This is a genomic window from Apibacter sp. ESL0404 (assembly GCF_019469245.1).
Classification (GTDB): domain Bacteria; phylum Bacteroidota; class Bacteroidia; order Flavobacteriales; family Weeksellaceae; genus Apibacter.
The window spans coordinates 1557128-1614798 of the sequence record NZ_CP048267.1 but is presented as its reverse complement, the minus strand read 5'-3'; the positions used below and the strand labels follow the sequence as shown (position 1 = coordinate 1614798).

Annotated in this window: 49 protein-coding genes (2 of these 49 running past the window's edge); 26 read left to right on the top strand and 23 right to left on the bottom strand. The window is 29.7% G+C overall.

Going from position 1 to position 57671, the window contains the following annotated elements:
* Positions 1-856, top strand: the 3' portion of a protein-coding gene (locus GYM72_RS06780) for an Rne/Rng family ribonuclease (protein ID WP_220263886.1). It extends 704 nt beyond the left edge of the window; 856 of the gene's 1560 nt are visible here — the last part of the coding sequence; its start codon lies beyond the left edge, outside the window; its stop codon occupies positions 854-856.
* 161 nt (positions 857-1017) lie between these two features.
* Here the strand turns inward: GYM72_RS06780 and crcB are convergent, their stop codons facing one another.
* Both crcB and GYM72_RS06770 read right to left on the bottom strand, forming a co-directional pair.
* The gene (gene crcB / locus GYM72_RS06775; protein WP_220263885.1) at positions 1018-1392 is read right to left on the bottom strand and encodes a fluoride efflux transporter CrcB; all 375 of its coding nucleotides are present in this window, start codon (positions 1390-1392) and stop codon (positions 1018-1020) included.
* Between the two features lie 79 nt (positions 1393-1471).
* Positions 1472-2014, bottom strand: coding sequence for a gamma carbonic anhydrase family protein (locus GYM72_RS06770; RefSeq protein ID WP_220263884.1), 543 nt, complete (start codon positions 2012-2014; stop codon positions 1472-1474).
* A gap of 77 nt (positions 2015-2091) precedes the next feature.
* Between GYM72_RS06770 and GYM72_RS06765 the strand changes: the two genes are divergently transcribed.
* Positions 2092-2961 (top strand): NifU family protein, encoded by an 870-nt coding sequence (locus GYM72_RS06765; RefSeq protein ID WP_220263883.1) that lies wholly within the window; start codon positions 2092-2094, stop codon positions 2959-2961.
* A gap of 12 nt (positions 2962-2973) precedes the next feature.
* Here the strand turns inward: GYM72_RS06765 and GYM72_RS06760 are convergent, their stop codons facing one another.
* The 6 genes from GYM72_RS06760 to lipB form a co-directional block, all read right to left on the bottom strand.
* Positions 2974-3426 carry a low molecular weight protein-tyrosine-phosphatase gene (locus GYM72_RS06760; RefSeq protein ID WP_255571467.1) on the bottom strand — a complete coding sequence of 151 codons (453 nt, stop codon included), beginning with the start codon at positions 3424-3426 and terminating at the stop codon, positions 2974-2976.
* Entirely contained in the window at positions 3423-4853 is a 1431-nt protein-coding gene (gene dnaA, locus GYM72_RS06755; protein WP_220263882.1) for a chromosomal replication initiator protein DnaA, read from the bottom strand. Before dnaA ends, GYM72_RS06760 begins: the two co-directional genes overlap by 4 nt.
* A gap of 519 nt (positions 4854-5372) precedes the next feature.
* Positions 5373-5993 carry a YigZ family protein gene (locus GYM72_RS06750; protein WP_220263881.1) on the bottom strand — a complete coding sequence of 207 codons (621 nt, stop codon included), beginning with the start codon at positions 5991-5993 and terminating at the stop codon, positions 5373-5375.
* Between the two features lie 33 nt (positions 5994-6026).
* Complete coding sequence (gene ribD, locus GYM72_RS06745; protein WP_255571466.1) at positions 6027-7079, bottom strand: bifunctional diaminohydroxyphosphoribosylaminopyrimidine deaminase/5-amino-6-(5-phosphoribosylamino)uracil reductase RibD; 1053 nt, start codon at positions 7077-7079, stop codon at positions 6027-6029.
* Positions 7080-7107: 28 nt separating this feature from the next.
* Complete coding sequence (locus GYM72_RS06740; protein WP_220263880.1) at positions 7108-9057, bottom strand: DUF349 domain-containing protein; 1950 nt, start codon at positions 9055-9057, stop codon at positions 7108-7110.
* 388 nt (positions 9058-9445) lie between these two features.
* The gene (gene lipB, locus GYM72_RS06735; RefSeq protein ID WP_160564151.1) at positions 9446-10159 is read right to left on the bottom strand and encodes a lipoyl(octanoyl) transferase LipB; all 714 of its coding nucleotides are present in this window, start codon (positions 10157-10159) and stop codon (positions 9446-9448) included.
* Between the two features lie 496 nt (positions 10160-10655).
* On the opposite strand from lipB, the gene trxA reads away from it, so the two are divergent.
* The gene (gene trxA, locus GYM72_RS06730) at positions 10656-10976 is read left to right on the top strand and encodes a thioredoxin (RefSeq protein WP_220263879.1); all 321 of its coding nucleotides are present in this window, start codon (positions 10656-10658) and stop codon (positions 10974-10976) included.
* A gap of 79 nt (positions 10977-11055) precedes the next feature.
* Here trxA and typA read toward each other — a convergent pair whose 3' ends face one another.
* The gene (gene typA, locus GYM72_RS06725; RefSeq protein WP_160557163.1) at positions 11056-12810 is read right to left on the bottom strand and encodes a translational GTPase TypA; all 1755 of its coding nucleotides are present in this window, start codon (positions 12808-12810) and stop codon (positions 11056-11058) included.
* Positions 12811-12987: 177 nt separating this feature from the next.
* Here typA and GYM72_RS06720 point away from each other — a divergent pair, with 177 nt between their 5' ends.
* The 7 genes from GYM72_RS06720 (at position 12988) to GYM72_RS06690 (ending at position 18882) form a co-directional block, all read left to right on the top strand.
* On the top strand, positions 12988-13389 hold the full coding sequence (locus GYM72_RS06720) for a hypothetical protein (RefSeq protein ID WP_220263878.1): 402 nt from the start codon (positions 12988-12990) through the stop codon (positions 13387-13389).
* A 131-nt stretch (positions 13390-13520) separates the two neighbouring features.
* On the top strand, positions 13521-15056 hold the full coding sequence (locus tag GYM72_RS06715; RefSeq protein WP_220263877.1) for a YifB family Mg chelatase-like AAA ATPase: 1536 nt from the start codon (positions 13521-13523) through the stop codon (positions 15054-15056).
* Positions 15057-15111: 55 nt separating this feature from the next.
* Positions 15112-15600, top strand: coding sequence for a GNAT family N-acetyltransferase (locus GYM72_RS06710; RefSeq protein ID WP_220263876.1), 489 nt, complete (start codon positions 15112-15114; stop codon positions 15598-15600).
* A 49-nt stretch (positions 15601-15649) separates the two neighbouring features.
* Positions 15650-15943 carry a Dabb family protein gene (locus GYM72_RS06705; protein WP_160557166.1) on the top strand — a complete coding sequence of 98 codons (294 nt, stop codon included), beginning with the start codon at positions 15650-15652 and terminating at the stop codon, positions 15941-15943.
* 307 nt (positions 15944-16250) lie between these two features.
* Positions 16251-17123, top strand: coding sequence for a DMT family transporter (locus tag GYM72_RS06700; protein ID WP_220263875.1), 873 nt, complete (start codon positions 16251-16253; stop codon positions 17121-17123).
* 59 nt (positions 17124-17182) lie between these two features.
* Positions 17183-17791 carry a CDP-alcohol phosphatidyltransferase family protein gene (locus GYM72_RS06695; RefSeq protein WP_220263874.1) on the top strand — a complete coding sequence of 203 codons (609 nt, stop codon included), beginning with the start codon at positions 17183-17185 and terminating at the stop codon, positions 17789-17791.
* Positions 17792-17871: 80 nt separating this feature from the next.
* Positions 17872-18882 (top strand): FUSC family protein, encoded by a 1011-nt coding sequence (locus GYM72_RS06690; protein ID WP_220263873.1) that lies wholly within the window; start codon positions 17872-17874, stop codon positions 18880-18882.
* A 16-nt stretch (positions 18883-18898) separates the two neighbouring features.
* Here the strand turns inward: GYM72_RS06690 and GYM72_RS06685 are convergent, their stop codons facing one another.
* Entirely contained in the window at positions 18899-19255 is a 357-nt protein-coding gene (locus GYM72_RS06685; protein WP_220263872.1) for a helix-turn-helix domain-containing protein, read from the bottom strand.
* A gap of 208 nt (positions 19256-19463) precedes the next feature.
* On the opposite strand from GYM72_RS06685, the gene GYM72_RS06680 reads away from it, so the two are divergent.
* Both GYM72_RS06680 and GYM72_RS06675 read left to right on the top strand, forming a co-directional pair.
* Positions 19464-20111 (top strand): NADPH-dependent F420 reductase, encoded by a 648-nt coding sequence (locus tag GYM72_RS06680; RefSeq protein ID WP_220263871.1) that lies wholly within the window; start codon positions 19464-19466, stop codon positions 20109-20111.
* A gap of 48 nt (positions 20112-20159) precedes the next feature.
* Positions 20160-20849 carry a family 16 glycoside hydrolase gene (locus GYM72_RS06675; protein WP_220263870.1) on the top strand — a complete coding sequence of 230 codons (690 nt, stop codon included), beginning with the start codon at positions 20160-20162 and terminating at the stop codon, positions 20847-20849.
* A gap of 48 nt (positions 20850-20897) precedes the next feature.
* Here GYM72_RS06675 and dnaE read toward each other — a convergent pair whose 3' ends face one another.
* The gene (gene dnaE, locus GYM72_RS06670; RefSeq protein WP_220263869.1) at positions 20898-25268 is read right to left on the bottom strand and encodes a DNA polymerase III subunit alpha; all 4371 of its coding nucleotides are present in this window, start codon (positions 25266-25268) and stop codon (positions 20898-20900) included.
* A gap of 297 nt (positions 25269-25565) precedes the next feature.
* Here dnaE and GYM72_RS06665 point away from each other — a divergent pair, with 297 nt between their 5' ends.
* The 10 genes from GYM72_RS06665 (at position 25566) to GYM72_RS06620 (ending at position 37965) form a co-directional block, all read left to right on the top strand.
* Positions 25566-25850, top strand: a complete 285-nt coding sequence (locus GYM72_RS06665) for a hypothetical protein (RefSeq protein ID WP_220263868.1) — start codon at positions 25566-25568, stop codon at positions 25848-25850.
* 282 nt (positions 25851-26132) lie between these two features.
* The gene (locus GYM72_RS06660) at positions 26133-27452 is read left to right on the top strand and encodes an aspartate kinase (protein WP_220263867.1); all 1320 of its coding nucleotides are present in this window, start codon (positions 26133-26135) and stop codon (positions 27450-27452) included.
* A gap of 472 nt (positions 27453-27924) precedes the next feature.
* Positions 27925-30249: a type I DNA topoisomerase gene (topA, locus tag GYM72_RS06655; protein ID WP_220263866.1), complete on the top strand. Its 2325-nt coding sequence runs from the start codon at positions 27925-27927 to the stop codon at positions 30247-30249.
* Positions 30250-31368 carry a hypothetical protein gene (locus GYM72_RS06650; RefSeq protein ID WP_220263865.1) on the top strand — a complete coding sequence of 373 codons (1119 nt, stop codon included), beginning with the start codon at positions 30250-30252 and terminating at the stop codon, positions 31366-31368.
* A 107-nt stretch (positions 31369-31475) separates the two neighbouring features.
* Positions 31476-32888 (top strand): gliding motility lipoprotein GldK, encoded by a 1413-nt coding sequence (gldK, locus tag GYM72_RS06645; RefSeq protein WP_160557175.1) that lies wholly within the window; start codon positions 31476-31478, stop codon positions 32886-32888.
* Positions 32889-32941: 53 nt separating this feature from the next.
* Positions 32942-33625 carry a gliding motility protein GldL gene (gene gldL, locus GYM72_RS06640; protein ID WP_160557176.1) on the top strand — a complete coding sequence of 228 codons (684 nt, stop codon included), beginning with the start codon at positions 32942-32944 and terminating at the stop codon, positions 33623-33625.
* 32 nt (positions 33626-33657) lie between these two features.
* Positions 33658-35184: a gliding motility protein GldM gene (gene gldM / locus GYM72_RS06635; RefSeq protein WP_220263864.1), complete on the top strand. Its 1527-nt coding sequence runs from the start codon at positions 33658-33660 to the stop codon at positions 35182-35184.
* A 28-nt stretch (positions 35185-35212) separates the two neighbouring features.
* Positions 35213-36148, top strand: a complete 936-nt coding sequence (gldN, locus tag GYM72_RS06630) for a gliding motility protein GldN (protein WP_220263863.1) — start codon at positions 35213-35215, stop codon at positions 36146-36148.
* Between the two features lie 103 nt (positions 36149-36251).
* Positions 36252-37295: an FAD-binding oxidoreductase gene (locus GYM72_RS06625; protein ID WP_220263862.1), complete on the top strand. Its 1044-nt coding sequence runs from the start codon at positions 36252-36254 to the stop codon at positions 37293-37295.
* A gap of 1 nt (position 37296) precedes the next feature.
* The gene (locus GYM72_RS06620) at positions 37297-37965 is read left to right on the top strand and encodes a rhomboid family intramembrane serine protease (RefSeq protein WP_220263861.1); all 669 of its coding nucleotides are present in this window, start codon (positions 37297-37299) and stop codon (positions 37963-37965) included.
* A 120-nt stretch (positions 37966-38085) separates the two neighbouring features.
* Here the strand turns inward: GYM72_RS06620 and GYM72_RS06615 are convergent, their stop codons facing one another.
* The 4 genes from GYM72_RS06615 to GYM72_RS06600 form a co-directional block, all read right to left on the bottom strand.
* A complete protein-coding gene (locus GYM72_RS06615) occupies positions 38086-39354 on the bottom strand; it encodes a DUF2851 family protein (RefSeq protein ID WP_220263860.1) in 1269 nt (422 codons plus the stop codon).
* Positions 39355-39453: 99 nt separating this feature from the next.
* Positions 39454-40737, bottom strand: coding sequence for a citrate synthase (locus GYM72_RS06610; protein ID WP_220263859.1), 1284 nt, complete (start codon positions 40735-40737; stop codon positions 39454-39456).
* Positions 40738-41071: 334 nt separating this feature from the next.
* A complete protein-coding gene (eno, locus tag GYM72_RS06605) occupies positions 41072-42364 on the bottom strand; it encodes a phosphopyruvate hydratase (protein ID WP_160564093.1) in 1293 nt (430 codons plus the stop codon).
* 117 nt (positions 42365-42481) lie between these two features.
* Positions 42482-43534, bottom strand: coding sequence for a lactonase family protein (locus GYM72_RS06600; RefSeq protein ID WP_220263858.1), 1053 nt, complete (start codon positions 43532-43534; stop codon positions 42482-42484).
* A 529-nt stretch (positions 43535-44063) separates the two neighbouring features.
* Between GYM72_RS06600 and GYM72_RS06595 the strand changes: the two genes are divergently transcribed.
* Complete coding sequence (locus GYM72_RS06595) at positions 44064-44843, top strand: SDR family NAD(P)-dependent oxidoreductase (RefSeq protein WP_160564089.1); 780 nt, start codon at positions 44064-44066, stop codon at positions 44841-44843.
* A gap of 26 nt (positions 44844-44869) precedes the next feature.
* Positions 44870-45754, top strand: coding sequence for a GRP family sugar transporter (locus tag GYM72_RS06590; RefSeq protein ID WP_220263857.1), 885 nt, complete (start codon positions 44870-44872; stop codon positions 45752-45754).
* 187 nt (positions 45755-45941) lie between these two features.
* Here the strand turns inward: GYM72_RS06590 and pncB are convergent, their stop codons facing one another.
* Entirely contained in the window at positions 45942-47111 is a 1170-nt protein-coding gene (gene pncB, locus GYM72_RS06585) for a nicotinate phosphoribosyltransferase (RefSeq protein ID WP_220263856.1), read from the bottom strand.
* Positions 47112-47275: 164 nt separating this feature from the next.
* Here pncB and pncA point away from each other — a divergent pair, with 164 nt between their 5' ends.
* Positions 47276-47875, top strand: a complete 600-nt coding sequence (gene pncA, locus GYM72_RS06580; RefSeq protein WP_220263855.1) for a bifunctional nicotinamidase/pyrazinamidase — start codon at positions 47276-47278, stop codon at positions 47873-47875.
* A gap of 2458 nt (positions 47876-50333) precedes the next feature.
* Here the strand turns inward: pncA and GYM72_RS06575 are convergent.
* The 7 genes from GYM72_RS06575 to GYM72_RS06550 all read right to left on the bottom strand — a co-directional run bounded on the left by GYM72_RS06575 (position 50334) and on the right by GYM72_RS06550 (position 56906).
* Complete coding sequence (locus tag GYM72_RS06575) at positions 50334-51518, bottom strand: MFS transporter (protein ID WP_220263854.1); 1185 nt, start codon at positions 51516-51518, stop codon at positions 50334-50336.
* A gap of 312 nt (positions 51519-51830) precedes the next feature.
* Complete coding sequence (locus GYM72_RS06570; RefSeq protein WP_220263853.1) at positions 51831-52094, bottom strand: hypothetical protein; 264 nt, start codon at positions 52092-52094, stop codon at positions 51831-51833.
* 15 nt (positions 52095-52109) lie between these two features.
* Complete coding sequence (locus GYM72_RS09925) at positions 52110-52232, bottom strand: hypothetical protein (RefSeq protein ID WP_255571464.1); 123 nt, start codon at positions 52230-52232, stop codon at positions 52110-52112.
* 463 nt (positions 52233-52695) lie between these two features.
* On the bottom strand, positions 52696-53172 hold the full coding sequence (locus GYM72_RS06565; protein ID WP_220263852.1) for a CYTH domain-containing protein: 477 nt from the start codon (positions 53170-53172) through the stop codon (positions 52696-52698).
* A gap of 67 nt (positions 53173-53239) precedes the next feature.
* Positions 53240-55114: a glycosyltransferase family 9 protein gene (locus GYM72_RS06560; RefSeq protein ID WP_220263851.1), complete on the bottom strand. Its 1875-nt coding sequence runs from the start codon at positions 55112-55114 to the stop codon at positions 53240-53242.
* A 49-nt stretch (positions 55115-55163) separates the two neighbouring features.
* Complete coding sequence (locus GYM72_RS06555) at positions 55164-55793, bottom strand: 4'-phosphopantetheinyl transferase superfamily protein (protein ID WP_220263850.1); 630 nt, start codon at positions 55791-55793, stop codon at positions 55164-55166.
* A gap of 54 nt (positions 55794-55847) precedes the next feature.
* Positions 55848-56906 carry a nucleoid-associated protein gene (locus GYM72_RS06550; RefSeq protein WP_220263849.1) on the bottom strand — a complete coding sequence of 353 codons (1059 nt, stop codon included), beginning with the start codon at positions 56904-56906 and terminating at the stop codon, positions 55848-55850.
* A gap of 377 nt (positions 56907-57283) precedes the next feature.
* Between GYM72_RS06550 and GYM72_RS06545 the strand changes: the two genes are divergently transcribed.
* Positions 57284-57671, top strand: partial view of a peptide chain release factor 3 gene (locus tag GYM72_RS06545; RefSeq protein ID WP_220263848.1) — the beginning only. 1205 nt of this gene lie beyond the right edge of the window; the window shows 388 of its 1593 coding nt (coding positions 1-388); it begins with the start codon at positions 57284-57286; its stop codon lies off the right edge, out of view.

Here is a 57671-nt window from a genome sequence, read left to right as displayed (position 1 = left end):
AGCTTCATCAATTCTTAGGGATAATTTAAATGAAGATTTTGTTAGTATCGTTTGTGATAATGAGGAATTGGCCGGAGAGATGAAAGAATACCTTAATATTATAGCTCCCGAAAAATCTAAGTTAGTTAAATATTACGATTCCCATATTCCCATCTTTGAATATTACAATATAGATAAGCAAATAAAACAATTGTTTGGTAAGCATGTTAATATTTATCAATCGAAAGGCGCGTATTTGATAATTGAACATACTGAAGCCATGCATGTTATAGATGTTAATTCAGGGAACGTTACAGCCAATCAAAAATCTCAAGAAGATGCAGCCTTACATATCAACAAATTAGCTGCAGCAGAAATTGCTCGTCAATTGCGTTTACGGGATATCGGAGGAATCATCGTTATAGATTTTATTGATCTAACTTCATCTCAGCACAAAAAAGATCTTTATGAGTATCTAAAAAAGGTAATGAAAGATGATAAAGCAAAACATAAAATCTTACCTCCAAGTAAATTTGGAATAGTTCAAATCACCAGACAAAGAGTACGCCCTCAAAAACAGTTGAATACAACAGAGGAAAATCCTAATATTAATGGAAAAGTAGAATCTCCTATTGTATTAGTAGATAAAATTCAACAACAAATCTTAAATGCCATAGTTTCTAATAAAGGCAAATTGTATTTGCATACACATCCTTTTGTTGCAGCATATTTAACTAAAGGCATTAAAAGCATACGCAATGAATGGTTTCTAAATTACAAACGATGGATTAGGGTAATTCCTAGAGACAGCTTTAAATATCTTGAATTCCAAATTCAAAACGAAGAGAAGGAAATAATTTATAAATTTTCAAATTAAACTCTATACTTATTTTTCATTCCTTACAAGCTCTATCTATCCTTCTTTTTTGGGCAGTAAATCTAATTGGATTGTAGATTTAAGATTAAAAATCCGGTTTCATAACATTCCTAGAAACCAACAATCATAATTCGACTTTTACTCTAAAATTTACTGGTATATCAGATTTTAGAAATAAAATTTCCTATCCAAACACCCAAAATTCCTATAAAGATGCTGATACCTATATATAAAGCTAAAGTGAAGAATTGATGATTTTGATATAATTGCAAATTTTCCGCTGAAAAAGTTGAAAAAGTAGTATATCCTCCACAAAAACCGGTTACCAATAGTAATTTTATTTCATTGTTTATAAAATTAAATCGTTCTGATAATCCCAAAAAAAATCCGATGACAATACATCCGCTACAATTTATAAGAAAGGTAGCTAAAGGAAATATTCCTCCATAATATTTTTGGATATAAAGAGATAATAGATAACGGATGATTGAACCTATAGATCCACCTAATCCAACTAAAAATAAATTATAAATCATAAAATAAAATTATCTTTATCTAAATCTTTACTATTGACAAAAAGTGTAATCAAGTTAATAAATTTCTTTCATCGAATCCTTAAATGCCGTTGTCATCATCATCCTCTTCATTACTATACCATTTGCTATATTTAAGATAATTGGAAGCCGTCTGATGTATTTTATTTTTCATTAAATCTTCTGAAACCATACCTATTTTTTTTGCCGGAATTCCTGCCCAAATTTCACCACGTGATATAAACGTACCTTGAGTGACTACAGCTCCGGCAGCAATAATTGCATTGCTTTCTACGGTTACATCATCCATGACTATAGCTCCCATACCAACCAGAACATCATCGTGAATGGAACATCCATGGACAATTGCATTATGACCTATAGATACGTTATTTCCAATAAGGGTAGGATGTTTCATATAGGTACAATGAATAACTGCATTGTCTTGAATATTAACTCTGCTGCCGATTTTTATAAAATTAACATCACCACGGATTACAGCATTAAACCAAACAGAACTTTGGCTTCCTATAGTCACATCTCCGATGATTACGCATGTTTCTGATAAATAACAATCATTTTCAATAGTGGGAAATTTATCTAATACTTTTTTAAGTAGCGCCATATTTTTAAATAATATTATAAGAATCTGTTTATAGATACTAGCAAGTTATGTAATTTTGAAGAATTAAACTAAATGACATGAAATTAAAAATTGAAAAAACTCCCAATAAAAATATAGTTAAATTCGTTGCCCCCTCAACATTAGTAGAAGGCAGTTATGAAATATCGGATATAAAAAAAGCGGGTGATATTCCTATAGCACAAGAATTACTTCAATTGCCATTTGTTACTCATATTTTTATTACAGCAAATTTTATTGCTGTTCAAAAAAATGATATGGTAGAATGGGATATGGTTTTAGATGAAGTAAAAGAACTAATTGAAGACGAATTACTGGCGAATCCTTCAGTTGTTTTACAGCCGCGTAATACTCCCATATCTGTGTATGTAGAAATGACGCCTAATGCCTCTGTGATGAAATTTGTTACCAACAAAATTTTAGTTGAAGGAATAATTGAATTAAAAAATGAGAGCGAAGCTAAAGAAGTCCCTTTAGCACAATATTTATTTAGTTTTCCTTATGTAAAAGAAGTGTTTATATCGGATAATTTCGTGTCCATAACTAAAGCAGATGATTATCAATGGGAAGATATCTCTATGGAACTAAGGTATACTATTTCTGAATATTTAAGAGAAGAAAAAGAGATCAGCAATATAAAAAATTTTTCCACCTATAAAACTACAGATCATACGGAAAGAGAATTTTCAGAAATTGAAATTAAAATTAAAAATATTTTGGATGAATATGTGTTACCTGCAATTGCCGGAGACGGAGGTAATATAGAACTTATTTTTTTCGATGAAGAAACGAAGGTAGCTAAAATGCTTTTACAAGGCGCATGCAATGGTTGTCCATCCTCAACATTTACTTTAAAAAATGGAATTGAGGAACTTTTAAAACAAATGTTACCTAATGAAATTGAAGCAGTAGAAGCGATTAATGGGTAAGTAACTTATCCATTAATCCTTTGTAAGCTTTTCAGCAATACAAGTACAAGCTTCGTTCAATAGATTGAAAACATTTTCAAAATCTTCTATATCACCGTAATAAGGGTCCGGAACACTTTGTTTAACAGCAGTAGGAGATTCGGACATAATTAGCTTAACCTTTTTCTTATCTGCTTCTTTTTTTGCTTTGAAAATTATATCGCTGTAGTTGGCATGATCCATAACATAAATGGCATCAAACTCGTCGAAATCAGAAGTAATAAATTTTCTGCCTCTTAGCTGAGAAATATCAATATTTTTTTTTTTACAAACCTGAATCGCACGTTTATCTGGTTTTTCATTTACGTGATAATCGGTTATCCCGGCACTATCTACAGTAAAACTATCAGGAAGTTTTGAACGTAAAATTCCTTCTGCCATAGGGGAACGACAAACATTACCTAAACAAACCATTAATATTTTCATATATCAGAAGTCAATTTTTTATTTAAATCGTCAACATAAGATTTGAATAACTTATCTGTTTCAAATAAGTTGTCAACCGTTTTACATGCATGTAATACAGTTGCGTGATCTCTTTTACCAATTTGAATACCAATAGAAGAAAGAGAGGCATTGGTATATTTTTTAGCGAAATACATAGCTAATTGTCTCGCCTGAACAATATCTCTTTTTCTGGTTTTTGATTGTAAAGCATCAATTGATACTTTAAAATAATCGCAAACCAAGTTTTGAATATAATCTATGGTAATATCTTTTTTGGAATTAGTAATAAGATTAGAAAGTGTTTTTTCAACAAGATCTAAGGTTATTTCCTTTTTATTGAAAGTTGCCTGAGCAATTATGGAATTTAGAGATCCTTCCAGTTCTCTAATATTGGTTTTAATATTTTTAGCAATATATCCTAAAACTTCATCAGAAAGCGCAATACCATCAAATTCCATTTTTTGTTGGAGAATTGCTAACCTCGTAGTATAATCAGGGGATTGTATTTCAGTTGAAAGTCCCCATTTGAATCGAGAGATTAATCGTTGCTCAACATCTTGAATGTCTATCGGCGATTTATCCGAGGTTAATATAATCTGTTTTCCGTTTTGATGTAAATGATTAAAAATATGGAAAAATACTTCTTGTGTACCTTTTTTACCCGATATGAAATGAATATCATCGACGATCAACACATCAATCATTTGATAAAAATGAATAAAATCATTTCTATTGTTTGATTTTGTAGCTTCTTGGAATTGTTGACAAAATTTTTCCATGGAAACATACAAGACAGTTTTTTCAGATTGAATTCTTTTAACTTCTAAGCCGATAGCATGAGCCAAATGGGTTTTTCCTAAACCTACACTACTATAAATAAATAAAGGATTAAAAGAAGTACCGCCGGGTCTTTTAGCAATTTGTTTTCCCGCAGAACGGGCAAGACGATTAGAATCTCCTTCAATAAAATTATCAAATGTATAATTTGTGTTGAGTTGACTATCAATCTTTAATTTTTGTAATCCGGGAATAATAAATGGATTTTTAACTCCTCTTTCAATAAATAGGGGAGCTTCCACTTCCTGAACCTTTATTTGTACTTTTTGGGAACTTGGAATGTTAACGGTATAGGAATTTTCAGATTGTTGGTTTTTTTCCATCATAATGGAATAAACCAATTTGGCATCTTTTCCCAAATTTTTGGTTAAGGCACTTTTTATTATCTTTATGTAATTTTCTTCAAGATATTCATAGTAAAACTTACTGGGTACCTGTATGGTTAATATTTTATCTTGAAGCTTTACGGCCTTGATAGGTTGGAACCATGTAAAATAGGATTTCTCAGAGATATTATCTTTGATATATTGTAGACAGGCTTCCCATATTGAAATCGCAGAATTTAACATTTTTTTAAATTTGTATAAAAAATAAAGGATAAAATTTTACCCACCTTTTAGATCACAAAATTGTTAATTTATTTTAGAAAAAAAAAGAGGATTACCTGTTGTATTTTTAGAAATTTATTAGTAAGTAAATATATATTCTATCTTGGATGAAATAAAGCGTAAAAATAAGAATATGATAGGATAAATAGGATAAAAAACAATAGTTTAAAAATATTGATTATTTATAATAATTTGGATTGTATAAAATCGATCTATATAGGGCCAATAAAGGGATTGCAGAATATGAGCCAATAGTTGTGAAAAACAATTTATTCATCAAATAGGCAAAAATAGAATTGAAATGTTGTTGAACAAATTATTTATTTTAATATCCATCATTTTTCTAAAGAAATAGGTATATTTTTGGTCTGTGAAATCAAAAAAACAAGATGATTTTTTATGGCTTTTAAAGAAGGAAAATTAGTGTTATTTTGGATTAATAAATCGGTAGAAAATTTGTTGCTCAGTACGATAAGTGAGCTATAAAATTTTTTTTATGACAATAAAATTTTGAGCCAAATAAGAATCGAATTTTTCAAAAAATAATTCTTTATTTTTCATGGGAACTTCAACTACAAGATAACATTTATCGGAAAAAGTGCTTGATACTATTTCAATCGATAATTTTTTTAAAAGAGTCATAATAGAAGATTGATACGCATAATCAAATAAGAGCTCATAGTTCTCACTTAATTCCTTAAAAATGATTTTTGCGCATTCAATAGTATATTGAGCACTTTCTTTATAAGCTTTTATCAATCCCCCAACCCCAAGTTTAGTCCCTCCAAAATATCGTACTATAATTAAAAGTACATTGGTTAGTCCTGAAGAAAGCAATTGATTATAGATTGGTAATCCGGCAGTACCCGAAGGTTCTCCATCATCATTGGCTCTGTATAGCTCTCCCGAAATGCCCATTCGAAAAGCATAACAATAATGCGTTGCATTGGGATATAGTGTTTCACTAAATTTTAGATAATTCTTTACTTCTTGTTCATTATTGACATTAAATATTAGCCCGTAAAATTTACTTCCTTTAATTTTTAAAAGAGCATCCGTTATTTCAGTATCAACAGTTTTATAAATAAATTTATCATCCATGTAAATTTAAGATATTGATTTGTAGATAATTGATTAATATAACGTTGATGGATTTTTAAGATATGAAATAAGGTTGTCTCCCACCAATTCTTGATAACTAATATCTCCGAAAAGAATAGGGGCACTAGTACCATTTTTTAATATATTTGGAGACGTGATGATCATTGCTTCGTCCCACATTCCTTTATCAATAAAATGTTGTAAGGTTTGTTTACCGCCTTCGATGATTACCGATTGAATATTTTTGTCGTATAAAACATTTATAATTTGGGGAACTAAATCCTTGTCAAAATCTAATTGAAAATAGTTTAAATGAATAGTTGATTGAGATTTTTTTTCCGTAAAGATAAAAGTCTCAGCTTGGTCATCGAAAATAGGATGACTGAGAGGAATTTCTAAATTTTTATCGATGAGTAATCTTATTGGGTTATTACCATAAACAGATCGGGTAGTTAAACTTGGATTGTCTATTAAAGCAGTATTTTTTCCGACTAATATAGATTGTTCTTCATTTCTTAATACATGTGTTTTTTGTATTGAAAACGGATTGCTTATCCAGAACGGATGGTTTCTATCTCTGCCATTATCTATTTTCTTATTTAAAGTTTCTGCCCATTTTAAAATAATATACGGTCGTTTTTTCAAATGATAAGTAAAAAATCTTTTATTTAATCTTTTACATTCTTTTTCCATAACACCGGTAACTACTTCTATACCTGAATTGCGAATTATTTCAATTCCTTTGCCGTTAACTTTACTCGTTGGATCCTGAGTACCGATCACCACTTTTTTAAACATTAAATCCTTTATTTTTAAAGCGCAAGGAGGAGTTTTTCCGTAATGAGCGCAAGGCTCTAAGGAAACATAAATGGTACTTTTTTTAAGTAAACTTTTATCTTTAACCGAGGAAATGGCATTAATTTCAGCATGAGCTTCACCGGATTTTCTATGCCAGCCTTCTCCAATTATTGTATTGTTGTAAACTATAACAGAACCTACTAAAGGATTAGGATAAGTGGTTCCCAAACCATTTTGAGCAAGATCTATACAACGCCGCATATAGATTTCATCGACAGTATTACCCATAAATACTTTTTATAAGCGGTGAAATAGATTATTCTTCCCCAGTTTCTTCAGAAATACCTTCACCATCTTCATAATTTGAATCGCTTTCAGACAAATTTAAATTAACCAGTTTTGAATAAGTCTGTTTTAATTCATCCAATTTAGTTTTTTTAGATTCAATATTGTTTAATGTATTCTGTAAAAGCGGATTGTCTTGATTGGCATTTGAAAAGTATGATAAATTATTCTCCAATTGAACAATTTCATGTCCCAAATCTTGAATTTGCTTTCTCATTTTTCGTAGATCTTCATCCAGCTTTTTATCATCCTTAGATTGCTTATAATTTTCTACTTTAATATTTAACTGAATTTCATCAATGATGTTTTTATCAATATCGAATTTTTTAATAAGATTTTTAATAGCTGAATTAAATTCTTTATTGATGTTCATATTCTCTCTGGGAACTTTTCCTATAGAATTCCATTGAATGCTGTAATCATTGATTTTAGCAAGGGCATCTTCTTTATCAGTAGCAGAAATGGAGGATATTTCTTCCAAAAGACTTTGCTTTCTTTTTAAATTTTCGATCCATTCTTCATTAACTTTATTATTTCTTAATTTATATCGGTTAAAGAAATAATTGCAATTTTCTCTGAATTCATCCCAAAGTTTATCAGAATATTTTCTTGGAACATGACCAATATTTTTCCATTCATTCTGAATCTTTTTATAAAGATTTAAAGCAACTTCCCAATCTTCGCTGTCTTTATTAGCTTTAGCGATTTCCAATAGGTCGTTTTTCTTTTTAAGATTTTCTTGTTGGATCTTTTTTAAATCTTTATAAAATGTATTTTTCTTATTGTTGATTTCATGAAGCAGACTTTTAAATTTACTCCAAGTGTCACTACTGGTTTCTTTAGGAATTCTTCCTGTAGTAAAGAAAGCTTCTCTTAAATTTTCTATTTTCTTAACATTATTTTGCCAGAAGGAATGATCGGGATTTTCAGCGGATGCTATGGTTTCAAGTTGAGAAATAATGGCTTGTTTTTTCTCCAAATTCGCTTGTTGCTCTTCTTTAATTTTTTCAAATAATTCAGATTTGCGTTCATGAATTTTTTGGGTTATTGCTTTAAATTCTTGCCAAGTACTTTCTCTAAACTCTTCCGCCACAGGTTCTGCTTGTTCTTTCCATAGCTTGTGCAAATATTGCAGTTCATTTAATGCTTTTTGCACACTTGGCTCAGTTGTCAATTCTTCGGCTCTGCTAATAATAGCCCTTCTTTGTTCCAAATTATGAGCATAGTCCAATTCTTCAAGTTCCTTATTTAATTTGATGAATTCATGTGTATTATCTAAATGATGAAAATAGGTTCTGAAAACATCACCGGCTCTTGATTTAGGAATCTTACCTGCATTATGCCATCTTTCTTTTATATCTCTGAATTTTTTAAAAAAAGAACTGATCGATTCCATAGGGGTTGTATACAGCTCTTTTAATTCTTCAATTATCTGAAGTCTTTTATTGAGATTATTTTGCTCGTTTTGTTCTTGTTCTTTATAATATGAGTTTAGTTTTGTTTTATAGTCGTGGTAGGCTGAATTGAATTTGTTTTTTAAGAATTGATCGGGTTGATAACTTAGCTCGTCTCCACCTTCATCAAGGAACTTTTGTTTTCGTTCCGTTTCATGTTCATCAAATTTTTTTAAAAATATATCCCTTATGGAATTAATATTTTCTCCAATTAATTGAACTGGATAATGATTGTGAAGATATTTAAGCTCATCAATGAGTTTTTCTAATGAAAAAGATTCATAATCTTTTTCAGGAATGGTTGTTTCTTCAACGGATTGATCCTCCTTGTTGTTTTCAGAATTTAGCTCATCAATAGAATCTTCCTTAGAAGAATTTTTATTATATGTTGATTCTAAATTTTGAGTTGATTCAACCTTTTTTTCATTTCCTTCTGCATTATGCAGGTTATCCGATTCAGTACCCATATTTTTATATTTTTCCAAACAAAAATATAAAAAATATTGCAAATGTGCTATATAAGTGATAATAAAATGTAAATGGATTAAATATTCAAAAAAACATGATTTTTATGTTGTTAAATAAATAAATCAAAAAAAAATATTAGAGTTAAATAAATCACAAAAAGTGTTAAATAAAGTAGAAATTCAATTTTTTTAGTTTTTAAAAATTTAAAATCTAAAAATTATATTAACAAATTCTTAAAGATATAAAGCACAATGTAAAAATTAATAAAAAAAAATTTTTATCTTTTTTTACTATTTCGAATTTTAAGATGAAGAATTAAATTGGTGAAGAATTTAATTTATGGAAGATGAAATAGTAATTATAATTAAAAATTATAGAATATAAATATTAAATCCATTCAAGATCAAATATTTCAGAAAAGTATTTTTTAATAACTTTTTTCACCTCATCCGGGTTTACGGATATACCTAATTCTTTTTCTAAAGAAGTAACATATTTGTTTTGTATACCGCAAGGAACGATATAGTCAAAATAGGAAAGGTTGGGGGATAGATTAAGGGCAAAACCGTGCATAGTGACCCATTGGGAGGCCTTTACACCAATAGCACAAATTTTTCTGGCCATAGGTTTATTTACATCAATCCATACACCTGTTTCGCCGTTAGATCTTTCTCCTTTAATTCCATAAAAATTTATGGTTTTTATAATTACTTCTTCCAACAAGCGCATGTATTTATGGATGTCATTGAAAAAATTATCAAGATCAAATATAGGATATCCAACAATTTGTCCGGGACCATGATACGTAATATCTCCGCCTCGATTGGTTTTAATGAACTGAGCATTAATTTCTTGAAGTTTGATATTGCTGATAAGAAGATGGTCTAAATTACCATTTTTACCTAAGGTAAATATATGCGGATGGGAAACAAACAAAAAATAATTGGGAGTAAGATTTATTTCGTTAGTTATTGATTTTTTGTTTTTTAATTTGATTGAAACAATATATTGGAGTAATTTTTCTTGCAACTTCCAAGTTTTAAGATAATCAGCATGAAGTAAATCTTTATATATTACTTTTTTATTTTGGATTTTATTCATTAAGCTAAAATAATTGTATAAATATAAAAAAGATAATATTTATATATGTTATAAATGAAATATTAGGATTAATGACTTGTTAAAATATAGTGGGGGATTAGGATAAGGGGAAAAAATTTTAACATTAATGTAACGTAATTATATGTAAAACCCTTTCAATAGAAACTATGAAAGGGTTCATTAACACTAAAAAACTTTATTAAAGAACAACTAATTATTGATGCAAATATACATCATTTTTCTTAAATACAAAATTATTTAATAGATTTAAGTAAAAATTGTTAATAAAACGTTTAAACTTGTTACTATAATGTTAAGGCTAAAGTTTAAGGTAAAAAAATAATTTGCGCTCATTTTATTTTCAAGAATTAATATATATTAATTTTTTATTCACATAAATCATTAAAAATGCAATTTCTTTACTAGTGCAAAATGAAATTTTTAAATTAATTTTGCTTTAAAAATTAGTGAAGATATAGATATAAATTATACAAATATGAGTTTAGAAATTAGTGATCAAACATTCAAAGATGAGGTATTAAGTTCCAAAGAACCGGTTTTGGTTGATTTTTGGGCTGAATGGTGTGGACCATGCAGAAGTTTAAAACCTATAGTTGATGAATTATCTGAAGAATTTAAAGGAAAAGTAAAAGTTACTAAAATTGATATTGATGCCAATCAAGAGGTTTCAGTAGAATATGGAATCAGAAATATTCCTACACTTTTATTCTTTAAAAACGGACAAGTTGTTGACAAAGTAGTAGGGGTTCAGCCAAAAGAAAAGCTAGCAGAAAAAATGAATGCATTATTGGATTAATCCAATTATCTGATGAAAATAAAAATATCCTGAAATATTCAGGATATTTTTATTTATAAAAATGCTATTTAAAAGTATATTAAATTTTACGCATACGTAAGCTTTTAGGAGTTATTTCAAGATATTCGTCATCTTTAATATATTCCATAGCTTCTTCTAATGAAAATTCAACTTTAGGGAAAATTTTAGCAGCTTGGTCAGATCCGGAAGCTCTCACGTTAGTTAACTTTTTACCTTTTATAAGATTAACTTCCAAATCATTATCACGGCTATGTTCTCCGACTACTTGACCTTTATATATTTGATCTCCCGGTTCAACAAAAAATTTACCTCTATCCTGAAGTCGGTCGATTGCATAAGCCAAAGCCTGTCCCGTTTCAGATGAAATCATAGATCCGTTTTGTCTTTGTGGAATAATGTCTTTTACCGGTTCAAAATCTTTAAAACGATGATTAATAATAGCTTCTCCGGAAGTTGCTGTTAGAAGAAGGTTACGTAATCCGATAAGACCTCGAGAAGAAATATCAAATTCCAAATGTTGTAAATCACCTTTGGGTTCCATCACTTTTAATTCTCCTTTTCTTTGAGTAACCAATTCTATAGCTTTGCCGGATACAGCATCGGGAACATCAATTACTAAGTGCTCATAGGGCTCATGTTTAACACCGTCAATCTCTTTAATAGTTACTTTTGGTCTACCAACTTGCAATTCATATCCTTCTCGTCTCATAGTTTCGATAAGGACAGATAAGTGAAGAATACCTCTACCAAAAACATTGAACTTATCTTCGGAATCAGTTTCCTCCACACGAAGGGCTAAGTTGATTTCAGTTTCCTTCATTAATCGATCTCTAAGGTGTCTTGAAGTAACGTATTTTCCTTCTTTACCGAAAAACGGTGAAGTATTGATAGTAAACAACATACTCATCGTAGGCTCATCAACTGCAATACGAGGCAAAGCTTCCGGTTCGTTTAAGTCAGCAATGGTATCTCCAATTTCAAAATCATCGATACCGATTACAGCACATAAATCACCGCTTCTAACAGATTCAACAGGTTTTCTTCCTAAACCTTCAAAGACTTGTAATTCTTTTATGCGTATTTTTTTATTTTTACCATCTTCCTGGCAAAGAGTATAATCTTTACCGGAAATTAAATCTCCACGATACACACGACCTATGGCAATTTTTCCCACAAAACTTGAGAAATCAAGAGAGGTAATTTGCATTTGAGGCGTTCCTTCTACATAAGGTGCTTCCGGTATTAATTCAATAATTTTATCTAATAAATATGTAATGTTATCAGTAGGTTGTTTATAATCTCCGGACATCCAACCTTGTTTAGAAGAACCGTATACCGTTTCAAAATCCAATTGTTCTTCAGTAGCGTCTAAATTAAACATCAATTCAAATACCTGATCATGTACATGTTCCGGTTGGCAGTTTTCTTTATCAACTTTATTAATTACTACGATGGGCTTCAATCCCAATTCAATCGCTTTACTAAGAACAAAGCGAGTTTGAGGCATTGGTCCCTCAAACGCATCCACAAGCAATAATACACCGTCAGCCATTTTAAGAACACGTTCAACCTCTCCTCCAAAATCCGCGTGTCCGGGAGTGTCAATGATATTAATTTTGACACCTTTATAGTTAACCGATACATTCTTGGATAAAATGGTTATTCCTCTTTCACGTTCCAGATCATTATTATCCAGAATCAAATCCCCGTCATTTTTTTCAACAACATTACAAGACTGAATAATTTTATCTACTAATGTTGTTTTTCCATGATCGACATGAGCAATAATTGCTATATTTCTAATTGATTGCATATATGATATTAAAATTCAGGTGCAAATGTAAGATATTATTGCTAAATATATGGTTTTGTGTTAGTAAATAAAAGCATAGTATTATTCATAATTTAAGGTTTTATTAATAGAAACTTAAAAACACTATTAAAATGAATAATTTAATTGTACTTTTGATTAGTATTTAAAAATAAGAAAATGAAAATATCTTATATCGTATTTTTTTTAGGTATTGCTTTAAGCATAAGTTCATGTAACAATTCTAAAAAATCAGAGAAAGATCCAAATACTAACCAATCAAAGGATAGTACTCTAGTGGTACAATCTCCGTCATTAGATACGATAAGTTTATCTCCAATTAAAAAAGTACCGAAATTTGAAAATAAAGAGGTGGACAACTTTGTTCAGGAAACTAAATTATATTTTGAGCAAATAGCAGAAGCTACTCAAGCAGGTAATGATAGTAAAATTTTAGAATTGCAACTTAAAGCCAATGATATAGATGAAAATTACAAAAGTGTCTTGAAAAAATTAGATACCGAACAACAAAAAAATCTTAGAAATTGGTATATGCAATTAGTCGATGCCGCATCCAAATAATAATGGCATGTTTTTAACGGATTGAAAAATAATGTAAATATTATTTTAAGTATAAAACAGATATTCATCATCATACATTATCTAAAATAAACTAAAATAGTTTTATCTTTATACGGATAAAACTATTTTTTATGCTAATTAAAACGTATGGAAGTTCTGTCTATGGAGTCAATGCTCAATTAATCACCGTTGAAGTAAATGTAGATAAAGGAGTAGGGTATCAGTTGGTAGGTATGCCGGATATGGCAATAAAAGAAAGCGCACATCGAATTTCGGCAGCCTTAAAAAACTGTGGATATAAAATGCCGGGTAAAAAAATCACAGTAAACATGGCACCTGCAGATCTAAGGAAAGAAGGATCAGCTTATGATTTAACAATTGCTATGGGAATATTGGCGGCATCCGAGCAAATAAAAGGAGATCATCTCGATCAATATTTAATTATGGGCGAATTATCTTTAGATGGTTCTTTACAACCCATAAAAGGTGTTTTACCTATTGCAATACAAGCAAGAGAAGATGGTTTTAAAGGCTTTTTTCTTCCTAAACAAAACGCTAAAGAAGCTGCTATAGTCAATGATCTCGAAGTTTATGGAGTTGACAATATAAAAGAAGTCATTGATTTTTTTGATAAAAACTTTCAATTAAATCCAACCATAGTAAATACAAGAGAAGAGTTTTTTGAGAATAATAATAAATTTCAATTTGATTTTTCAGAAGTTAAAGGTCAGGAAAATGTAAAAAGAGCTTTGGAAATTGCTGCTGCCGGAGGACACAATGTACTTTTAATCGGCCCGCCGGGAAGTGGAAAAACCATGTTGGCAAAAAGAATTCCCTCCATCTTACCTCCATTGACCTTATCGGAAGCACTAGAGACAACCAAAATACATTCCGTTGCCGGAAAATTAGGATTAGAATCTTCTTTAATGACAGTAAGACCTTATCGTAATCCTCATCATACCATATCAGGAGTAGCATTAGTTGGAGGAGGAAGCTATCCGCAACCCGGAGAAATTTCTCTTTCTCATAACGGCGTACTTTTTCTGGATGAACTGCCTGAATTTAATCGCCAAGTATTGGAAGTCATGAGACAACCTTTAGAAGACAGGATTGTAACTATCTCAAGAGCAAAATTTACGATCACCTATCCGGCCAGTTTTATGTTGATTGCTTCCATGAATCCTTCTCCTTCCGGATATTTTCCAAATGACCCTAAAAATACGAGCACTATACAAGAAATGCAAAGATATAAGAATAAAATATCCGGGCCGTTACTCGATCGAATCGATATTCATGTGGAAGTTTCACCAGTACCTTTTGATGATTTATCGGATAAAAGGAAAGGAGAGTCAAGTTCAGAAATAAGGGCAAGAGTGGTAGAAGCAAGGAAAATTCAAACTCAAAGATATAAAACAGCGGAAGGAATCCATTATAATGCTCAAATAGGTCCTAAACAATTAGATGAATTTTGTTTGTTGGACGACGTCTCCAAAAATTTACTAAAGTCTGCCATTGAAAAATTGGGTTTATCTGCCCGAGCCTATGATCGAATCTTAAGAGTGGGCAGAACGATAGCAGATTTAGATAAATCTGAAGTTATCCAAGCTCACCATATTGGAGAAGCTATACAATATCGTAGTCTTGATCGGGAAGGATGGTGTAAATAAATGTAAATTTTTAAAAAATTATTATTAATTTGAACAAAGAAAATAATAATAAATTATGATAAGAAATGTTCAACTATCCGATGCATTAAGAATAGCTGAAATTTATAATTATTATATAGAAAATACGGTCATTACCTTTGAAGAAAAAAAAGTTAGTGCCCGGGAAATAGAAAACAGAATCCAAAAAATATTTGCAAAAGGCTATCCTTATATAGTATATGAAAAAGAAGGAATAGTACTCGGATATGCATATCTGAATACTTGGCGAGAACGTTCGGCTTATGATATAACATTAGAAAACAGTATTTACCTGGATTATAATCAAACCCATCAAGGAATAGGTAATGAATTACTTACAGCCCTGATTGAAGAATCAAAAAAGATAGATATACATTCCATTATAGGAGTAATATCTTTACCGAATGAGCCCAGTAGAAAATTGCATCGGAAAACAGGATTTAATCTGATAGGAAATTTTAAAGAATCAGGAAAAAAATTTAATCAATTGATAGATGTTGAATTTTGGCAATTACTATTGGATTGAATAAATAAAATCTATAATAAAAATCAAAATAATTTAAAAAACAATAAAAATGATACATCATATTGTAATGTGGAAGCTTAAAGAAAGCGATAAAAAAAATAATGCTTTAAAAATAAAAAATGATTTAGAAGCTTTAAAAGATCGAATTAAGGAGTTACAATATATCCAAGTAAATACCAATATGGAGATTGCTCCACAGTCAAATTTTGATATACTGTTAGATTCCCGATTTAAAAATTTTGAAGATTTAACTCTATATGCAAATCATCCGGAACATCTTAAAGTGGTGGAGTTTATAAAAACAGTGGTTGAACAAAGAGTAGCTATCGATTACGAAATATAGTTACATAGTAATTGATTATTAAAAAGGATGTTTACTTACACTACACATCCTTTTTTTATTCTTGCTTTATGGATAATATAAATTTTAATGCCAATTTAACTTCAACAACTAAATAAAATATCCGATTATTCTTTCCCCTAATACGATCAATTTATGGGTAAAATGATGGATGGTGAAATGCGAATAATGTATTTTTTTAGAATATTTATATATAAAAATTACAAATTATTTATTAAATGACTCTTTTTTTTAGAATTTAAACAAAGATGATTAAATTTGCATCCACTATTTAACAAATTAATTATTCATGAAATTACCGGCAATAGTTCAATTGCATATTATCGTATTTATTTGGGGATTTACCGGTGTAATTGGTAAGCTTATCTCTCTTAATGCTATACCTTTGGTATGGGGTAGGACCTTGGTTGCAGCTTTTATTTTATTTTGTTATTTATATTTTTCAAAAGGAAAAAATTTTAAAATTTCCAAAAAGCTGATGTTCCAACTTTTGGGGTGTGGAGTAATTGTAGGTACTCATTGGTCATTGTTTTATGGATCCATTAAAATATCCAACATTTCTATTGCCACTTCAACCCTATCAACAGGAACTTTATTTGTGGCTTTTTTAGAGCCCTTTTTTTTCAAACGAAAAATCAAAATTTCTGAAATAATTTTAAGTTTAGTTATTATAATATGTATACTTTTTATCTTTAATACAGAAATGAGTTATTGGAAAGGTATACTACTTGGTATCGGATGTGCATTCTTGTCGGCCTTGTTTTCAGTAGTAAACGGAATAATGCATTCAAAAGAAAGTCCAGAAATAATAACTTTCTATGAAATGGCAGGAGCTTTTGTAACCTTGACGGTTTTTATGTTTTTGTTCAATGATTGGGAAGCCATAGCTACCATAAAAGCTTGGGATATCCTATGGCTTTTAGTGTTGGGCGGACTTTTAACCAGTTTTCCTTTAGTTATGACCATGAAGCTGATGAAACACATTACGCCTTTTACACTTATGCTTTCCATAAACTTAGAGCCTGTATATGCTATTTTAATAGCCTTTTTAATTTGGAAAGATTCGGAAAAAATGAGTCCAGTATTTTATATTTCAACTGCTGTCATGATTGCTGCCATCTGTTTTAACGGTTATTTAAAATCTAAAAATAAAAAGATCTAAAATCAATAAAGTTAGCATTTGCATTATTTTTGAGTTTACATAAGATTAATATTAGACATATGCGTACTGTCCCTAAAATTCTTATGATATTCAGACTCTTACTAGCTCCCCTAAGCATTATTTTATCTTATCACTATGGAGAAAGATGTGTTCCCATGCTTGTTTTAATACTATGCCTGGGGTTGACTTCCGATATATTGGATGGAATTATTGCCAGAAAATATCAGGTAGCAACTGAAAATTTAAGAAGAATGGATAGTTTTATAGATATTATATTTTGGCTGTCTCTTGCAACTTCAACAGGAATAGTTCGACCTGGGATCATAGAAGCCAATTTGAAATTTATTTTAGGTTTAGTAATATTAGAAGGAATAAGTGCGCTAATTAGTTTCTTGCGATTCAGAAAAGAAGCTAGTACCCATGCGTATTCTTCAAAATTTTGGGGAATAACTTTATTTTTAGCACTTATATCAATACTAGGTTCTAATTACGGTGGATTCTTTTTATATCTGACTATAATTGTGGGATATATTTCCTATGTTGATGTTTTGCTTATACTTATACTATTACCTCATTGGATGCATGACGTACCGAGTTTTATTCATGCTTATTTAATTAGAAAAAAAATTAATTTAAAAAAGGGTACATTAGGTTCAGTTACTAATTAAATATTTTAGAAAGTTTAAATAAAATAGTTCATACCAATCGGAAACAACTTATTTTAAAAAATTTAAAATTTTAATTTTAAATGTTGAAAGATTACAAAAAAGACCTAATTATAGCGCTATATTCCTTACCGGGTATATTAATAATCTATTGTTTCGGATTTATCTTCAATAATATCATTTTTGCAAGTATAGCTGCAGGAGGTGCTGTGACGGCGGGATATGGAGCAAATAAAAAAATATTAAAATATCCTTTTGCGCCCATGATCATAGCCGTTCTAGGAATGAGTATATGCGCTGCATTGGGATCATTAATAGGACATTTCTATTTTTGGTATATAATCTGTTGTGTATTATTGGCCTGTTTAGCAACCTGTGTGGGAACTATCGATCAAAATGCTTGGTGGATTGTTTTACAATGGTCTATTGCATTTTTTGTAGGAGGCTATTATGTGGGAGATATCTATGCCGCTCTGCATAGAGGTGTTTTAATTCTTGCAGGAGGTTTATTTCAATCTATTTGTATTATTTTTCTCATTGAGAAATCATCATTTGAAAGAAATATCAGTAACCCTGAGGAGCTTCTGATCATTTTTAAAAACATATATGAAGATATTGATAAAAAAATACGCTTTCATATGACCATCATCTATACCGCATTAACCATATTAGTTTGCTTTTTCTTCATTACTATTTTCGATATCAAATATTATTACTGGGCTGTTATGACTGCCTTAGTTATTTTGAAACCTGATTTTATTGATACCCTGAAAAAAGCAAGTATAAGGTTGATGGGAACACTTCTGGGTATTGTCATAGCTACTTTTTTAATATGGTGGTTTCCATCAAGATATATCATGGCATTGGAAATTCTGATATCTTTATATGTTTGCTATGTATTTGCCAACCACAGATATGCAATTTTGTCAACCTTTTTAACGATTACAACCGTATTAATGTTTGCAATTAATGGGTCATCGGGTAATGAAATAGCTATGGACAGATTAATTGCCACCTCAATTGGAGGAGTATCGGCCATATTAATTATGAGTTTAAGTTTATTGCATATTCGATTTTTAAAAAGTAAAAACTAATAATGATCTTTTAGGATTAGTAATTTTTATTATTTTTTAAAACTTCTTCAAAATGGTTTTCAGCCCAAGTGATCATCATCTGAATGGAGGGCATTAAACTGATAGCTGTTTCCGTAAGACTATATTCAACTCGAGGCGGGATTTCAGCATAGGCTTTTCTTTTAATTAAGTTATATTTTTCCAAATTTTTTAGTGTGTTGGTAAGCATCTTTTGAGAAATATCAGGAAGTTCATTTTTTATTTCTCCGTAACGCATCGTTTTGCCGGAATATAAAACAGCTAATAGTAATAAAGACCATTTATCGCTAAATCGGCTTAATATATTTCTTATCGGACAGATGGGATATTTTAAATCGAGTTTATGAGCTTTCATTTTTCTATCAAATATACATATTACTCTCCAATAGAATACAACTATAAATAATAAAGTAATAATTTATAGTTAAATAAATGTTAAAATTAAACATATAATTAGCTGGTAATCAATAATTCTAACTTTAGCGGTTCGTTACGATCCTGCTTGTGAACATAAGTTGTTCGGGCTAAATTCGAATCATAAACTTATTTAAATATATATAAAAATGAAAATATCAATACTAGGAACAGGAAATGTTGCACAAGCGTTAATTAACGGATTAATTAATGAAAAGTATAATGTGGTAGTTGGTTCAAGAAATTTCGAAAAAGGAAGTGAAAATATAGAAAAACTAAAACAAGTTAATCAAACCCTATCCATTGTTTCCTACCAAGAGGCTGTAGCATTAAGTGAAATTATACTTATTTCAATTCCCGGATTTGCGCTTATAGAAACCATAAAGGATATTGGAATTAAAAATTTTGAAGGTAAAATACTTTGGGATATTACAAATGCATTTTCATCGGAAGCTCCGACTAATGGAGTAATAAAATTAATTTCATCTCCGGAAGAATCTCTGTCAGAAAGTGTACAAAAGCTTTTGCCATTATCGCATGTTGTTAAAGGAATGAATACCATAGGTGCGCATCTTATGTATCAGCCCTCACTGAAAGAAAACGGTACCGCATTTATTGCCGGAAATAATGAAGAGGTTAAAAATACAATTTCTACAATAATTAAATCTTTAGGTTGGAATACCTATGATGCAGGTAAACTAGAATCTTCACGAGCATTAGAGTATATGGGACAATTATATGTAGCTCAAGGTATTTTATATAATAAATGGAATTCAACTTTTAAGTATATAGATTAAATTTTATCATGTAATAAAACATATATAAATCAAGTAAATTGAAAATCGATGAAAATAAATATTATAGAAAATGCATATTTTCTACTTTTTGTTGTGATTATAAACATTTCTGAAATAAAAGCACAAAAAGTTATAGATTTAACGGAGACTCATTTGAAAGCGATAAATACATTTATGACATTTGAAAAAATGGATGGCGATAAAGTAGTAAGAGTCATTAAGGATCCATCAATCAAGAAATTTGATGAACCTACTTATGTACGAATCAATAATGTAAATTTTGCCAATGGGATCATAGAAGTAAAAGTGTTAAGTCGAATTTTGGATGATGCTCCGAATTTTGCCCGAGGATTTATTGGTATAGCCTTTCATATAAATGATTCAAACTCTAAGTTTGAAAGTATATATGTTCGCCCTTTAAACGGAAGATCCGAGAATCAGGAACATAGAAACAGGACCATACAATATTTTTCTTATCCGAATTATAAGTATCAACGATTGAGAAATGAATTTCAAAATAAATACGAGTCCTATGCAGATATGGCACTAAACGAATGGATACAATTAAGAATTGAAGTTCAAGGGCAAAAAGCTCAATTGTATATAAATGATAATAAACAACCCTCACTCATCGTAAATGATTTAAAATTAGGAGGAAATGCGACAGGAGCTATCGGACTCTTTGTTGATGTAGGCACTGAAGGATATTTTAAAGATTTGAAGGTTTATCTACAATAATAAAACCTAAAATAAAATTCCGACTCTATTTTAAAGTCGGAATTTTTATTAATTCAACCTGAAATCTAAATACAGATCGTTTCTTAATACATCTAAAATTTGTTTATTTATATTTACTCTTCGGTTCATTGATTGAGATTCTAAATACACATTGTTCTTTTTATCGATAATTTCAAAGTGTATATCTTTTGAACCTGCATTTTCATCACATACTTTATTTAAAGTAGTAATGGTATTTTCATCTAAATTTTCCAAGTTTATCTTAATGGTTAATTTTTTAGCATGTTTTCCGATCACATCGCTAAGTTCTTCGATATTCAGCACGTTTATATATACAAAGCCGTTATCTTTAATCATTCCTACCGTGATTTTTACCAAAACAAATAAATTAGGAATAAGATATTTTTGCAAATCCAGATAATTCTTTTTAAGCTTAAGAGAAATAGTACCTGTTTTATCTTCCAAATCAAAATAGGCGATTCTTGTTCTGCCGTCGTTTATTTCCTTGTGCTCAAAACGTGAGATCATACCGGCGATATACACTTCCTTATTAATATAATTTTCTTTATTTTCATTAATTTCGGAAATATCAACAGGTTTAATCAACGCAATTTCGTATTTGTAATTATCCATTGGATGAGCGGATATATAGATACCTACAACTTCTTTTTCTCTGCCCAATTTATACATGGTACTCCATTCTTCCGTTTCAGGAATTACCGGTTTCATAACATCAAATCCTTCATCCCCCAAGTCTCCAAATAAAGAATTTTGAGCAGAATTCTTATTATCCTGATAGGCAATCCCGTATCTTACCAGCTTTTCAATAGTGCTGGTACCATTTTCTTCTTTAAAAAATTGGGCACGATTATTATTGGCTAGTCCATCAAAAGCTCCTGCCAATACTAAATTTTCAAGAACTTTTTTATTTATATTTTTTAAATCTGTCCTTTCAAAAAATTCAAACAGATTTTTATATTTTCCCTTATTTTGTCTTTCACTTACTACAGCTTCAACAGCATTTTCACCGATTCCCTTAATAGCTCCCATTCCAAAACGGATAGCACCTTTTTCATTTACGGTGAATTCATAATCACTTTCATTAACATCAGGTCCTAGCACTTCCAATCCCATATTTTTACATTCTTCCATAAAGAAACTCAAAGTGGTAAGATTGTTAAGGTTATTGCTGAGCAATGCGGCCATAAATTCTGCAGGAAAATGAGCTTTTAAATAAGCGGTTTGAAAGGCAATAAATGCATAACAAGTGGAGTGAGATTTGTTAAAAGCATATTGAGCAAAAGCTTTCCAGTCTTCCCATATTTTTTTTAATTTATCTTCAGGATGACCTCTTTCGATAGCTCCCTCAAGAAAACGAGCTTCCATTTTATTTAAGACTTGAATTTGCTTCTTACCCATAGCTTTTCTAAGCACGTCCGCATCACCTTTACTAAATCCGGCTAATTTTTGAGAAAGAAGCATTACTTGTTCTTGATAAACAGTAATACCGTAAGTATCCGCAAGATACTCTTCCATATCCTCTAAATCGTAAGAAATTTCTTCCTTTCCATGTTTACGATTGATAAAGTTGGGAATATATTGTAAAGGTCCGGGACGATACAAGGCATTCATGGCAATCAAGTCCTCAAACTTATCGGGTTGCAATGCTTTGAGGTGCTTTTGCATTCCGGGGGACTCGTATTGGAAGATCCCTACTGTATTTCCATTTTTGAATATCTCATAGGTTTTATCATCATCCAAAGGAAAATCATCGGGATTCAAAACTTCACCCGTCCTTTTTCTAATAATTTCAATGGTATCGGCAATAATCGTCAAGGTACGTAAACCTAGAAAATCCATTTTTAACAATCCGGCACTTTCTACCACGGAGTTGTCAAATTGTGATACCAACAAAGAGGAATCTTTGGCAACGGCAACCGGTATTAAATTAGTAATATCTTCCGGAGTAATAATTACTCCACACGCATGAACTCCCGTGTTCCGTAAACTACCTTCCAATTGATAAGCATTTTGTATTACCCGCCCTTCCAGGTCATATTCATTAAATTTTTGTTTGAGTTGAAGCACAGGAACAGACTCCTCTTTACCGAAATCTTTAATTAACTCACTTTCTGTTTTATTTTTTAGCTTGGTTAAATTTAAGGTAGAGGGTAGGTTTTTTGATAAGCGGTCTGTATCGCTTAAGGGCAATTCAAGCACTCTTCCTGCATCCCTTATCGCGGAACGTCCGGCTAACGTACCGTAAGTAATTATTTGAGCAACCTGATTTTCTCCGTATTTATCTACCACCCATTGAATGATTTTTTCACGTCCTCTATCGTCAAAATCGATGTCTATGTCGGGTAAGGATACCCGATCCGGATTTAAGAAACGCTCAAAAAGTAAATCGTATTTAATAGGATCTATATTAGTAATCCCTATGCAATATGCAACGGCTGATCCGGCTGCAGAGCCTCGCCCCGGACCAACAGATACGCCCATTTTACGCGCTTGAGAGGTGAAATCCTGTACAATGAGAAAATAGCCGGGATATCCCGTTTTGGCTATGGTTTCCAACTCAAATTGTAAACGATCTTTAGTATCTTCGGATAATTGGTCGCCATATCTTTTTTTAGCTCCTTCCCAAGTAAGATATGCTAAGTAGGCATTTTCTCCTCGCTTTCCTCCGTCCACTTCATCTTGAGGATCTTTAAATTCGTCAGGTATATCAAATTTAGGAAGTAAAACATCTCGGGTTAATTGATAAGGTTCAAATTTTTTGATAAAGTCTTCAAAATTTTCAATTGCTTCCGGTATGTCTGCAAACAATTGAGCCATTTCTGTTTGAGATTTAAAATTATATTCATCATTAGGAAGACCGTATCTTTTACCAAAACCTCTGCCCTTAGGGGTAGATTGTTTTTCTCCGTCTTTAATACATAAAAGGATATCCTGGGTTTCTGCTTCTTTTTTACTAATATAAAATGTATCGTTTTGAGCTAAAACCTTAACTCCGTATTTTTTTGCAAATTTTATTAAAACTTTGTTTAGGTGTTCCTCTTCATCTAAATGGTGTCTTAATAACTCTACATAAAAATCATCACCAAATAATCCATGCCAATAGATAAAGGCCTCTTCTGCCTGCTTTTCTCCCACATTTAAAATTAGACTGGGAATTTCTGAAGATAAACTTCCGGTGGTTGCAATTAAATTTTCTTTATATTGTTCAATAAGTTCTTTACCAATTCTGGGATAACCTGCATACAAACCTAGTTTATATCCTAAAGTTGATAATTTAGAAAGATTTTTAAATCCTTCATGATTTTTAGCAAGTAATATCTGAGTATATCTACGATCCGGATTATCTTTTGTAAACTTATTTTGTAAATAAGTTTCAGATATATACAGTTCACAACCGATAATTGGTAAAATCTCATTTTTTAAAGGTTCAGAACCATTGCCTTCTAAAATTTTAGCATTATGATCTTTAATAGATCCATTAGCTTTTTTTATTTCATTGAGAAAAGCAAATGCACCCATCAAGTTGCCCATATCCGTTACACCTAAAGCGGGCATGTTATATTCTAAGGTTTTTTTTATTAAATCAGAATGTTTACTGGTAGAAGTAAGTATTGAATAAACCGAATGATTGTGAAAGTGGAAAAAAGATGAATAATTTATTTCATCTACAGATTTTTTTGTACTTTCTGTTTTCCCTTTTAGTTGCTTATTAAAATCTTTGACCTGTTCACGAATAACAATATCAAAAGGTTGAAAAGGTTCAGAATGAGTTTCAATAAAAGCATTTAATTCTTCTTCTGTAAAATTCAGCTTATTTGCACTTATTTGGTTTCGTCTAACCAACTCCCAAAATGCTTGAGCAGTAGCATTAACGTCTGCCGCAGCATTGTGTGCCTCATCAAAACCATGCCCAAATAATTTTTCATATAATTCGGAAAGTTTAGGAAATTTAAATCCACCTCCCATACCTCCGGGCAAAGCACAAAAATTAGTTCCCTCACGGGCGGTATCTATTAACGGAAGATCCGCAATATGGTTTTCAATTGATTTTCGATAAAATTCAGCTCCAACAATCGGGATGTCGAATGCTATATTTTGTCCGACTAAAATCGGATTATCCGCCAGTACCGCATTAAATTGATCCAATACGGTTTTAAGATCATGACCTTCCGCTAATGCTTTTTCGGTACTTATACCGTGAATTTTTTGAGCATTGAAAGGTATGTCGTATCCTTCAGGTTTAATTATATAGTCATAGTTTTCAATTAAATCACCATTTTCATCATGTAACTGCCAGGCAATTTGAACCATTCTAGGCCAATTGTCTGAATCGGAAACAGGTGCATTTGCATTGGCAGGAAGACCTGTGGTTTCAGTATCAAAAACTAGGAATTTCATAATACAAAGTTAGGGATTTCTTTATGAATGTAACTTTTAAATCTTAAGTTCCATCAATATTTCGTTTCTTAAAAATAACTTTGAAAGATATTGGAATTGAATAAAATAGAGTGAAATTTTACATTAAAAAAAATTACAGGGTAAAGAAAGATTAGTTTCTATTTAAACAGAATGTAAAATATAACTTAGCAGCCTGAAATTTTACATGTATTACATATAAAATATTTATAAGCAAATCATTTATTAGGTCTAATTTTTGATTTTTTATTTTACTAAAACAATAAAAAAACATAGTGTATGGAAAATATTATTGAAAAACTTCAAAAAGAAGTAGGTCTCAGTGAAGATCAAGCGGTGAAATCTTTAAATGTAATAAAAGAATATATGGATAAAGAAGATTTACATGTTGATTGGGAAAAATTCTTTAAAGGGAAATACGAACATTTTAAAGATTCAGTATCTAATTTTTTTAGTAAAATATCCAATAAGGCAGAAGATTGGGGTGATAAAATAGGAGATAAGGTAGAGGATTTAACCACAGATGCGAAACGAAAATTTAGAGATGCATCTAAAAAAGAATAGATTAAGTTTTTAACTTATATAAATTTGTGCAAGAAGCTTATCAATTAAGCTTCTTTTTTTATTTAAAAAAATCATTTTTTGATTTAGAAATTAGTATTTCGGCTATAAAAATAAGATAGATTTTTAATGAATTAATTTAATTAGGGCTGAAATTGAAATCTAGTTTAAAAACCTATTATTTGTTTTAAATTCATGATAAAAAATTACTAATGTTTTTAATATAAAAATAGTTGATAAACCATAAAATATGTATTTTTGTATCTCTTCTATAATAGGATAAAAATGTTAGTATTAAAATTTGGAGGCACCAGCGTAGGAAGTGCAGAACGTATAAAAAATTTAGCTGAATTAACTAAAGGTCAAAAACCGAAGATTGTTGTTTTGTCTGCTATGAGTGGAACAACTAATGCCTTAGTAGAAATATCTCAAGCTCTTTATGAAAAAAATACTTCTAAGGCGAAAGAATTAATACAATCTCTAGAAGATAAATACAGAAAGGAAATAAAAGATCTGTACAAGAATGAAACCATAGTCAAGAAAGGGAGCGAACTTTTGGATGATTATTTCAATTATATAACTTCATTCCTGGATTTTCCTATATTTACTTCCAAAGAAGAAAAAATAATTTTGGCTCAAGGTGAACTTTTGAGCACTCATATGTTCCATTTTTACATGAGTGAAATCGGAGAAAAAACGATATTACTTCCGGCATTGGAGTTTATGAGAATAAACAAAGACGGTGAACCGGATTTTCCCTATATAGAAGAACGTATTAAAGAAGAAATTAAAAAGTATCCTGATATAGATTTTTTTATTACTCAAGGATATATTTGTAAAAATGCTCAAGGAGATATAGATAATTTGCAAAGAGGGGGAAGTGATTACACAGCTTGTATAATTGGAGCCGTAATTGATGCTGAAGAAATACAAATATGGACCGATATCGACGGGATGCATAATAACGATCCTAGATTTGTTAATAAAACTCATCCCATAAATGAATTAAGTTTTGATGAAGCTGCAGAATTAGCCTATTTCGGAGCAAAGATTTTACATCCAACCTGTATTCTTCCTGCACAGAAAAGAGGAATACCCGTAGCTTTGAAAAATACAATGCAACCTGAAGCTAAAGGTACTTTAATAGGTAATATTAATACTCCGGAAGGAATTCGTGCCGTAGCAGCAAAGGATGGTATTTACGCCATAACCATAAAAAGTGGTAGAATGCTATTGGCGTATGGATTTCTAAAGACAATTTTTGAAATATTCGATAAATATAAAACCTCTATAGATATGATAACCACTTCAGAGGTTGCTGTTTCATTAACCATTGACAATCCTTCTAATTTAGAATATATATTAAAGGAATTAAGAGAAATAGCCAATGTTGAATATGAAAAAGATCAAACCATTATTGCCATAGTAGGAAATATTGCAAAAAATGAATCAGGTTATGCTGTTAAAATTTTGGAAGCTCTTAAAAATATTCCTCTGCATATGATATCTTATGGAGGAAGTGAGCATAATATATCAGTAGTAATTGACAGCAATAGTAAAAAAGAAGCATTACAAGCTTTGAATACCACTCTTTTTGGATATTAAAAATATAAGATAATTTAGTTAAATTTAAATAATAAATATATCATTAATCAAAATACCTTTAAGTTAATTACTTAAAGGTTTTTTTTATATCGTAATTATTCTATTAATCTTAATTGTAAATGCAATTTTATCGATGTAATGATTCTAATTGATTTTTGAAAATAGATAACATGTAACATAATTATATTTTTTCAATATTAGAATCTATCACTACTAATTTTTACTTTAAAAATACCATCTAAAAATAGGTGCAAGTAATATAAAATTTACCCAAAAAAAAGCATTAAACAAACTTGAATAGATGAAATAAAATAAAGGAAATGAATTTTACCGTTACGGTACTGTAAGAAAAATACAATGCTATGAGTATTAATTATTTATATCTGGATAAATTTGTTTATTAGAAAATAAAAAATCAAAGTTGAACTATTATATTGATAAAAAATTTCTAATTTCGCAAAAAAATCTTAGCATGAATTTGGTAATTGTTGAATCGCCCGCAAAGGCCAAAACAATAAAAAAATTTTTAGGAAATGACTTTGAAGTTGAATCTAGTTATGGTCATATAACTGATTTAGCAAAAAAAGATATGGGTATAGATATGAAAACTCTAGAGCCCATATATCAAGTCTCCTCAGATAAAAAAGAAGTCGTTAAAAAACTAAAATCATTAGCAAAAAAAGCAGATACTGTATGGTTGGCTTCCGATGAAGATCGTGAAGGAGAAGCCATTGCTTGGCATTTATTTAATGAATTACAACTTAAATCAGAAAACACTAAAAGAATTGTTTTTCATGAAATAACCAAAAATGCCATACAAAAAGCCATTCAAAACCCTAGAAATATAGATATTAATCTGGTTAATGCACAACAGGCCCGAAGAGTGTTGGACCGATTGGTAGGATTTGAAATGTCACCTATTCTTTGGTCTAAAATAAAAGCCGGATTATCTGCAGGAAGAGTACAATCTGTGGCTGTACGTTTGATCTGTGAAAGAGAAAAGGAAATTGAAAAATTTATTCCGGTTCCCACGTATAAAGTTGAAGCAGATTTTTACAATAAATCTCATAATTTATTAAAAAGTAAATTAAATACAGATTTTCAAGACTATTCCAAGGCATTAGATTTTATACAAAGAGCCCAAGGGAAAACATTCACTATATCCAATGTTGAGACTCGTCCAAGTAAAAGAAGTCCATCAGCCCCTTTCACTACATCTACTTTACAACAAGAAGCTGCCAAATTAGGATTTTCAGTTAGTAGAACAATGATGTTAGCTCAGCAACTCTACGAATCGGGGTACATTACCTACATGAGAACCGATAGCGTCAATTTATCAGAAGAAGCGTTGAATTCTGCAAAAGATGTAATTATTGGACAATATGGAAAAGAATATTTAAATACACGACAATATACCACAAAAAATAAGTCGGCTCAAGAAGCTCACGAAGCTATTCGTCCAACCAATTTATCCGTACAAGAAGCAGGGGCAGATGATTCACAAAAGAAACTATATCATTTAATTTGGAGAAGAACTTTGGCCTCACAAATGGCCGATGCTAAATTAGAAAGAACAATTGTCGATATATCAAATCCGGAATTAAAAGAGAAGTTCGTAACAAAAGGAGAAGTTATTGTTTTTGATGGTTTTTTAAAAGTATACCAAATTCAAAAAGAAGAAGATTCAGCCGATGAAGACAATAATGAAGGACTCTTACCTGTCGTAGAAAAAGGAGAAGAAGTACAATTATCTCAAATTATCGGCGAAGAAAAATTCAGTAGACCGGCAGCTAGATATAATGAAGCCTCTTTAGTAAGGAAATTAGAAGAATTAGGAATCGGGCGTCCTTCCACATATGCTCCTACTATTTCTACAATTCAAAAAAGACAATATGTGGAAATCAGAGATTTAGATCCCAAACAAAGGGAGGTTAAGAAGATTCTTTTAAAAGATGATACTATAAAAGAAAGTATTGAAATTGAAAATTATGGAGCGGATCGAAGAAAATTAATGCCGACAGATATAGGATTAGTCGTAAATGAATTTTTAACGGAACATTTTCCAACCATATTAGATTATGGCTTCACAGCAAAGGTTGAAGAAGACTTTGACAATATAGCCGGAGGAAATGAAAACTGGAAAGAAATGTTGACCGGTTTTTATGATGATTTTCACCCCCATGTAGAAGAAGTAAAAGAAACGGCAGAAAGAGCTACAGGAGAAAGATTATTAGGTCAAGATCCTCTAAGCGGTAAAAATATTTATGCTCGCATAGGCAGATTCGGTCCGATGATTCAGATGGGTGAAACCGAAGATGAAGAAAAGCCAAAATTCGCCGGTTTAATGAAAGGGCAACACATAAATTCAATAACTATAGAAGAAGCGCTTAAATTATTTGAATTGCCTAAGTATTTAGGAGATTATGAAGATAAAAAAGTTGAAGTAAATACGGGAAGATTTGGTCCTTATGTAAAACATAACAGCAAGTTTTTTTCTTTGAAACCTAAAGAAGGAGATGAAATTTCAACCATTACTTTAGAAAGAGCTATCGCATTAATAGAAGCGAAAAGGGAAGCAGACAGAAATAAATTTATTAAAGCATTTGAATCAGAAGATCCAATTATTGAAATTTTAAATGGAAGATGGGGGCCTTATATTAAACAAGGAAAAGAAAATTATAAAATCCCTAAAGACACGGAAGCCGATAAATTAACTCTTGAAGATGTCAAAAAATTAATCTCGGAATCAGGTAATAAAACCAAGCCTAAATCCAAAACCAAATCAAAAAAGAAATAAGTGGAAGCATTGCGAGATTTTTTGCATCCGGTAGATGAATCCTTAATATATGCACAACCGGATTCAATAGGAAGCAAGATACAATTTTACTGGGATAAAAAACTTGAAGAGAATAGTGTTGTAATTATTGGTTGTCCCGATTTAAGAGGTACCGGCCATAAAAAAGAGTTTTCCAATTTAAGGTTGATCCGTGAAGAATTCTATCAATTAGTATGGAATGATTGGAATTTAAAGTTGTATGATTTGGGAGATATAATTCCTGGAAATGAATGGGAGGATACAGATTTTGCACTTAAAAAAGTTTTGGAAGAATTATTGGAAATGAAGGTACAACCCATAATCTTAGGTGGAAATATGGGACTGAATTATACCGCCTATAAAGCACTTTCTATACTAAAAAAGCCTTTAAATTATACCGCAGTTGATACGAAAATTGAAATTGGAAATACAGAAGGAAAGCTAACGGATAAAAATTATCTTTCCAAGATGATAGTTGAAGATTTTAATTTACTTTTCAATTTTACCAATATAGGATATCAAAGTTACTACGTACCTCAATCAACATTAAAAAAATTTAACACCTTAGATTTTGAAGGCATACGTTTAGGGAATATAACAACGAATATAAAAGATTCAGAGCCTATATTCAGAAGCTCTGATTTTGTAGGGATCAATTTGGACTCTGTAGAGTCTTATGACGGGACTCTCTCAACCGGAAGTACGGTAAACGGATTCACCAATCGTGAAATTTGTGGTTTATCAAGGTATATAGGTTTGTCTAAACAGGTAAAAATAATAGGAATCTATAATTTTTTAGGATACTCATACAATAAAATGAATGAAAAATTAGTTTCACAAATTTTGTGGTATATAATAGAAGGTAAAAATCAGCAAGAATATTATGAAAATGATGAATACATAAAATATACAGTCTTACATGAAGATAAAGAATTGGTCTTTTTAAAAGATAAATATGTCGATAGGTGGTGGTTGGCTATCGATTTTGAGGACAATGAAAGTCCTGCTTTCTTAGTTCCTTGTTCATCAAATGATTACAAAGAAGCTTTAGAAGGAAATGTTCCCGAGCGATATTGGAAAACTTTCAAAAAGTTTTTATAAACAGTCACAGATAAAATTAGCGCTGATTTTAATAGAAGAATAAAAAAATTTTTAAATAAAATAAAAAAATAGTAGTTTTACAATTTTTAAAAGAAACTTTGGTTATAATGAGAAAAGTATTATTACTCTTATTGGCAACGTCAACAATTATTTCTTGTAATTCATCCAAAAAAGGAAGAGCAGGAAAACCGGGATCACAAGGAGAGATTGTAGTTACGCAAAAGAGTCAGCAATGGAATAACAAAAAACCGTATGGAATGGTTCCTATTCCAGGTGGAGCTTTTATTTTAGGGCAATCTGACATGGATTTCACCGGCACAAACACAAAAGCCCCTTTAACTACTGTTACCGTATCAGCATTTTATATGGATGATACAGAAGTAACTAATGCTGAATATAGAGTATTTGTAAACTATGTGAAAGATTCCATTGTTCGTTCCCTATTAGCAGAAAGAGGAGGTGAAGAAGGAGGTGAAGGAATAGGAAGATATTCTTATTTAAACAAAAAATCAGAAAAAGAACAGACTGCATATCAGCAAATGTTGGAAGAACAGGGAGGTAGAGAAGGATATGACGAATCTAAAAAGTTAGATTGGTCGGTTCCTTTAGAATGGAATACTTCCAGATACCCTGATGTTGCTTATGCAGAAGTATTAGAATCATTATATTACCCGCCTGAAGAAAGATTTAACAATGAAAGAGTCATAGATGCTAGAAAATTAATTTACCAATTTACATGGATTGATCAACTGGAGGCAGTTAAAAATAAGGGTAGAGGTAAAGATTTTCTTAGAAGAGAAGAAATAGCTATTTATCCGGATACGACAGTGTGGCTAAGAGATTTTAATTACTCTTTTAATGAGCCCTTATTTGAACAGTATTTTTGGCATAAAGCTTATTCTAAATATCCTGTGGTGGGTGTAACATGGGATCAAGCAAGGGCTTTTTGTGCTTATAGCACAAAATCCAAAAACGATTATAACCAAAGCAGAAAAAGAAAAATAGATAAAATATTTCCGTATAGATTACCTTCAGAAGTTGAATGGGAATATGCTGCACGAGGAGGTTTAGAAAATGCCCCTTATCCATGGGGTGGACCTTATCTAATAGATGATAGAGGTTGCTATTTAGCTAATTTTAAACCTAAAAGAGGGGATTATATGGAAAATCAAAATGGTTATTTATACACAGCTCCTGTAAAATCTTTTCATAAAAATGGATTTGGATTATATGATATGGCAGGGAATGTTTCTGAATGGACAGTTTCCGCATATAATAATAGTTCTTATATAATATCATCCACTTTAAATCCTTATTTAGGAAATAGAATTGAAGACCCTCGAAAAGTTATAAAAGGAGGATCATGGAAAGACATAGGTTACATGCTTATGGTGAGTGAAAGAGATTGGGAACATAAAGATTCAGCCAGAAGTTTTATTGGTTTTAGACGTGTTCAAACCATACCGGAAGGGTCTAAGGGTAAATATCCGGCTGTTAAAAAACATGCTCCGGTAAGATAATTAGTACTGATAATTAAATAATACATAGATAATAATTTAGAAAATTTAGAAAAATGGCAAATCAAACGAAATCAAAGGATAAAGTGTTAAATATGGTGTACTCTTTAGGTGCAGCAGTAGTTATCATTGGTGCTTTATTTAAAATTAATCACTGGGGATTAGGTCCTATAACCGGTAGTACCATATTAGCAATAGGTTTAATTGTTGAAGCTTTTATATTTGTGGTATTTGCGTTTGATCCACCTCCTGCTGAATATGAATGGGAAAAAGCATATCCGGAATTATTAGACAGTTCATCAGCACAGAGAAAATCAAAATCTCAAATACAGGACTCATCCATACAAGAAGCTGAAATATCTTTGTCAACTAAATTAGACCAAATGCTTTCTCAAGCTAAATTAGATGCAGGATTATTGGAAAGATTACGAGGTGGTATAGAAAACTTTGGACAAGCAGTTGAAGGAATTAACAAAACCGTAGAAGCTAGTTCTGTTACAGAAAAATATAAAAATCAATTAAGTATAGCTTCCTCTCATTTAGAAAATTTAAATGCTTTATACCAATTGCAATTAGACAATGGTAAAAAATATTCAGAAGCAAATCAAAAATTTGTGGATGACTTATCTAAAGCAGGAGAGTATTCACATACATTCCAAAAACAATTGGCTGAATTAACAGCAAATCTAAACAACTTAAATAAGGTATATGGTGGTATGCTTAATGCCATGAAAGCTTAATAATTTTAAATTCAAAAATTAAATAAGTAAAAATGGCAGCAGGAAAACAGACACCACGCCAGAAGATGATAAACCTAATGTATTTAGTGTTTATTGCTATGTTGGCAATGAATGTAGACAGAGAGGTTTTACGTTCTTTCGAAGGTATAAATGAATCTTTACAATTATCCACAAAATTAACGGATGAAAATAATAAAACCTTTTATGATCAAATCGATGCTAAAAAAGCCGATGGAAATGAAGGGTATGTAGAGATAGCAAAAAAATCAGATGAAGTTAAAAGACAAGCACAGACAGCTGTAGATGCGATTGAAGAAGTAAAAAATCGTTTAGCGACAGCTGCAGAATATACTCCTCCTTCAGCAGGTGAAGAAACAAATTACAACTCACTTCAAAATACAGATGTAGTTAATAAAGTGTTCTTTGCAAATGATAACACAGCTACAAAAGATGTGCAAGATATGATTGCAAAGGTTAAAACATTTACCCAATTTATTTTGCAAGGAGCGAATGAGAATGCAAAGAAAAGGATTGATCAATTATTTGATTTTACAGATAAACAAAATAAACCGTGGATTGTTAATCAATTTTATGATCAACCTATGATTTCAGCTCTAACTAACTTAACAAGATTACAATCAAATATTAGAACTGAAGAAGGGAATAGAGTTAGAGATTTATTAGCTAACAAACTGCAAGATGAAATCGAATTGAAAGCCTTTGTTCCAATCGTTTCTGCACCTAAATTTGTTAGAGCAGGAGAGAAATTTAATGTTACAATTGGTTTCGGTGCGTACGATAACACATTAAAAGGATCTATAACTCTGAACGGACGGAATATTCCTTTATCTGGAGGGAAAGCTATAGTTAATATGGTTGCTTCCGGAGTAGGAAAACAACGTTTATCAGGTAATATATCATACCAAACAGCAAATGGTGTTAAAACAGAGTCGTTCGACGAAACATACGAAGTTGTACAAGATGTTGTTAAGGATTTACCAACCGGAGGAACTGTAGTAGCAGATAAGATGAATGTTGTTTATAGAGGGGTAGATAACCCTATGAGCGGATCGGTTACCGGAGTTGATGCATCTACTATCAGTATGAGTACTTCAAACGGTAGTCTTTCAAGATCAGGAAAAGGTTGGATATATAAAGCTGGTTCAGGAACAACTACCAACTTTACCATTTCAGGAAAAACTTCCTCTGGAAAAACTGTTTCTACAACTGTTGCATTTAGAATTAAGAATGTACCTAAAGCGCAAGGTACCATACGAGGTGCGAATGTAGTAAGTATGCCGCCTAGCTCCGTATCTAATCAAACAGTATCAGCAGCTATACCGGATTTTGAATTCCCTGTTACCTTTAATGTTACCGGATTTAAATTGAAGAGACCGGGAGCTGCAGCAAGACCTTATTCCGGAAATTCGCTAAGACCGGCTGCAGATTATTTAAAAGGATTAAAATCAGGTGATCAAGTATTAATATTTGATATTTCTGCTACAGCATCCGGAATATCTCAACAAAGTATTTCACCTATTCTTATAAATGTTCAATAAAAAAGAAATTAATAATACTATTTTTAACATGAAATCTTTATTACTTAGCTTAACAGTCTTAATAAGTTCAGGAGCATTTGCACAAAATATCTTAAATGCTAAGTCACCTGTTGAATTAAGAGAAATGAGAGAAGAGAGGTATGATATTGTAAATGGAATAGATACAATTTCAACTGCTCCGACTGTCTTACCTTATGGGTATATTGAAGATAAAGATATTTTATGGTCTAAAGTAGTATGGGAGATTATAGATTTAAATGAAAAATTAAATCAACCTTATTACTATTCTTATGAGGATGTTTCAGCTACTTATATCTCCCTATACGATGCTCTTTTTAAGGGTATTGATTCAGGAAATATAACTGAAGTATATGATGATGATAACTTTACTTCAAGGATTTCACCCGAAAATCTTCAAAATAAAATCCAAGCAATAAGAGAATCCGAATGGCTTCAAGATAAAAGAGCTTCCGGAGAAGAAATTACTGCTCAAGATTTGATTGAAGGAGTGGATCATTTTAAAACGGATACACGTAGCGTGAAATTAATTAAGATTAAAGGAATGTGGTATATAGATAAACGATTAGGTCAAATGAAATATCGTTTGTTGGGAATTGCACCTATGGGACCGGATCCTCAAGTCATGGGGCTTTCAGAAGCTGCTATGCTTGGATATCAAGGAGATGAAGAGTTGATCGACTTATTTTGGATATTTTATCCGGGAGCCAGAGAAGTTTTATCCAGTTGTACAGTTTATAATCCCAAAAATGGATCTTCATCAATTACCTATGATGATGTGCTTAACGCAAGACGATTCAGTTCCATTATTTATAAATCGCAATCTGAATATGGCGATGGGTTGATAACAAATTATATACCCGGAGATGCTAAATCTCAGCTTGAAGAAAGTAATAGAATTAAAAATGAAATTCTACAGAAAGAAAACAATATGTGGAATTATTAATTAAATGAATTTTAATCAAATACAGTCCTGAATCATAAAAGATTGATTCAGGACTTTTTTTTTTAACTTTACAAAAAAATACTACTTCCGATAATATAAAAGTATGCTAGATTATCTTATTATAGGTCAAGGATTGGCAGGTTCCTGTTTGGCTCATAAATTATATAAAAAAAACAAATCATTTAAAATAATAGATATAGTTTCCAACTCGGCTTCATTTGTTTCATCGGGAATGTATAATCCCGTGGTATTAAAACGATTTACTCCCGTTTGGAATGCAGAAATTGAAATTGATAAATTACGTAAGGAATTTACAGAATTTGAAGATTTATTACAGGTAAAACTAGTTTATAATTCAAATTTATACAGAATTTTTGCAAATGAGGACGAAGTTAAAACTTGGAAAAAAAAGTCTGTAAAGAATGAAAATTTAAAACCATTTTTAGATCCTGAAATTTATGATTCGATTAATCCAAATATTATAGCAAAATTTGGAATGGGAAGAGTTTATAAGGCAGGGAAGATATTTGTTAGAGAACTTTTAAGGGAATTTAGAAAATTTTTAGTTAATGAAAATAGGATAATTGACGATATATTTGATTTTAATCAATTAAATAAAGAGATAAATAATTATGAATATAAAGGAATTAAAGCTAAAAAAGTTGTATTTTGTGATGGTTATGCTTTGAAGTATAACCCTTTTTTTAGCTATCTTCCTATGGAAGGCGTCAAAGGCGAAACCATGGTAATTCATGCCGATGGATTAGGCCTTACTGATATCGTAAAAGCTAAGGTTTTTATTATGCCTATGGAAAAGGACTATTATTATATAGGAGCTACTTATCATTATCGTGAAGTAAATGATGAAATATCTGAAGAAGGACAGAGTGAATTAATTAATAATTTGAATAAATTTTTAACTATTGATTATAAAATTATCAAAAAATTTGCAGGAATACGACCTACAGTTGTTGATCGTCGACCTTTATTAGGAGAGCATTCTGAACATAAAAATATGTTTATATTTAATGGTTTGGGCAGTAGGGGAGTTATGTTAGCCCCTATTATGGCAAAAGAGTTATTTGATTATATGGAAAATGGAAAAGAATTAATGTCAGAAGTAAATATTAATAGATTTAATTTATAAAATGGAAAATTCAAATATTATTGTAATAGGTATTATTATTATTACCAGTATACTTAGTTTTAAAGGGTTTAATGATCAGAATTTTTTTAACCGTTATAAGTTTAACATCGATGCTATTTTAAAAGGAAAACAATGGGAAAGGATGATTACTTCAGCATTTTTACACGGAGATATCGCTCATTTGTTTTTCAATATGTATACCTTTTATTTTTTTTCAGTCTTTTTACTAAATTATGGAAATCTGTTTTTTCTTATAACTTACTTTGGATCCATTATTAGCGGTAATTTATTGGCATTATGGATGCATAAAAATAATCCACAATATAGTGCAATAGGAGCTTCAGGCGGTGTATCCGGGATCTTATTTGCTACAATTATTATAAATTCAGAAATTTCAATAGGAATTTTTCCTTTACCATTTTCTATTCCGGGATGGATTTTTGGTGTTGTTTATTTAACCTATTCTTTATATGGGATGAAGACTCAATTGGGTAATATTGGACATGATGCTCATATAGGAGGAGCTCTTTTTGGTATTCTTTGTGGACTCTTATTTGTTAGTGAATATCCCTATTATCCTTTTACTAATTTTAGACCCATTTATTTATTATTAATGCTAATTCCTATCGCATATTTAATTTACTTAATTGTTAATAAACGCAAAGAATAAGCACTTTTAATCAACTATAATTTTTAAATGATTTTTATTTTAAGTAATAGTGATTGTATTATAATTAAAATTTAAGATATAACTTAATTGGTTAAAATAATCATAGAAACAATTACTTATTTACTTTAAAATCTTATATCCTATTTTACAGCTTAAACATTGTTTTTTTAAACATTTATTTTTATATAAATATAGAAATGCTTGAGAGTCTAAAGCAGAATTAATTTTAATACCTAATTGATTATAACTTTTTATAATCGAATTATTTTCAGCTTTAACTTCAGAAAGTATTTCAAAAATTTCTTCTTCCATAGGTTTTCCGATACTTAAAGAATAAGCATATTTTATGGGAAGAAATGCATTGAGTATTAGCAAATCTTTTTGTGAATTAGATAATTTTTTTTCAAAGGTTGATGATGTTTTTTTATCAAAAACATAATGATCATTCCAATAGCCGGATGCTTTGACATCATCTAATAGCCTATAATACTGATTTACAGATTTGATACCTATGATATAAGAAAATAAATTTTGATAAGTAGAGATAATGTTTGCAAGTTGGGATAATCTAATGGTAGGAAAATTTGAAGGCCTTAATCTCAAGTATTTTACGTCAGTAATTTTTTCCGGTAGGTTAAATTTTGATTGCAAGAATTTAAATTCTTTATATAAATCTTGAGGATACGTATCAACGCTATTTTCCAGTTTATGAGTTGTTCCAAATAATAAAGATTCGGTTTGAAATAGATTTTTAGAAATTTTTCTAATAATCCCATAATCTAAATATAAAAATATATATTCAAATGCATAAGCATTTATTTTGAGACCTAATGTGTACCCTAAAACAGTAGTTAGGGTGACTTCCCAATCATTCTTTTTTCTTTTCAAAATTTCATAGATACGTTCACATTTATTTTTTAATTTGTCCAAGTATAAATTTTCTGAGAAAGAAAAAATATCACAAATTAATGAGTTGTCAATTAAATTTTCGCAAGGGATAAATTTGAATGTTTGATGATCCAAAAATTCATAATTATTATAAATCTCATTGGAAATATAGGATTTCAATTCAAGAACAGGAAAAGATAAATTTCGGATTCTATCGTTATTATCATCAATTTCGTATACAACGTTAAGAATTATATTTTTGTAATAATTATTGAGATCATGTTTATGCTTAAACCAATCCGATGATTTTACATGAATTTCAACATTACCGTTCCATTCAATATCATCTATTTTTAGCTTAGCAAAAATAAAATCCGGTCCTTCATTCGTATTATAAGTTCCCGCTTGAATTATTTCAACTTTTTTGCCATCATTAGTATATAGATCTAAAGTGTTAAATTTTTTAAATTGCCAAATATAATGCAGTAACTTTTCTTTCATAATTTAGTCTTATTCAGGTAATTAATAAGATAAATTTAATGAAAATAAAAAAAAGTTTTAGTTAATTACTAAAACTTTTTCTACAATGAATTGATATTTTTATCTTTTATCTATATCGATATAAACTCTTTTAGGACTACCGATATATATTTGTCTTGGTCTGTTAATAGGCTCATTATTCATTCTCATTTCTTTCCATTGAGCAATCCACCCGGGCAATCTTCCTAAAGCAAACATAATTGTAAACATTTCTGTAGGAATGCCTAGAGCTCTGTAGATAATTCCGGAATAAAAATCGACATTAGGATAAAGCTTTTTCTCAATAAAATAAGGATCATTTAAAGCTACCTCTTCTAATTTCTTAGCAATTTCAAGGGTTTCATCTTCAACACCTAATCTATTGAATACATCGTCTGCCACCTTTTTTATTACCTTAGCTCTAGGATCAAAATTTCTGTATACCCGATGTCCAAATCCCATAAGACGGAAACTATCATCTTTCGATTTTGCTTTATCGATCCATTTTTGAAGATCACCTCCGTCATTTTTAATCATTTCAAGCATTTCGATTACTGCTTGATTTGCTCCTCCGTGTAAAGGTCCCCAAAGGGCTGAAACTCCTGCAGATATTGAGGCAAATAATCCGGTCTGAGCTGAACCTACCATTCTGACAGTCGATGCAGAGCAATTTTGTTCATGATCAGCATGAAGTATAAGCAATTTGTTGATGGCATCAACAACTACTTCATCAATTTCTAGATCCTCAGTCGGCATTCTGAACATCATTTGATAAAAGTTGTGAGGATAATCCAGTCTGTTGTTAGAATAGTTCAAAGGTAACCCCAATTTTAAACGGTATGTCCAAGCGCATAAAACAGGAAATTTACCCAATAATAAGGTATATGCGTTATATAGATCTCTTTCAGATTTAACATTAACAGCGTGAGGATTGAAAGCTGTTAAGGAACTGGTAAGGGTAGACAAAACACCCATTGGATGAGCAGAACGAGGAAATGCTTTTAAAATTTGTTTCATTTCTTCACTTACCAAACTATTCTTTTTTATATCCGCCTCAAATCTGTTTAATTGTTCCAGAGTAGGTAGTTCCCCTTCTAACAATAAATACATAACCTCGGTGAAGGTTGATTTTTTAGCAATTTGTTCAATGGGATATCCTCGATAATATAATTGACCTAAATCTCCATCAAGATATGTAATTTTACTCTTAGTTGAACCTGTATTCTTGAAGCCGACATCTAAAGTAATTAGTCCGGTTTCATCTCGTAATTTGGATATATTTATGCCTCTGTCGCCAATAACACTCTCAACAATGGGATATTCATATTCTTTGCCTTCATAGGATAATTTTACTGTGTCTGACATATTTTATTTTCTTTCTTATTTTATTAGTTGTTTTATTCTTTGAATATATGAAATTAAAATTAGTAGAAAAAAAATTATAAAAGAAATATTGAAAAAAAACGTTCAAAAACAGTAAATTAGAAGAAAAAGTTAAAATAAATATCGTCTATTTTTATAATTTTTTGGAAGTATGGATAAGTGTACTTATCAAATATGGGAGGAAATCCCAAAAAATTCTTATTCTTCCCATATAAGTCAATAATTTTTAATGGAGATAATTTAGTCGAGAATTTATGCAATAAAAAAACGGAAAGAATTAACTAATCTTTCCGTTTATCTTTATTTATAAAATAAATTATCTTTTAACTTTAAAAGCTTTGAATTGAGGATAAACAGCAACTTCTCCTAAGTTTTCTTCAATTCTTAGTAATTGGTTGTATTTAGCCATACGATCAGATCTAGAAGCAGAACCTGTTTTAATTTGACCACAGTTCAATGCAACGGCAAGATCTGCAATCGTATTATCTTCTGTTTCACCGGAACGGTGAGACATTACTGCAGTATATCCGGCATTTTGAGCCATTTGTACAGCATCAATAGTTTCAGTAAGAGTTCCGATTTGATTAACTTTAATTAAGATTGAGTTACCCACTCCTTGTTTAATACCGTCTTCAAGTCTTTTAACATTGGTAACAAATAAATCATCACCTACTAATTGAACTCTTTTACCGATTTTATCAGTAAGTATTTTCCAACCTTCCCAATCGTTTTGATCCATACCGTCTTCAATTGAAATAATTGGATATTTTTCAGTTAATTCAGCTAAATAAGAAGCCTGCTCTTCACTGGTTCTTACTTTACCTCCTTGACCTTCAAAAATAGAATAATCATATTTATTGTCTTTGAAGAATTCAGATGAAGCACAATCTAGAGCTAGCATAACATCTTGACCCGGAGTGTATCCTGCTTTTTTGGTAGCATCTAAAATGGTATCTAATGCATCTTCAATATTTTTAAAGTTAGGAGCAAAACCTCCTTCATCCCCTACAGCAGTACTTAAACCTCTGTCATGTAAAACTTTTTTAAGAGAATGGAAAATTTCAGTTCCCATACGAATAGCAGTAGAATAACAATCTGCAGCAACCGGCATAATCATAAATTCCTGAAACGCAATAGGAGCATCAGAATGCGCACCTGCGTTGATAATATTCATCATTGGAACAGGTAGAACTTTACCGTTTACACCTCCAACGTATCGATATAATGGTAATCCTAATTCTTTAGCAGCAGCTTGAGCAACAGCTAAAGATACGCCTAAAATAGCATTAGCACCTAATTTACCTTTATTAGGTGTACCATCCAGGTCAATCATTGTTTTATCTATTAAAGCTTGTTCAAAGACATCAACTCCAACTAATTCAGGTGCAATAACATCATTTACATTTTCAACAGCTTTTAAAACTCCTTTACCTAAATATTCTTTTCCTCCATCTCTTAATTCAACAGCTTCATATTCACCGGTTGATGCTCCAGATGGAACAGCTGCTCTACCCAAAGTACCGTATTCGGTGATTACATCAACTTCAACTGTTGGATTTCCTCTGGAATCCAAGATTTGTCTTGCATGAATTTGTGCTATTAGACTCATAATATTATAAAATTTGTTTGTTAAAATTTTATACAAAAATACTCATTTATTAATATATAGAGGATATGAAAAGTTTATTTTTTATTGTATTGTTGATGCTATAAAATATAAAATTATTTATGGAGAAATAAATTTTAAACAGACCGGCATATCAATTTTTATATTTTGATTGGTGTCTTGTAAAAATCCTGTATTTTGATCAATGGAAAATATTTGAATGGTATCACTATCTTGATTAGCTACTATCAAAAATTTACCATTAGGAGATATAACGAAATTTCTGGGATTAATGTTAGTTCTTTCATAATCAATGGGAGTTAATTTACCTGTATTCTGATCGATACTGAAAATTGATATTCCATCCTTTTTTAATCTGTTGGAAGAATATAAAAACTTGCCATTAGGATGTATATGAATATCTGCACTTCCTTCGGCCTTGTATTCATCGGAAACAGTCGTCTGAATTTCTTCTAAATTTCCATCCTCATATTTAAAAACAACTACAGTTCCACCCAATTCATTAATTAGATAAGCAAATTTTTTATTTTGATGAAATACGAGGTGTCGAGGACCTGAACCGGGTGCAACATTTATATAAGCCGGATCAAAAAACGTAAGAAAATTCTTTTCAGTAGAATAATTTACATTGAACTTATAAATTCTATCACTTCCTAAATCCGTAGCAAAAAGATATTTATAATCGGGAGAGAACACCACGCAATGAAGATGCGATTGATTTTGCCGTACATCGTGTATGCTGCTCCCCGAAAAATTAACCTGTTGAATCATGGGACTTAAACTTCCGTCAGGTTCAGTTTTAAAAACAGAAATACTTCCTCCTATATAATTAGCCGTAACTATGTATTTATCTTGATATTCAATAGTAATATAACAAGGTGCAGCGCCATAGGCTGCCTGTGAGTTTTGAAAGGAAATTTTTCCGTAAGCTTTATCAAATAAAAAGGAATTTACTATGGAACTTTCTTTATCATCATTTTCACTAACTGAATATATATGATTTTTTTTATGGTTTATAACCAAATAGGATGGATTATTAACTGAAACATTATCAATAAATGTAGTACTTCCGGTTTCTGAATCAAAATCATATATATAGATACCGTTGCTTTCTCCATCAGTATAAGTACCTATAACTAAATAAAATTTCATTTTGTTTTTTAGTATTAAAATAATTATTTAAAATTATTAAAAAATATTTATATAAAATTATTTTTATTTTTAAAATTTTGAAATATAAATAAAGTATAAATACTTTATAATATAATATCCTGTTTTTATATAATGAATATTTATTTCTGTTTTTTTCAGTTAAGTACAATATTTGATATAACATTAAAAAACATATATTTTATAGCAACTTTTTTTGAGTTTTTTCAAAATTAAGACGTAAAAATTTTGTTTTTATATCTTATAACTTAACTACTCTACAACCATTACTTACTACTACATAATTTTTGGCAAAGAAATCTAAATAAGTGCTATTTAAACTATAAATAAATAGAACTTATTTAATTAACAAAAAGGGTAAATAAAGAATTTAAAAATTTAATTTAATTCTTTACTTATTAGTTAATGTTAATAATATAAAAATAGTAATGTGATAAATGAGTCATATAATAAAATAATAAATAAAAATAAAGTTATCAATTTATAAATAAAATAATTTAAATAATAAGACATGGGAATTTTACAAAATAAAACAGCATTAGTTACAGGTTCAAGTTCAGGTATTGGAAAGTCGATTGCGGAAAAATTTGCGCATGAAGGAGCTAATGTTATTATAACTTACCATTCCGGAAAAGAAAGAGCAGAAAATTTGGTGCAAGAATTATCAGGATTGAACGTAAAAGTTAAAGCATATCAGGTAAATGTTTCAGACTATAATGAAACTCAAAGTTTTTTTAATTTGGTTAATCAAGATTTTACCGATATAGACATTTTAGTTAACAATGCGGGAATAAATGGTAAAAATACATATGTGGAGGATATGAACTTGGAAGATTGGGATAGAACTATAAAAACCAATTTATATGGACCGTTCTATTGTATCAAAGAATTTTTAAAACTAAAGAAAAAAAACAATTCATATAAAGGATCAAGAATTATTAATGTGACTTCTATACATGAATATATTTGCAGACCGGGAGATGCTGATTATAATACAGCTAAAGCCGGAATGAGGAATTTGGCCAGAACTTTGGCTATTGAATTGGCATCAAGAGAATTAACAGTTAATAATATTGCTCCGGGAATGATACTTACTCCTATTAACAAACAATTTACGGATGAAGCGAAGTTATTAAAAGAAAAAGAAGATATTATTCCTATGAAAAGAGGCGGTACACCGGAAGAAGTTGCTAATGTAGCCTTATTTTTGGCTTCCGATGCAAGTTCTTACGTTACGGGTTCAACTTATACAGTAGATGGAGCATTGTCAATATTAGGGCAAAATGCCTAAGTGATTTTACACTATATCTTTAAAATATGAATATTACAGACTTTTTAATAGCCTGTATTCCTATTTTATCTTGGGGTTTTGTTCCCGTTATAGCTACCCTTATAGGTGGAAAGGTTATAGAACAATCATTTGGTATTGCAATAGGGAGTTTTATATTTGCTTGCATTATATATGCCATTAAACATCCTTCTTTAAATCTTCATATTATAGGAATTGGAATCGTATCGGGATTATTTTGGACAATCGGATCGGTAGGTCAATTTATGGGATTGAAATATTTGGGAGTTTCAAAGTCAATGCCCATATCCAATGGAACTCAGATCATTGGAACTTCTATTTTAGGCGTATTTTTAGGAGATTGGTCGACTCTTAATTCAAAAATATTTGGTTTTAGTGCTTTAGCGTTAATTATTTTAGGAATTATTTTTACTTCATATAAGGAAGTAATCGAAAATGATGATGCTAAAAAAATAAATTGGAGTAAAGGAATTTCAGTTAATTTATTATCTTCCTTAGGTTTTACATTGTATGTTGGTATTTTAAAATACTATAATATTGATAGTTGGTCGAGTCTTTTGCCTCAATCTGTTGGCCAACTAATTGGTATTAATATTATAGCATTTCTATATTTCAAAGTAAATCCCTATAGTCTTAATTCTTTGAAAAATAGTGTTGTAGGGGTGGTGTGGGCTATAGGTAATTTAGCTATATTGATTTCTCAAATGAAATTAGGATTATCAGTAGCCTATCCGGTTGGTCAAGCATCCATTATTGTTTCGGTAATTGCGGGAGTTTATTTTAACGAAGAAAGAAAAACCAAAAAAGAGTGGATATCATCTATAATTGGTATGACTGTGATCGTGGTAGGATTATTTTTTATTTATTTGTCCGGCGTATTCGATAAATCCTAAGTTAGGAATAGATGTATTAGTCTTTTTTGAGGCTTATGAGAAATTATTTATCAATTCAGTAATATTGTAATCATGAATTTTTAAATATATTAGTTTTTTAAATATAATATACTACTCGTAACGAATTTATACTATATAAAAAATATAATTTAATAATATATGAAATTTAATTAGATAGAAATTACAATCATATATTTTCATTTAAACCTAAGGACAATTTGCTGAAATTGATTTCATTTTCGTCTCCTGTATTTTTACCTAAAACATCAGATAACTTTACAGCATTTAAATAATCATCAGAAGGTTTTTCTTTTACATGAGTTAATTTAATTACCATATTAAGAGGCTTAACACCCACATCATTAGATAAGTATGTTCCGATGCCATAAGTGTCATGGATTCTGTCTTTGACATGTTCTTTTATTTTTTTAACCTCATTTAAATTTAATGAATCACTAAATACTATAGTTTTTGAAGAAGGATCGATTCTATTTTTCTTATAAAAATCGATAGTTTTTTCTGTAAACTTTAGTGGATCTCCACTGTCACAACGCACTCCGTCAAATAATTTTGCCAATTTTAAATTAAAAGATTTAAAAAATGAATGTGTTGTATAGGTGTCCGTTAAGGTAATGCCCAGACTTCCCTGGAAAACATCCACCCAAGCTTCTAGAGCTTTAATGTTAGCTGATCGATAACCGAATAAAGCTCCATGGTACATAAACCATTCATGAGGCATAGTGCCGATTGGAGTTGTATTATATTTCATGGCAAGATATACATTGCTGGTCCCTTTAAAATATTTATCGGAATTTTCCTTTAATACTCCTACAACTTTATCTTGTACGTCGAATGAATACCTTCTACGAGTACCAAATTCAGAATAATCGGCTTTTAAATTTTTAAGTCCAATCGCTTTTTCTTTAGCTTTAATTTCAATATCTTTTGGCTTTGTGCCGATCATTTCAAAATACAATTCCGATATCATAGCCATAAGCGGAACTTCCCATAAGACAGTTCTATACCAATATCCTTCAACATACAAGTTTAATATACCACCTTCTTGGGAAATATGAACTTCATCAGAATTGTATCTGTACCCTTCTAAAAAATCTACAAAAAACGGATCTAAAAAATAGCATCTTTTTAAAATAAAATTTTTTTCATCATTAGTTAATTTCAAACTAATCATTTTATTTATTTCTTCTTTCAGTCTTTCTGCAAAACCTTTTGGAAAATCATCTTTTCCTCGATTTATAAAGTCATATCTAACATATGCCCATGGATATAATTTTTGAATGGCATGCATTACTGAAAATTTATATAAATCGTTGTCTGTAAAATGCTTAATTATCATAATTAAAATATGTTTTCTAAAAAGGTATTTGTCAAAGTTACAATTTTTATGATTAAAACTATTATTAATAAGCCATTTAATTAATAAAACCTTTTGTTTTTATCGAAAATAAGATAAAAATAAAAAGATTATATTTATCGGATCAAAAACAATATAGGGTTAAAATGAAAGCATTAATAGTAGTTGATATTCAAAACGATTTTCTTCAAGGCGGAAGCTTAGCCGTACCAGTGGGTAATGAAATAATCCCCGTTATTAATTCCATTCAGGAAAAATTTGATTTGGTCGTTGCTACTCAAGATTGGCATCCCAAAGGACATAAAAGTTTTGCTTCGCAACATAGTAATAAAAGCGTGTATGACAAAATAGATTTAAATGGTATAGAGCAGGTTCTATGGCCGGATCATTGCGTTCAAGGCACTGTTGGAGCCGAAATATCTTCGGAACTGAATCAAAATAAAATAGAAGCGATCTTCAGAAAAGGAGTGAATACTATTATTGACAGCTATAGTGGTTTTTATGATAATGGAAAATTAAAATGTACGGGTTTAGGAGATTTTTTAAAGGGGAGAGGGGTGAAAGAAATTTTTGTCTGTGGATTAGCGGCAGATTATTGTGTATACTTTACAGCCAAAGATGCTCTGGAATTAGGATTTACATCCACTATTATTGAAAATGCTACAAAAGCTATTGATGTATCAAATTTTGAAAATATTAAAAGAAATTTTATACAAAGTGGAGGTAATATTATAGAAAAAATATAACAATAATATTTTTAGAGTTATTTTTAAATTAAATACTAGTATAAGTATATATACTATTGATTTTATTGTTTTAATTTAATCATAATAAAAACCCCGTTATAGAACGGGGTTAAAACTAACTACTATGAAAATTCACTGCCTTATGAACAATTTTAATAAGACAAATTCCATGCCATAAAATTTTAACTAGTTAAATTATTATAAATTATATGGGTTTATATAATTTTTAAGATAATTTATAGTGAATACATTATTTTTATTTTTAAAAATAAATATGAATTTAGGTTTTTTGATCTAATATGTTATAAAATCTTCCATTATAAATTATTTCAACAAATAAATATTGAAAAAAATAATATGAAGCATATATTGGAAAAATACTAATATTTTGTATTTAATTTATTAATAAAGTTCTTCTCAAATTAAAAAGAACGGGATTAAAAAAAACTTATCTTAAATCAAATTTATTATTCAAATGTATTTTTTTAGCTGACTAATTCGATAATGAATTTAGTTAAAAATAATTTTTCTGGTAATAAAAAAGCCCCGTAATACGGGGCTTAAAACTAACTACTATGAAAATTCACTGCCTTATGAACATTTATATTAAGACAAATTTCATGCCATAATATATGTGTTTTGTTTATTTAATTGTAATAATTTATTGATAATAAATTTGTAATTGAAATAATATAGTTTAAATAAAGTACTAAATAAAGAAAGTCCCACTAATGATAGTGGGACTTAAAACTAACTACTATGAAAATTCACTGCCTTATGAACATTTATATAAAAACAAAATTCATGCCATAAAAATTATATTTAATATAATTAAATACGATAATATACTCAATTTTATATATTATATGAAATAATAATCTTTTAAATTATGTTAAATAAAAAAAGTCTCACTACTTAAAGTGAGACTTAAAACTAACTACTATGAAAATTCACTGCCTTATGAACAATTGTTTATACGCAAATTCTATGCCATAATAGTTATATTTAATTTATTTATATATTATAAATATGGTAAAATTTTATACGTTATGAAATAATATGTTGTATTGATTGCTTTAAATAAAAAAAAGTCTCACTACTTAAAGTGAGACTTAAAACTAACTACTATGAAAATTCACTGCCTTATGAATAATTATTTAAAAACAAATTTCATGCCATAATATAAAATCACATGGTATTAATATATTATAAATTTACTAATATTATTATATAATTAAAATAATATATTGATAAAATGTATTAAATAAAAAAAAGTCTCACTACTTAAAGTGAGACTTAAAACTAACTACTATGAAAATTCACTGCCTTATGAACAATTATTTTAAAACAAAATTCATGCCATAATTTTATGAAATTATTGTTTGTATATAATATTTATTTTATAATAATTAAATGGTATAAAATCTTCGGAATAATATAATTATATAAGATAAAATTTTAATTAAGATAATAAAAAAGCCCTATTAATAATAACAGGGCTTAAAACTAACTACTACGAAAATTCACTGCCTTATGAACATTTATAGTAAAACAATATTTGTGCCATTGAGTTGCGCAAATAATTTATAAATTTTGAAATTTAATGTTTACTACTATGAAAATAGTAATTTATATCATAAGGTGTTTTGTAAAATAATTACTATCAATATTTTAAATATATAAATAAAAAACCCCATAATTAATGGGGTTTAAAACTAACTACTACGAAAATTCACTGCCTTATGAACATTTATAATAAAACAATATTTGTGCCATTTAGTTGTGCAAGTAAATTAAATATTTTTAAATATAAGGTTTAAAATATCCTTAAAAAATTATAATTGAATGATGAGTATTGTTAAAATATAGAATTAATGTTTTGTATTAAATAAAAAAAAGCCCTATTAAAATTAAAGGGCTTAAAACTAACTACAACAAAAATTCACTGTCTTATGAACATTGGACTTGCACACTCAATAGTGCCGGTAAAGCCTATTGATTTAAAAACTGAAGCAAAAGCCTGCCAAAAACTTCTCCAAATACTAAAAAACAGTACCTAAACGCATTGATGTAGGACTTGGGCAACTGAATATTCGCTATTTTGGACAACGAGTTAAATCTACTTGCCAATTACTTGAGCAGTATACCCATTTGGATATTGCTGCCAGTTTATTAAAATAGCACTATAAACCCACTAAAAACTGATTAATATCTGATGGTCGTTATCATCGAGCAGCCGAGGGTAAGGCCGTAGTATATTATCAACAGCAAGTAAAAAAACATCGGAATTGTCTCTTATATCAAGATATTAATACTATTTCCGAGAAATTATAGTCAGGAGAATAGATCTTATCTTTATTTTGTTTATATGCAACATGTTTTATTTTGTAAACATTAATAATTGAAAAAGTAACTTATTTCAGCTGTTCACTAAAAGAGGGTTTAAAGCGAATACTAATTAAGTAATGTTGCTAACTCTTGTTTTCCATAAGATAAATATGGATATACCTAGTAATGGAATACATATTAAATTAACTAGTTGCCAGCCATATAAGTACATTAAAGCGCCGGCTGAAAATGAAGCAACGATATTCCCTGTATATACAAACAATGAGTTTAATCCTTGAGCTTTTGTTTTCATGGCTGGACTGTATGTTTTGATCAATAGAAGTGTTCCACCATTGAACATAAAATTCCATCCTATACCGAATAATCCGAGTTCAATCATATAAATTTCAAGAGTTTGGTTAGGTAATAAAGTTAATAAGCAACCTAATGCACTACTTAAAACTCCGATTGTAACTAGCCCCTTAAGTCCAATGATTTTCACTAAGGTAGGATTAAAAAAGGACGGCAAATACATCATAATAAAATGTACCTGCAAGACATTAGATGCTGTCGTTAAAGTAAAGCAAGATTTATGCAATGATAATGGTGCGGCATTCATGTTTAGAGTCATTACAGCAAAAGCAATAGAACAAATACTACTAATCTGAATAAAATTCAAGCTTAATAACTTATGATTGTGATCTGATGTTTTATTTTCATCTGGAGTACGGCAAACCTTACGTCCTAAATTACTGGAAAGGAATAACTGTGATAAGGCTAAACAAACACAAACAGCAATGATAGCTACAAAAGAACCAGCATAGGGTACAGGTGAAAATAATTCGGAAAAGTGACTACTGAGAAAAGGACCGGCAATACCTCCTATCACTCCGGCCCCCATTACAACAGATATCGCAGAAGCATGCTCCTTCGGGTTTTTAGCAGCATCGATTGCAGCAAACCGATAATATTGACCAAAAGCACTAAAAATACCTAATAACAAAGCTCCTAGGACGAGTACATAAAAATGATTCAACAACAAGGCTATACAGCATATTGTTCCACCTAAGATTCCTACACCGGCTTTAAACATAAAACCACCTTTACGACCGAGTATTCCCATCAACCATGAAGCAGGATATATCATCGATAAAGTACCAATAACTGTAGCAGTTACTGGAAGTGTGCTAAGTGAAGGATTCGGTGATAAATATGAACCGGAAAGGCTTGAGACGGTTGTTAGCATCGAAACAACAGTTGTAGTTAATGCCTGACCCACAGCCAACACAATAATATCTTTCGATGGTAGATGCATAATATTTACTCCTTTTATATAAAATTGATTTAATAAATTGATTATTTTTATTCAATTATGTATATTATTTAAAGCTTCATTTATTAACTCTTCAGTTGGTATAACTCCCGGCTCAACAATACATAATGGCTGTTGTGAACAAACTAACCAATTAAATAAAATATGATTCACCTGACTTAAGCTGAACAGGAACAACATTATTACCTATATTAAACTCTTCAAAGCTTTCAAAAATAATATCTTTGAATTGAAGACAACTCTACAGAATATGTTGAGACACTAGGTCTTAATGTAAATAGTTGGTTTATCGTTTTAATCTCGTTTTTCATGTACTGTTAATCTTAATGTTTTTCTACCTGATAAGTTAATAATACCGGCACATTCATCATTCGAATACATTATATGTAAGGCAATATATTTACGAATTGATTCCCAAGCTACATTTTGTATAAAAGAAATAGCATCTTCTAGAACCTCCTCATTTTCGGACTGTGCCGACCATTCGGTTTGGTGGCAATTAATTATTAAACTATTAATAGAGGTTCTAATTAATTGATTACAAGATAAAAAATCCATTTCCTCTTCTAACCATTATGCCACTACTTCCGTCAAATTAATCCCGTTAGGTAATTGATATCTAGAGGTTTGTGATGAATCAAATAAATTATCCCAATCAACATTTAGTAAAATTGTATCAAGCTTTGCTGCAACCATTTAATTGGTAACATTTGAAAGAACATTATTTAAAAAGTACTTCCCTATCACAAGCAATAACAGAATGACTATTTCCTCCCACAACACTGGAATATGGTACAAATTTGATAATATTTTGGTTAGATATATCAGACAAAATTTATGCCATTATACCATTATAAATACTTAATATAATATAAATTAAAGTGAATTGAAAATGTAAAAGAAAACTATTAATTGTCTTTCAATATAAATCAATATAATAAATTTATTATGTTGCTATGATTCAATATACTATTTCTGAATATAATTTTTATTTAAGTTTTTAATTAAATAATTATATTAAGAGTAACAATTAAAATATTAAATAAAATCACTTTAAATATTCTTGTATTATTAGCTATTTCTATGGTGATTGGTAAATTATTTAATAATTTAAAATTAGTTTAATAAATTTAATTGTAAGATTATTTTAAAATAAAAATTATTTATTATCCCAATTTTTATAAGGATTTTTCATAAGCATTGAATTGTAATATCTTGGATCGTCAGTGACTTCTTTTCCTAACCAATTCGGTTTCTCAATATTTTCATTTTCATCATCTAATTCAATTTCTGCAAGGATTAGTCCTTCGTTCTCACCGTAAAATTCATCTACTTCAATTATTTTATCTCCAAAGGGAACAATATATCTTATTTTATCTATAATACCTACTTCACATAATTGTATAAGTTCATTAGCCTCTTCTTTTGTGATTTCCTTTTCCCATTCAAATCTGCTTATACTATTTTTTTTATTTGAACCTTTAATGGTTAAAAAACCTTGATTGTCTTGGATTCTAACACGTACAGTTCTTTCAGGTATTGAAGATAGATATCCTTGTTTAATTTGTAAACTTTTAATAGCCTTCGATTTAAATTCTCCTGTAATTAAATATTTCCTTTCAATTTCTTGTCCCATATGATGTAATAAACAATTTTATTGAATATTTCATTTGTAAATTATAAATAAATACGAATATTTAAAGTTAGTTTTGGTTCTTTTTAGATTTCCAAAGTTTATCTAAATATTTATATCTGTCGGAAACATATTGTGAATACATTTTAGAAATAATATATCCCTCTTTTCCATCTAAAAAACCAAATTGAATAATATAATGATGGAGAAAACGATATATAGGTTTAATATGGTGATGTAGAAAATTAGATTTTTTACCCTTTTCAAATAATTCTTTTGCTTTAAGTCGGGAATATTTATCTAATTTATCTAAATATTTTTCTTCAGAGTTAAAAGAATAATGATCTAATCTATTTTTTAAATATCCTGGTTCGGTTTTACATTCTATTTCTTCATGAACAAGTTTACTGCTTTTATATAAGGATTTATCTTTTTTAAATAAACGTATTACTTTATCATTCTTCCATCCGCTGTGTTTCAGGAGTTTGTCTTTAAAATAAAAATTTCTTTTTATCCAATAAGCATCTCTAGGAAATGGAGAATTTACAGTTATTAATATTTCATTTTTAAGAGCAATCGGTATATGTTCATCTAAATCAAAAAATACTATCCATTCATGAGTCGCGCGTTCAATAGCAAAATTCTTTTGATTTGTGAAATTATCAAATATTCTTTCAATAAAAATTACATTAGGATATTTTTTAAAACGTTCCTTCGTTCTATCTGTACTAAATGAATCCACTACGATTATCTCATCGGCAAAAGAAATATCTCTCATAAATCGATCAACATTTTCCTCCTCGTTATAGGTGATACATAAAGCAGTTATTTTTGGTTTTTTGGTTTCAATTTCTTGTGGTAAATTGGATTTCATTTTATTGATTCCTAGAATATTTAATAAAAAATTATCAATTTTACCAAGTAACATTTTCGGGTTCATTAGTTTATAAAAAGGTTCAGGCTTACGTAAAATTTCTTTAAGTGAATATTCTGTATATATTTCAGGGAAAATGTCCATCAAATGAAAACTTTTATGAATAAGTAAATTTTCATAACATCCCCAATCTTTTCTAAATTTATGAGGTGAGAATATTGAAAATGTTGGCTTTTGAATAGCCTTAGCAATATTAACAGCTCCCCCTTCATTGGCTATCAATGCATTGCAATTAGATAATATGGCAGCAAATTCTCGAATATTATTTCCAAGAATAGAAGTAAATATTTTTTCTTTATGTTCAATTTCTTTTAAAAGATCATCCGCTTCTTTTTGTTGCTTAGGAATATAATTAAATAAAATATCTATATCGTAATGCTTTAACAAGTAATTAATTAATTCAGCCATATAAGATAAAGGCCAAGATTTTTTTAAACTGCTTCCCAATATGCCAATAATAATGATAGGTTTAGTAAAACTGACTCCGGAATCGATCATTAATTTTTTAGCATTATTTATTTCTTGCTCGGTTAAATATATTTCGGTTTTAAAGTCAATTTTAGAAAAATCCTCTACAAAAGGAGAAAGTAAAAGGCATCTATTTTCGATAGATGTACAATGTATAAACTTAGGAAACTTTTCCTCAACAAAAACATCCGTATAAAAATACTTAAAAAAAGGTTTATCAAAACTAACTTTCCTTTGAGCTTTAGAAAATAACGTTATAAAACGACTTTGCAATTTAGCATAAGGATCGAATAGTAGATCATATCTTTCTTTTTGTATGTATTTTGTATACTCCCATAAAACAGTTAATTTTTTTAATTCAGAATCTTCAAACCCAATAATTTTATCTATATAGGGATTGTTCTGAAGGATATGAATAGCATTATTATAGCAAAAAAAATGAACTTCAATATTAGAAAATATTTTTTTTAAATTTTTAGCAAGTACACTGGCTACTAAAACATCCCCGATAAATTTATTTTGTATAATTAATGCTTTTTTCAAAAATATAATATTTAATCATAAAATAGTTCGGCAAAAGTAGAAAAAAAAATTATTCATAATTTAGAACATAAGTCATGTAATAATTATTTATTTTTTTATAGTAGGCATAATATTTAACACTCGCTTTTTTATCAATAATCCAACATACAATAGGTTTATCACTTTTCAATTGAAAGGGTTCTACTCTGTAGTGATTTAAAAAAGACCATAAGTTTCCATGGTGTATTTTATACAGGGCTTCTTTTAATCCCCATAGAATATGATAATAGTCCTTTTCCTCACCTTTTGGTATGAATTCAAATTCATCCTTTCGAATAAACTTATATTTTATAGTGTTAATTTTTTCATCTCTTTCTAATTCAATATCTACGCCAATGTTGAAAGATGAGGCACCAACACAGACTACTCCATGTGAATGAGATACGGAAATATTGTAAGTTCCTTCAACATAGGGTTTTCCTTTTTTAGTGTATTTCACGGCACTATCTAAACCTAAAGCCATTAAACAAGCTCGTAATCCTAAATATTCGCGTTTTCTTTTAGGTGTTAAAGAATCATATTTACCTTGTCTTATGTTATCTAATTTTAATATCCGTAACAATTCCTCATTAGTTTCACTGACTTTCCAAGTAACTATTCTCGTAAAATAATCAGGTATAATAAAATCTACAATAGGCATTTAAGATTATTTAAATAGATTAGTAAGTAAATATATAAAATTATAATAATTCTCTTATAACTCTGAATTATAAAATACTTTGTAATAAAACATTTTCTTTTCTTCATCATACCCTTGCTCTAGAAAATCTTCGGAAGCTTCGGGTCTGTTAATATCCAATTTAATTTGAATATATGTATCTAATTTAATGTCAGTTTTAATTTTTCTTTTTTCCCTTGCTAAAGCATTGGTAGAAACATCAAAAATTTCCGAAAATTGAACCCCTGAATTTTCTGAATAGTCTTTTTTATATGATTTGAATTCATCAACCATATCATAATTTTCCAATAATTCCTTTTCTAAAATTTCTTCAGTTATCGTTTCATTTTCATTAAATACTTGAAGACAATTACTGATAAATTCAGTTTGAATCTTTTTTCCTTTTTCCTCAAAAATTACTTGTTGTGAAAAATCAGATAATAAATTAATATAATTTTTAGTCTGATACGAATCATCTTTAATATAATCTACTTCCAGGAATGACTTTTTCCAATATTCGGATTCTACATGAGCATCATCATGTACCAATATATTATAACCACTTTCTTTATGTGTATTAAGTATTAAACAACTCTTATCAATGGATGAATCTAATCTAAAACCTTTCTGTATGGCGCATTCAACAATGTCAGAATGCTTAAATCGAAGAAATTTGTTTTTATTTTCTAATTTGAATATTCCGATGCCGGAAATTTTAGACTCCTGTCCAATATCAATATCATTGAATAAAGCGATAAAAATTTCGCCTTTTTTAATTTGTGGGTGATTGGATCTTTCATAAAGATGATCCAAAACTTTGTCTGAAAAACTTACAAAATCTATGGAATCTTCAAAAACATCTTTACATAAAGAATATAAAATATTAAAATTTATGTCTTGGGTATAATGAGTAAATTCATAGTATTCCAAATTTTTTTTAAAAGGAGAAAGAAAATAGGGTTGCATAGCCTCTTCCTCTTTTTCATTTAAATGAAATAAATCACCGGCATAAATGTTTTTTTCTTCACGTAGTTTATTACCGGAAAATTGTAAAGTTAATTTGGAAATTACAGCATGTTTTAAATTAATCGTCATAAATTTGCCTGATAAAGAATTACAAAAGTAATTCATTTAAAAATATCAGTAAATATTATTCATAACTAATTTATTTTGATTATTGAAATAATGTAATTTACTCAAAACAAACTCCTTGTTCTAAAATAAATTAGTGAAATCCAAAATCAAAAAATCTTATTTTCATTTAAAATGATATCAATATTTTTTAGAATTCATTTAAAATTATTTTAAATAAAAATATTTATAAATTAACTCTAATATTCTCCTAAAAAATTTGAATAGGATTTTTATTAATTATTTATCTTATTCATTACAGAAATTCTACGAAAAACAAATCAGTTACATTGAAAATTAGAAATTTTAAATAGTTTATATTTGCAAACATTTAATAAAATATGGGAACCACTTTAGAAAAAGAAATTAAAAGAAGGAAAACTTTTGGAATTATATCCCATCCGGATGCTGGTAAAACAACCTTAACAGAAAAATTACTTTTATTTGGTGGAGCAATTCAAGAAGCAGGAGCTGTAAAAAGCAATAAAATCAAAAAAGGAGCAATCTCAGATTTTATGGAGATTGAAAGACAAAGAGGTATTTCGGTTGCTACTTCTGTATTAGCCTTTGAATATAAAGGAAAAAAAATAAACATATTAGATACACCCGGGCATAAAGATTTTGCTGAAGATACCTATAGAACATTAACTGCCGTAGATTCAGTAATTGTAGTTATAGATGTAGCTAAAGGAGTTGAAGAACAAACCGAAAAATTGGTTCAAGTTTGTA

Coding starts and splice junctions, on each gene's coding strand:
- GYM72_RS06625 (WP_220263862.1), top strand. CDS start 36,252: ATGCTAGATTATCTTATTATAGGTCAAGGATTGGCAGGTTCCTGTTTG.
- GYM72_RS06660 (WP_220263867.1), top strand. CDS start 26,133: ATGTTAGTATTAAAATTTGGAGGCACCAGCGTAGGAAGTGCAGAACGT.
- GYM72_RS06685 (WP_220263872.1), bottom strand. CDS start 19,255: ATGAAAGCTCATAAACTCGATTTAAAATATCCCATCTGTCCGATAAGA.
- GYM72_RS06695 (WP_220263874.1), top strand. CDS start 17,183: ATGCGTACTGTCCCTAAAATTCTTATGATATTCAGACTCTTACTAGCT.
- dnaA (WP_220263882.1), bottom strand. CDS start 4,853: ATGTTAAATTCTGCGATTTCAATATGGGAAGCCTGTCTACAATATATC.
- GYM72_RS06550 (WP_220263849.1), bottom strand. CDS start 56,906: ATGACGATTAATTTAAAACATGCTGTAATTTCCAAATTAACTTTACAA.
- GYM72_RS09925 (WP_255571464.1), bottom strand. CDS start 52,232: ATGGTTGCAGCAAAGCTTGATACAATTTTACTAAATGTTGATTGGGAT.
- pncA (WP_220263855.1), top strand. CDS start 47,276: ATGAAAGCATTAATAGTAGTTGATATTCAAAACGATTTTCTTCAAGGC.
- pncB (WP_220263856.1), bottom strand. CDS start 47,111: ATGATAATTAAGCATTTTACAGACAACGATTTATATAAATTTTCAGTA.
- GYM72_RS06700 (WP_220263875.1), top strand. CDS start 16,251: ATGAAATTACCGGCAATAGTTCAATTGCATATTATCGTATTTATTTGG.
- GYM72_RS06675 (WP_220263870.1), top strand. CDS start 20,160: ATGAAAATAAATATTATAGAAAATGCATATTTTCTACTTTTTGTTGTG.
- GYM72_RS06760 (WP_255571467.1), bottom strand. CDS start 3,426: ATGAAAATATTAATGGTTTGTTTAGGTAATGTTTGTCGTTCCCCTATG.
- gldL (WP_160557176.1), top strand. CDS start 32,942: ATGGCAAATCAAACGAAATCAAAGGATAAAGTGTTAAATATGGTGTAC.
- GYM72_RS06570 (WP_220263853.1), bottom strand. CDS start 52,094: ATGGATTTTTTATCTTGTAATCAATTAATTAGAACCTCTATTAATAGT.
- lipB (WP_160564151.1), bottom strand. CDS start 10,159: ATGAATAAAATCCAAAATAAAAAAGTAATATATAAAGATTTACTTCAT.
- GYM72_RS06600 (WP_220263858.1), bottom strand. CDS start 43,534: ATGAAATTTTATTTAGTTATAGGTACTTATACTGATGGAGAAAGCAAC.
- trxA (WP_220263879.1), top strand. CDS start 10,656: ATGAGTTTAGAAATTAGTGATCAAACATTCAAAGATGAGGTATTAAGT.
- gldN (WP_220263863.1), top strand. CDS start 35,213: ATGAAATCTTTATTACTTAGCTTAACAGTCTTAATAAGTTCAGGAGCA.
- GYM72_RS06710 (WP_220263876.1), top strand. CDS start 15,112: ATGATAAGAAATGTTCAACTATCCGATGCATTAAGAATAGCTGAAATT.
- GYM72_RS06610 (WP_220263859.1), bottom strand. CDS start 40,737: ATGTCAGACACAGTAAAATTATCCTATGAAGGCAAAGAATATGAATAT.
- GYM72_RS06690 (WP_220263873.1), top strand. CDS start 17,872: ATGTTGAAAGATTACAAAAAAGACCTAATTATAGCGCTATATTCCTTA.
- topA (WP_220263866.1), top strand. CDS start 27,925: ATGAATTTGGTAATTGTTGAATCGCCCGCAAAGGCCAAAACAATAAAA.
- GYM72_RS06575 (WP_220263854.1), bottom strand. CDS start 51,518: ATGCATCTACCATCGAAAGATATTATTGTGTTGGCTGTGGGTCAGGCA.
- GYM72_RS06720 (WP_220263878.1), top strand. CDS start 12,988: ATGAAAATATCTTATATCGTATTTTTTTTAGGTATTGCTTTAAGCATA.
- GYM72_RS06555 (WP_220263850.1), bottom strand. CDS start 55,793: ATGCCTATTGTAGATTTTATTATACCTGATTATTTTACGAGAATAGTT.
- GYM72_RS06740 (WP_220263880.1), bottom strand. CDS start 9,057: ATGGGTACTGAATCGGATAACCTGCATAATGCAGAAGGAAATGAAAAA.
- GYM72_RS06750 (WP_220263881.1), bottom strand. CDS start 5,993: ATGGATGATAAATTTATTTATAAAACTGTTGATACTGAAATAACGGAT.
- ribD (WP_255571466.1), bottom strand. CDS start 7,079: ATGGGTAATACTGTCGATGAAATCTATATGCGGCGTTGTATAGATCTT.
- crcB (WP_220263885.1), bottom strand. CDS start 1,392: ATGATTTATAATTTATTTTTAGTTGGATTAGGTGGATCTATAGGTTCA.
- GYM72_RS06715 (WP_220263877.1), top strand. CDS start 13,521: ATGCTAATTAAAACGTATGGAAGTTCTGTCTATGGAGTCAATGCTCAA.
- gldM (WP_220263864.1), top strand. CDS start 33,658: ATGGCAGCAGGAAAACAGACACCACGCCAGAAGATGATAAACCTAATG.
- GYM72_RS06620 (WP_220263861.1), top strand. CDS start 37,297: ATGGAAAATTCAAATATTATTGTAATAGGTATTATTATTATTACCAGT.
- gldK (WP_160557175.1), top strand. CDS start 31,476: ATGAGAAAAGTATTATTACTCTTATTGGCAACGTCAACAATTATTTCT.
- dnaE (WP_220263869.1), bottom strand. CDS start 25,268: ATGAAATTCCTAGTTTTTGATACTGAAACCACAGGTCTTCCTGCCAAT.
- GYM72_RS06615 (WP_220263860.1), bottom strand. CDS start 39,354: ATGAAAGAAAAGTTACTGCATTATATTTGGCAATTTAAAAAATTTAAC.
- GYM72_RS06680 (WP_220263871.1), top strand. CDS start 19,464: ATGAAAATATCAATACTAGGAACAGGAAATGTTGCACAAGCGTTAATT.
- GYM72_RS06595 (WP_160564089.1), top strand. CDS start 44,064: ATGGGAATTTTACAAAATAAAACAGCATTAGTTACAGGTTCAAGTTCA.
- GYM72_RS06765 (WP_220263883.1), top strand. CDS start 2,092: ATGAAATTAAAAATTGAAAAAACTCCCAATAAAAATATAGTTAAATTC.
- GYM72_RS06705 (WP_160557166.1), top strand. CDS start 15,650: ATGATACATCATATTGTAATGTGGAAGCTTAAAGAAAGCGATAAAAAA.
- GYM72_RS06770 (WP_220263884.1), bottom strand. CDS start 2,014: ATGGCGCTACTTAAAAAAGTATTAGATAAATTTCCCACTATTGAAAAT.
- GYM72_RS06590 (WP_220263857.1), top strand. CDS start 44,870: ATGAATATTACAGACTTTTTAATAGCCTGTATTCCTATTTTATCTTGG.
- GYM72_RS06665 (WP_220263868.1), top strand. CDS start 25,566: ATGGAAAATATTATTGAAAAACTTCAAAAAGAAGTAGGTCTCAGTGAA.
- GYM72_RS06565 (WP_220263852.1), bottom strand. CDS start 53,172: ATGGGACAAGAAATTGAAAGGAAATATTTAATTACAGGAGAATTTAAA.
- eno (WP_160564093.1), bottom strand. CDS start 42,364: ATGAGTCTAATAGCACAAATTCATGCAAGACAAATCTTGGATTCCAGA.
- typA (WP_160557163.1), bottom strand. CDS start 12,810: ATGCAATCAATTAGAAATATAGCAATTATTGCTCATGTCGATCATGGA.